The organism is Catenibacterium sp. co_0103 (assembly GCF_004168205.1).
GTDB lineage: Bacteria > Bacillota_I > Bacilli_A > Erysipelotrichales > Coprobacillaceae > Catenibacterium > Catenibacterium mitsuoka_A.
This window is the reverse complement of sequence record NZ_RCYB01000006.1, coordinates 1-57,433: the sequence shown is the minus strand read 5'-3', so window position 1 is coordinate 57,433 and position 57,433 is coordinate 1. Positions and strand designations below refer to the sequence as shown.

The 57,433-nt window shown below is 33.3% G+C and carries 47 protein-coding genes, 4 tRNA genes and 1 pseudogene; 35 read left to right on the top strand and 17 right to left on the bottom strand.

Annotated elements, in window-relative coordinates; all coding sequences use genetic code 11:
• Positions 1–178: 178 nt before the first annotated feature.
• On the top strand, positions 179–1,027 hold the full coding sequence (locus tag EAI80_RS02110) for a hypothetical protein (RefSeq protein WP_129980774.1): 849 nt from the start codon (positions 179–181) through the stop codon (positions 1,025–1,027).
• A 23-nt stretch (positions 1,028–1,050) separates the two neighbouring features.
• Here EAI80_RS02110 and abc-f read toward each other — a convergent pair whose 3' ends face one another.
• Complete coding sequence (gene abc-f / locus EAI80_RS02105) at positions 1,051–2,907, bottom strand: ribosomal protection-like ABC-F family protein (protein WP_129980773.1); 1,857 nt, start codon at positions 2,905–2,907, stop codon at positions 1,051–1,053.
• Between the two features lie 128 nt (positions 2,908–3,035).
• Between abc-f and EAI80_RS02100 the strand changes: the two genes are divergently transcribed.
• From EAI80_RS02100 to EAI80_RS02075, 6 genes are all read left to right on the top strand, one after another.
• Complete coding sequence (locus EAI80_RS02100; RefSeq protein WP_129980772.1) at positions 3,036–4,955, top strand: aconitate hydratase; 1,920 nt, start codon at positions 3,036–3,038, stop codon at positions 4,953–4,955.
• Complete coding sequence (locus EAI80_RS02095) at positions 4,955–5,947, top strand: isocitrate/isopropylmalate dehydrogenase family protein (protein WP_129980771.1); 993 nt, start codon at positions 4,955–4,957, stop codon at positions 5,945–5,947. Before EAI80_RS02100 ends, EAI80_RS02095 begins: the two co-directional genes overlap by 1 nt.
• A gap of 16 nt (positions 5,948–5,963) precedes the next feature.
• Entirely contained in the window at positions 5,964–6,638 is a 675-nt protein-coding gene (locus EAI80_RS02090) for a GntR family transcriptional regulator (RefSeq protein ID WP_129980770.1), read from the top strand.
• A 45-nt stretch (positions 6,639–6,683) separates the two neighbouring features.
• Positions 6,684–7,790: a metallophosphoesterase gene (locus EAI80_RS02085; protein WP_129980769.1), complete on the top strand. Its 1,107-nt coding sequence runs from the start codon at positions 6,684–6,686 to the stop codon at positions 7,788–7,790.
• Positions 7,768–9,081: a hypothetical protein gene (locus EAI80_RS02080; RefSeq protein ID WP_129980768.1), complete on the top strand. Its 1,314-nt coding sequence runs from the start codon at positions 7,768–7,770 to the stop codon at positions 9,079–9,081. Before EAI80_RS02085 ends, EAI80_RS02080 begins: the two co-directional genes overlap by 23 nt.
• A gap of 73 nt (positions 9,082–9,154) precedes the next feature.
• Complete coding sequence (locus EAI80_RS02075; protein WP_129980767.1) at positions 9,155–10,618, top strand: family 1 glycosylhydrolase; 1,464 nt, start codon at positions 9,155–9,157, stop codon at positions 10,616–10,618.
• A gap of 29 nt (positions 10,619–10,647) precedes the next feature.
• Here EAI80_RS02075 and EAI80_RS02070 read toward each other — a convergent pair whose 3' ends face one another.
• The gene (locus tag EAI80_RS02070) at positions 10,648–11,463 is read right to left on the bottom strand and encodes a purine-nucleoside phosphorylase (RefSeq protein WP_129980766.1); all 816 of its coding nucleotides are present in this window, start codon (positions 11,461–11,463) and stop codon (positions 10,648–10,650) included.
• Positions 11,464–11,551: 88 nt separating this feature from the next.
• Between EAI80_RS02070 and EAI80_RS02065 the strand changes: the two genes are divergently transcribed.
• The 16 genes from EAI80_RS02065 to EAI80_RS01990 all read left to right on the top strand — a co-directional run bounded on the left by EAI80_RS02065 (position 11,552) and on the right by EAI80_RS01990 (position 30,775).
• Entirely contained in the window at positions 11,552–13,135 is a 1,584-nt protein-coding gene (locus EAI80_RS02065; protein WP_129980765.1) for an HD domain-containing protein, read from the top strand.
• Positions 13,135–13,530, top strand: a complete 396-nt coding sequence (locus EAI80_RS02060; protein ID WP_129980764.1) for a DUF1934 domain-containing protein — start codon at positions 13,135–13,137, stop codon at positions 13,528–13,530. The genes EAI80_RS02065 and EAI80_RS02060 overlap by 1 nt, the downstream gene beginning before the upstream one ends.
• The gene (cls, locus tag EAI80_RS02055) at positions 13,527–15,089 is read left to right on the top strand and encodes a cardiolipin synthase (protein ID WP_129980763.1); all 1,563 of its coding nucleotides are present in this window, start codon (positions 13,527–13,529) and stop codon (positions 15,087–15,089) included. The genes EAI80_RS02060 and cls overlap by 4 nt, the downstream gene beginning before the upstream one ends.
• 68 nt (positions 15,090–15,157) lie before the next feature.
• A complete protein-coding gene (argS, locus tag EAI80_RS02050) occupies positions 15,158–16,819 on the top strand; it encodes an arginine--tRNA ligase (RefSeq protein WP_129980762.1) in 1,662 nt (553 codons plus the stop codon).
• 9 nt (positions 16,820–16,828) lie between these two features.
• Positions 16,829–17,167 (top strand): DNA-directed RNA polymerase subunit delta, encoded by a 339-nt coding sequence (gene rpoE, locus EAI80_RS02045; RefSeq protein ID WP_129980761.1) that lies wholly within the window; start codon positions 16,829–16,831, stop codon positions 17,165–17,167.
• A 200-nt stretch (positions 17,168–17,367) separates the two neighbouring features.
• On the top strand, positions 17,368–18,381 hold the full coding sequence (gap, locus tag EAI80_RS02040) for a type I glyceraldehyde-3-phosphate dehydrogenase (protein ID WP_129980760.1): 1,014 nt from the start codon (positions 17,368–17,370) through the stop codon (positions 18,379–18,381).
• 115 nt (positions 18,382–18,496) lie between these two features.
• Positions 18,497–19,909, top strand: a complete 1,413-nt coding sequence (locus EAI80_RS02035; protein ID WP_161220265.1) for a S41 family peptidase — start codon at positions 18,497–18,499, stop codon at positions 19,907–19,909.
• A gap of 14 nt (positions 19,910–19,923) precedes the next feature.
• A complete protein-coding gene (gene uvrB / locus EAI80_RS02030) occupies positions 19,924–21,894 on the top strand; it encodes an excinuclease ABC subunit UvrB (protein WP_129980758.1) in 1,971 nt (656 codons plus the stop codon).
• On the top strand, positions 21,884–23,248 hold the full coding sequence (locus EAI80_RS02025; RefSeq protein WP_129980757.1) for an HD domain-containing protein: 1,365 nt from the start codon (positions 21,884–21,886) through the stop codon (positions 23,246–23,248). The genes uvrB and EAI80_RS02025 overlap by 11 nt, the downstream gene beginning before the upstream one ends.
• Positions 23,223–26,045, top strand: coding sequence for an excinuclease ABC subunit UvrA (gene uvrA / locus EAI80_RS02020; RefSeq protein WP_129980756.1), 2,823 nt, complete (start codon positions 23,223–23,225; stop codon positions 26,043–26,045). The genes EAI80_RS02025 and uvrA overlap by 26 nt, the downstream gene beginning before the upstream one ends.
• 11 nt (positions 26,046–26,056) lie before the next feature.
• Entirely contained in the window at positions 26,057–26,992 is a 936-nt protein-coding gene (hprK, locus tag EAI80_RS02015; protein WP_117458104.1) for an HPr(Ser) kinase/phosphatase, read from the top strand.
• Between the two features lie 3 nt (positions 26,993–26,995).
• The gene (gene lgt, locus EAI80_RS02010) at positions 26,996–27,790 is read left to right on the top strand and encodes a prolipoprotein diacylglyceryl transferase (protein WP_129980755.1); all 795 of its coding nucleotides are present in this window, start codon (positions 26,996–26,998) and stop codon (positions 27,788–27,790) included.
• Positions 27,791–27,854: 64 nt separating this feature from the next.
• Complete coding sequence (locus EAI80_RS02005) at positions 27,855–28,904, top strand: hypothetical protein (RefSeq protein WP_129980754.1); 1,050 nt, start codon at positions 27,855–27,857, stop codon at positions 28,902–28,904.
• 85 nt (positions 28,905–28,989) lie between these two features.
• Entirely contained in the window at positions 28,990–29,790 is an 801-nt protein-coding gene (locus EAI80_RS02000) for an SDR family oxidoreductase (protein ID WP_129980753.1), read from the top strand.
• 41 nt (positions 29,791–29,831) lie between these two features.
• Positions 29,832–30,539, top strand: a complete 708-nt coding sequence (locus tag EAI80_RS01995) for an EFR1 family ferrodoxin (protein WP_129980752.1) — start codon at positions 29,832–29,834, stop codon at positions 30,537–30,539.
• Positions 30,536–30,775: a hypothetical protein gene (locus tag EAI80_RS01990; RefSeq protein ID WP_006505362.1), complete on the top strand. Its 240-nt coding sequence runs from the start codon at positions 30,536–30,538 to the stop codon at positions 30,773–30,775. The genes EAI80_RS01995 and EAI80_RS01990 overlap by 4 nt, the downstream gene beginning before the upstream one ends.
• Positions 30,776–30,833: 58 nt before the next feature.
• On the opposite strand, the gene EAI80_RS01985 is transcribed toward EAI80_RS01990, so the two are convergent.
• The 6 genes from EAI80_RS01985 to EAI80_RS01960 form a co-directional block, all read right to left on the bottom strand.
• Positions 30,834–31,943, bottom strand: coding sequence for a 5-methyltetrahydropteroyltriglutamate--homocysteine S-methyltransferase (locus EAI80_RS01985; RefSeq protein WP_129980751.1), 1,110 nt, complete (start codon positions 31,941–31,943; stop codon positions 30,834–30,836).
• Positions 31,944–32,039: 96 nt separating this feature from the next.
• A complete protein-coding gene (locus EAI80_RS01980; RefSeq protein WP_161220264.1) occupies positions 32,040–32,444 on the bottom strand; it encodes a DUF5301 domain-containing protein in 405 nt (134 codons plus the stop codon).
• Positions 32,441–33,079, bottom strand: a complete 639-nt coding sequence (locus tag EAI80_RS01975; protein ID WP_129980749.1) for a hypothetical protein — start codon at positions 33,077–33,079, stop codon at positions 32,441–32,443. Before EAI80_RS01975 ends, EAI80_RS01980 begins: the two co-directional genes overlap by 4 nt.
• A gap of 293 nt (positions 33,080–33,372) precedes the next feature.
• On the bottom strand, positions 33,373–34,587 hold the full coding sequence (locus EAI80_RS01970; RefSeq protein WP_129980748.1) for an ATP-binding protein: 1,215 nt from the start codon (positions 34,585–34,587) through the stop codon (positions 33,373–33,375).
• 194 nt (positions 34,588–34,781) lie between these two features.
• Entirely contained in the window at positions 34,782–35,117 is a 336-nt protein-coding gene (locus tag EAI80_RS01965) for a DUF3784 domain-containing protein (RefSeq protein WP_129980747.1), read from the bottom strand.
• 79 nt (positions 35,118–35,196) lie between these two features.
• Entirely contained in the window at positions 35,197–36,399 is a 1,203-nt protein-coding gene (locus EAI80_RS01960; RefSeq protein ID WP_129980746.1) for a class I SAM-dependent rRNA methyltransferase, read from the bottom strand.
• Between the two features lie 83 nt (positions 36,400–36,482).
• Between EAI80_RS01960 and EAI80_RS01955 the strand changes: the two genes are divergently transcribed.
• The 6 genes and pseudogenes from EAI80_RS01955 to EAI80_RS01930 all read left to right on the top strand — a co-directional run bounded on the left by EAI80_RS01955 (position 36,483) and on the right by EAI80_RS01930 (position 39,076).
• On the top strand, positions 36,483–37,433 hold the full coding sequence (locus EAI80_RS01955; protein WP_129980745.1) for an L-lactate dehydrogenase: 951 nt from the start codon (positions 36,483–36,485) through the stop codon (positions 37,431–37,433).
• Positions 37,434–37,455: 22 nt separating this feature from the next.
• Positions 37,456–38,259, top strand: a pseudogene (locus EAI80_RS01950) (HAD family hydrolase).
• A 75-nt stretch (positions 38,260–38,334) separates the two neighbouring features.
• On the top strand, positions 38,335–38,676 hold the full coding sequence (locus EAI80_RS01945) for a tautomerase family protein (protein WP_129980744.1): 342 nt from the start codon (positions 38,335–38,337) through the stop codon (positions 38,674–38,676).
• Between the two features lie 138 nt (positions 38,677–38,814).
• Positions 38,815–38,889 (top strand) — tRNA-Asn (locus EAI80_RS01940).
• A gap of 2 nt (positions 38,890–38,891) precedes the next feature.
• A tRNA-Glu gene (locus EAI80_RS01935) sits at positions 38,892–38,967 on the top strand.
• Between the two features lie 35 nt (positions 38,968–39,002).
• Positions 39,003–39,076: transfer RNA gene (locus EAI80_RS01930), tRNA-Gly, on the top strand.
• 76 nt (positions 39,077–39,152) lie between these two features.
• Here EAI80_RS01930 and EAI80_RS01925 read toward each other — a convergent pair.
• Complete coding sequence (locus EAI80_RS01925; RefSeq protein ID WP_129980578.1) at positions 39,153–40,103, bottom strand: kelch repeat-containing protein; 951 nt, start codon at positions 40,101–40,103, stop codon at positions 39,153–39,155.
• Between the two features lie 173 nt (positions 40,104–40,276).
• Between EAI80_RS01925 and EAI80_RS01920 the strand changes: the two genes are divergently transcribed.
• The gene (locus EAI80_RS01920) at positions 40,277–42,238 is read left to right on the top strand and encodes an ATP-binding cassette domain-containing protein (protein ID WP_129980577.1); all 1,962 of its coding nucleotides are present in this window, start codon (positions 40,277–40,279) and stop codon (positions 42,236–42,238) included.
• Positions 42,231–43,892: an ABC transporter ATP-binding protein gene (locus EAI80_RS01915; protein ID WP_129980576.1), complete on the top strand. Its 1,662-nt coding sequence runs from the start codon at positions 42,231–42,233 to the stop codon at positions 43,890–43,892. The genes EAI80_RS01920 and EAI80_RS01915 overlap by 8 nt, the downstream gene beginning before the upstream one ends.
• A 1,109-nt stretch (positions 43,893–45,001) precedes the next feature.
• Here the strand turns inward: EAI80_RS01915 and EAI80_RS01910 are convergent.
• The gene (locus EAI80_RS01910; protein WP_129980575.1) at positions 45,002–45,352 is read right to left on the bottom strand and encodes a DUF2599 domain-containing protein; all 351 of its coding nucleotides are present in this window, start codon (positions 45,350–45,352) and stop codon (positions 45,002–45,004) included.
• Between the two features lie 1,047 nt (positions 45,353–46,399).
• On the opposite strand from EAI80_RS01910, the gene EAI80_RS01905 reads away from it, so the two are divergent.
• Both EAI80_RS01905 and EAI80_RS01900 read left to right on the top strand, forming a co-directional pair.
• Positions 46,400–48,199 (top strand): ATP-binding cassette domain-containing protein, encoded by a 1,800-nt coding sequence (locus tag EAI80_RS01905; RefSeq protein ID WP_129980574.1) that lies wholly within the window; start codon positions 46,400–46,402, stop codon positions 48,197–48,199.
• Between the two features lies 1 nt (position 48,200).
• Complete coding sequence (locus EAI80_RS01900) at positions 48,201–50,306, top strand: ATP-binding cassette domain-containing protein (protein WP_238634326.1); 2,106 nt, start codon at positions 48,201–48,203, stop codon at positions 50,304–50,306.
• A gap of 28 nt (positions 50,307–50,334) precedes the next feature.
• Here the strand turns inward: EAI80_RS01900 and EAI80_RS01895 are convergent, their stop codons facing one another.
• Positions 50,335–51,225 carry an aldo/keto reductase gene (locus EAI80_RS01895; protein WP_129980572.1) on the bottom strand — a complete coding sequence of 297 codons (891 nt, stop codon included), beginning with the start codon at positions 51,223–51,225 and terminating at the stop codon, positions 50,335–50,337.
• Between the two features lie 106 nt (positions 51,226–51,331).
• Here EAI80_RS01895 and EAI80_RS01890 point away from each other — a divergent pair, with 106 nt between their 5' ends.
• Both EAI80_RS01890 and EAI80_RS01885 read left to right on the top strand, forming a co-directional pair.
• On the top strand, positions 51,332–51,730 hold the full coding sequence (locus EAI80_RS01890; protein WP_129980571.1) for a hypothetical protein: 399 nt from the start codon (positions 51,332–51,334) through the stop codon (positions 51,728–51,730).
• 48 nt (positions 51,731–51,778) lie between these two features.
• Positions 51,779–51,854: transfer RNA gene (locus EAI80_RS01885), tRNA-Glu, on the top strand.
• A 65-nt stretch (positions 51,855–51,919) separates the two neighbouring features.
• Here the strand turns inward: EAI80_RS01885 and EAI80_RS01880 are convergent.
• The 6 genes from EAI80_RS01880 to argJ all read right to left on the bottom strand — a co-directional run bounded on the left by EAI80_RS01880 (position 51,920) and on the right by argJ (position 57,180).
• A complete protein-coding gene (locus tag EAI80_RS01880; protein WP_129980743.1) occupies positions 51,920–52,468 on the bottom strand; it encodes a DJ-1 family glyoxalase III in 549 nt (182 codons plus the stop codon).
• Between the two features lie 4 nt (positions 52,469–52,472).
• Positions 52,473–53,156, bottom strand: coding sequence for a tRNA threonylcarbamoyladenosine dehydratase (locus tag EAI80_RS01875; RefSeq protein ID WP_129980742.1), 684 nt, complete (start codon positions 53,154–53,156; stop codon positions 52,473–52,475).
• Positions 53,156–53,995: an ATP-binding protein gene (locus EAI80_RS01870; protein WP_129980741.1), complete on the bottom strand. Its 840-nt coding sequence runs from the start codon at positions 53,993–53,995 to the stop codon at positions 53,156–53,158. The genes EAI80_RS01875 and EAI80_RS01870 overlap by 1 nt, the downstream gene beginning before the upstream one ends.
• A gap of 118 nt (positions 53,996–54,113) precedes the next feature.
• Positions 54,114–55,040, bottom strand: coding sequence for an N-acetylmuramoyl-L-alanine amidase (locus EAI80_RS01865; protein WP_129980740.1), 927 nt, complete (start codon positions 55,038–55,040; stop codon positions 54,114–54,116).
• 71 nt (positions 55,041–55,111) lie between these two features.
• Positions 55,112–55,966 (bottom strand): acetylglutamate kinase, encoded by an 855-nt coding sequence (gene argB, locus EAI80_RS01860; RefSeq protein ID WP_129980739.1) that lies wholly within the window; start codon positions 55,964–55,966, stop codon positions 55,112–55,114.
• A complete protein-coding gene (argJ, locus tag EAI80_RS01855; RefSeq protein ID WP_129980738.1) occupies positions 55,966–57,180 on the bottom strand; it encodes a bifunctional glutamate N-acetyltransferase/amino-acid acetyltransferase ArgJ in 1,215 nt (404 codons plus the stop codon). Before argJ ends, argB begins: the two co-directional genes overlap by 1 nt.
• Between the last annotated feature and the right edge of the window lie 253 nt (positions 57,181–57,433).

Sequence of the window (57,433 nt, the reverse complement as noted above, 5' to 3'; positions counted from 1 at the left end):
ATCAGGACTTCTTTTCGTCGTGGAGATAGAGAGATAGAGGGCGCGAAAAAAAAGAGCATCACCTTACGGTGATGCTCATTTGGCAAGGACTGTCAACATTCTGTCCTTGACTTTTGAACCAGTTTAGTCTTTTCCGGATGTTTTTTTTAGTGTATGATAGGTTGGAAAGGAGGGAAATATGAACGCTATTATTTTATCGCTAATAAGCTGGTTTATTTTCCTAATTAATCCTCCTATAGGTTTAGGAAGTCTTGTTGTATTAATAGAAACAGGTCTTTATTGCTTAATGGAATATCGTATTAAAAAGGCTGATGATTCAGAAAAAGATACACTCTATAATGCTTATTTTATACTATCTGTAATGTTAGTTATTGTGACTTCAGTTATTATGCTTTTCCTTTATCAATTAGATGGAGACAGTACTGTGACTCTTATTAATAAAAGAGGGGAATTGCTGAATACAGTACTCTATATGATTGGTCTAATGGTTAATGTCTTATCTATTAAGACTGTTTATGATGAAAGAAATAAATGGTTACATCGTTATGGTGGAAGAGAACTTTATGATTACTTTGATCCTGAAGGGCTGACATTTACTATGCCACGTTCCTTCTATATATGCATGGGTGCTTCTATTGTGAGTGGTTTACTGTGTCCTTACTTAGGGACTATTGGTTTCTGGACATTACTCTATATTCCAATTATTATGTTCTCACGTATGAATCTCAAGATATATAAGAATATGTATATTAAGTTATCTCATAATAGAGGAACAGAGAATGAATATGAAAGATTAAAGCATGTGGTGCCAGGAGGAATCTATACACATTATTGTTTATGGTTTGCTTATATGATTGCCTTTATGGTGATAGGCATTAAGTTCTTATGTTATTCACAGAATATTTTTGTCTTATCTTTCTTGCCAACATTAAAAGATCTTTATGCATTTTATCCATTTATTGTGTCAATCATTGGTGATTTTATCTGTGCATTTATACTTATCTATAACTTAAAACAAAGAAATTAGGACTAGGGTTGCCCCTAGTCCTTTTAAGCGTTCATCTCTTCTGAAAGTTCTTCCCATTCCGTCATGAGTTCTTCTAATTTGTTGTTTAAATCTTCTAGTTCAGCAGTGATTTCATTATACTTCTGATAATCATTCATCACTTCATCGCTATGGAGTTCTTCTTTCTTCGCACTGATCTTCTCTTCAAAGTCAGAAATATCATTTTCTATCTTCTTTAATCTATTCTTCTTTTTCTTATCAATGTTATTTTGAACTTTTACAGATGTTTCTTTCACAACTTCTTCTACTTTACGATGTTCAAGATAATAAGAATAGTTACCACCAAATATTTCATCACCATGTGGATTCATCTCTACAATCTTGGTAGCCAATTTATTAATAAAATAACGGTCATGAGAAATAAAGAGAATAGTACCAGGAAAATCTAATAATGCATCTTCTAGTACTTCCTTAGATTGAATATCTAAATGGTTTGTTGGTTCATCTAGAATTAAGAAGTTTGCCTTATTAAGTAATAGCTTAATTAAGACGATGCGTCCTTTTTCACCACCGGATAAAACATCAATTGTTTTAAATACATCTTCACCTTTGAATAAGAATGCAGCACAGATATTTCTGATTTCTGTATTATTCATATCAGGATAAGCATCATGTATTTCATCAAAAATTGTCTTTTCAGGAGATAAAGAAGTCTGTTCCTGATCATAATAACCAATCATCACCTTAGAACCTAAACGAATACGTCCATGTACAGGTAAATAATCTTTAAGAATCAAATGGAACATAGTTGTCTTACCTACACCATTAGGTCCAAGTAAAGCAACTCTTTCACCTTTCTTAACTTCAAAAGACACAGAATCAAACAATGGCTTATCAAAAGCCATCGCTACATCATCTACTTTTAAAACATCATAACCACTCTCTACTTCAGGCTCAAATGCAAAACGGATACTAGAAGGAAGACTTTCAGGCCTTTCTACCTTCTCCATACGTTCAAGTGCTTTCTCTTTAGACTCAGCACGTTTTACCTGTTTTTCACGGTTATAAGATTTTAAACGATCAATAGACTCCTGCATACGTTTAATATCTTTCTGGTTATTTAAATAATGTTTTAATTCTACATCACGATCATGCTTCTTGATTTCAGCATATTTAGAATAATTACATTTATAGATCTTACTCTTACCATTCTCTATTTCCATAATAGAAGTAGACACTTGATCAATAAAATAACGGTCATGAGATACTACAATTACAGCTTTATTATACTGTTTTAAATAGTTTTCCAACCATTCAATAGAATTTACATCAAGATGGTTGGTCGGTTCATCAAGTAATAATAAATCGGGAGAACGTAATAACAACTGACCTAACGCAATTCTTGTCTTCTGTCCACCAGATAAAATACCAATAGGTTTATACCACATATCCTCATCAAAACCTAAACCATTGAGAATACCTTTTACCTGTGACTCCATGGCATAACCGCCTTCATCCTGGAATTTAGATAATAAAGAATCATACTGATTCATAATTGTATCTAAATCATTTGTGACAGCCATTTCCTGTTCCAATTCACGAATACGTTTTTCTATCTTCTTTAAATCTTCAAAAGGTTCTTCTAATGTTTCATAAATACTCTTATTAAGATCAAACTTATGTTCCTGATTCAATGTACCAATACGAATATTCTTCGCAATAGTCATTATACCATCATCATAAGCTTCTTCATTTAAAAGAATTCTAAGCAATGTACTCTTACCAGCACCATTAACACCAATAATGGCAAGTTTATCATGCTCTTCTATATGGAATGTTATATTTTTTAGGACTTCTTTTCCTGAATAAGATTTAGATAGTCCTGAACAAGATAATATCATTTTTCATCACCCAATGTATTGTACCAATTTAACGAAATAAATACAAATTATCTTTGTTTTTTATATTGCACAGATAATAGTATATGTGTATAATTGTATACAATAAGAAACAAGGGGGAGAAGATTATATGAATCTAGCGTATAAAATCTTGAATGCACATCTTAAAGAAGGAGAATTAGTTCCAGGAACATCTATTTGTATTGGAATTGACCAGACTTTAACACAGGATTCTACAGGTACAATGGCTTATCTTCAGTTAGAAGCAATGAATGTAGGTCATGTTGCAGTAGAAAAAGCCGTGGCTTATATTGACCATAACATGCTTCAAACTGGTTTTGAAAACATGGATGACCATGAATTTATTAAGTCTGTTGCAAGAAAACATGGTATCACATTCTCTAAACCAGGTAATGGTGTTTGTCATCAGTTACAGCTTGAAAATTTCTCACATCCAGGTAAGACGCTTATTGGTTCAGATTCTCATACACCAACATGTGGTGCAATGGGTATGATTGCGATTGGTGCAGGAGGACTTGATGTCGCTGTTGCCATGGCAACAGGTAAGTACTATGTTCAGTGTCCATCAGTATTACAGGTTAAACTAACAGGACGTAAAGCACCTTGGGTATCTGCAAAAGATGTTATCTTAAAAATCTTACAGGAATTATCAGTAAAAGGTGGGGTTAATAAGATTGTTGAATATACAGGTGAAGGTTTAAATGATCTTTCACTTACTGACCGTGCGACTATCTGTAACATGGGTGCAGAACTTGGTGCCACTACTTCAGTATTCCCAACAGATGAAAATACTTTAGCTTACTTAAAACAGCAGGGTAGAGAAGATGAATATGTTGAAATGAAAGCTGATGATGATGCAACATATGATGAAACTATTGAAATCGATATGTCTACATTAGTTCCTATGGTTGCTCAGCCTCATTCACCAGATAATGTAGTAGATGTAAAAGAATTAGAAGGTATGAAGATCAATCAGGTAGTCATTGGTTCTTGTACAAACTCATCTTTACCAGATATGATGCGTGCTGCAAAAATCTTAAAAGGTCGTAAAGTAGCTGAAGATGTTTCTTTAGTTATCGCTCCAGGTTCTTCTTCAATTCTTTCTATGCTTGCACAAAATGGTGCTCTTGCAGATATGATTCATGCAGGTGCTAGAATCCTTGAATGTGGTTGTGGCCCTTGTATCGGTATGGGACAGGCTCCATTATCAAAAGGTGTATCTTTAAGAACAATCAACCGTAACTTTAAAGGACGTTCTGGTACAAATGATGCAAGTGTATATCTTGTATCCCCAGAAGTTGCTGCATTATCTGCAGTCAAAGGTTATTTATCACAGGAATTTGAAAATGATATGGTATTAGAAGAAGTACCAGATACACCATTTGTGAAGAATCCTAACTTCTTTATTAGTGAATATATCCCTGATAATAAAATCTATATGGGACCTAACATCAAACCAGTTCCTAGAGGAGATAAGTTAACAGATACAGTGACTGGTAAGGTTGTATTAAAAGTAGGAGACAATATTTCTACAGACCATATTGTACCTTCTGATTCTAAACTACTTCCATTCCGTTCTAATGTCCCTCATTTAGCTAAGTTCTCATTCTCTAAGGTAGATTCTGAATTCTATAATAGAGCCGTTAAAAACAATGGTGGTTTCATTGTAGGTGGAGATAACTATGGACAGGGTTCATCAAGAGAACATGCTGCATTAGTACCTAACTACTTAAAGATCAAAGCTATCTTCGCCATTTCATTTGCGAGAATTCATCGTTCTAACTTAATCAACAATGGTATTCTTCCACTTGTTATTGATGCGAAAGATTACGATTTCTTCAATGATCAGGATGATTACGAATTAAGTGATTTATTAACATCTGTAGAAGAAGGTAAAGACATTGTAGTGACTAATAAGAATACAAATGAAACTATTACAGCACGTCTATCATTATCAGCACGTGAAAAAGTCATGATTCAGTATGGTGGATTATTAAACGCAATTAAAGAACTAGGAGGAGATTTCTAATGAAAGCAGTACTTATTCCAGGTGATGGTATTGGACCAGAGATTTCAGCAAGTGTTGAATCTATCACAAAAGCAATGAACCTAGATATTGAATGGGTTAAATATAGAGCAGGTGCCCAATATGCAAAAGAAACAGGTGAAGTATGGGAACCTGGTCTTGTAGATGCAATTGAAGAATACAAATGGGCATTAAAAGGTCCTACAGCAACTCCAATTGGAACAGGCTTTAGAAGTGTGAATGTTGCATTAAGACAGAAATTCTCTACTTATGCTAATGTACGTCCTTTACGTAACTTCAAGGGTATTGATTCTAAATATGAAAATATTGATTTAGTCATCATTAGAGAAAATACTGAAGATTTATATAAAGGTATTGAATATATGCTCACTGATGATATTGCGAATGGTGTTAAGTTGATCACTAGAGAAGCTTCTACACGTATTTGTCGTTATGCATTTGAATATGCACGCACAAATAACAGAAAAAAAGTGACATCCATCCATAAAGCCAATATAATGAAGTATACAGATGGTCTTTTCCTTGATTGTTATAGAGAAGTGGCAAAAGACTATCCAGAAATAGAAACACAGGAAGTTATTATTGATAATATGTGTATGCAGCTTGTACAGCGTCCAGAAACATTTGATGTTCTTGTTGCACCTAACTTATATGGGGATATTGTTTCTGACTTATGTGCAGGTCTTGTAGGTGGTCTTGGTATTGCACCATCAGGTAATATTGGTGACGACTACCGTATTTATGAAGCTGTTCATGGCAGTGCACCTGATATTGCAGGTAAAGGTATTGCGAACCCAAGTTCTTTAATTCTTGCATTCGCAATGATGCTTGAAGCATTAAATAAGCAGAAAGAAGCACAATCTTTAAGAGAAGCTTTAGCAGCAGTTGTAGAAGAAGGTAAGTTTACAACACCTGATATTGGTGGACAGGCAACTACAAAAGAGTTTACAGACGCAATTATCGATAAATTATAAGAGGAGGGACAATGAAATGCCATCTCATAGCATTTTTGAATCAACTTCCCATGGATCATTGGGCTCTAAAATATTTATCTTATTACGTGATCGTATTCTTAATGAAAGTTATCAATGCGGTGATAAACTAAATGAATTAACACTTGCGAAAGAATTGAAAATTTCTCGTACACCTATTAGAGAAGCATTAAAACAGCTAGAATTAGAAGGTTTAGTAGAAAGTATTCCTAACAAAGGTGTTTATGTGAAAGGTTTTTCACCTCGTGATATTGATGATATGTTTGAAATACGTCTTTCTTTAGAGGGATTAGCTGTTTCATTCGCAATTGATCGTATAGATGAAGTACATCTTGCTAAAATTAAAGAAGTATTTGAATTACTAGAATTCTATACTACAAAGGGCGACTTTGATAAAGTGAATGATTTTAATATTTTATTCCATGAGTCTATTTATCAGGCAACACAGTCTACCTATTTTGAACAGATTCTTAAGGATATTCATTACTATGTCTCTGTGACATCAAGACATTCTATTGCACGTCCAGAACGTTTAGAATCATCACTTGCAGAACATCGTGCTATTCTAGAAGCTATCATTGATAGAGACAAAGAGGAAGCAACAGAACGTATTCAAAGACATATTCGTAAAACACAGATGCTTGTAAGAAAATATTATGCAACAAGAAAGTAGGGTCAACCTACTTTTTTTGTTGTAGAATGATATCAGGAGGTATTTATGTTAAAGCCTAAACATTTAATTAAAAAAGAAAAGAATGACTATCGCTTGATTGCGATATCAGACATACATGGTCATTTAGACCGCTTTAAAGAATTATTAAGAAAAGTGAATTATGATCCTGTAGAGGATTATTTAGTGATTATTGGCGATTTTGTAGAAAAAGGAGACCAGGTATTAGAAACAATACACTTTATTATGAATCTTTCACGTTTTCCTAAGTGTTATATATTGATGGGAAATTGTGAATGGGCGATGAATGCATTACTTACTATTCCAGAAATTGCAGGAGAAATTCCTAAGTATCTCAAAAGAAATAGTAAGAACGGTATTATTAGAGATATTTATAATCATGAACATTTTAGTGATGGACATGAAACACCTTTAGGTATGCAGAAGATTATGGCTGAAAAGCTTAAACAAGAATTAAAGTTCATGTCCCATTTACCTACTACACTATTATTTAATGATTATTTATTTGTCCATGCAGGTGTAGAACCAAGAGATAATTATAAGGAGTGTGGTTTATCATCTTACCTCGAACTCCAACATTTTTATGAACTGGGACATTCATTAAAGTATACAGTTGTAGTAGGACATCTTCCTACATCCAATTATTTCCCTCGTTCTATTCATAATGACATTATTATAGATGAAGAAAAGAAAATTATCTGTATTGATGGAGGAACAGGTGTGAAACCTATCTCACAATTAAATGCGCTTATTATAAATAGTTATAAGGGGGAAGTGACATACCAAACAGAATGTGTACAGCCATTTCCTATAGGTGTATTAAATAAAGATCTGTATGGTAATGGTGAAGTAGACCATAAGATAGCTTTTCCTGATTATGAAGTAAAGATGATGAAGAAAGGAAAAGAGTTTAGTCAATGTTATAGAGTGAGTGATCATGTAATGATCTTTATTAAGAATGAATTCTTATATGAAAGAAATCATCATCTCTATTGTTTAGATGATTATACAGATCATTGGTTTATAGGTGAAAAAGGCACTGAAGTGAAGATTGCAGGTGTCTATGGACATTATGTTTATGTCATCTGTGGTGCACAGGTAGGGTGGGTCAATGAAGAAGACATCGATTATTAAGATAGTATGTGTACTAGTTTTACTTCTAGGTGTTCATCAATGTACTTCGTATAAGGAGCTTGCACCTCATATTTTTTTAGTTAAAGAGAATACATCTTTTCTTAATCAAACACTCACAATGGGACAACCTTTAGTTGTAGAAGGACAAAGAGGTTCTCAATATTATGGTTATATATATGTGAATGGTGAGAAGAAAGAAGGCTATATATCAAGTCGTAATGTGATTGCATATGTATTTGATGAATCTTTTGAAAAAGAAATCACATCATTTCCTGATAGCTATAAACAATCTTTACGATTCTTACATGCACTTTATCCAGAATGGTGCTATGTACCTCTTAATACTTCTTTAGACTTTAGTCAAACTGCATCCATCTTCCAAAGTAAATCATTAATAGATACAAATGATTCTTCAATGATTGCCTCTCCTAATATTATAGAAGGACAGACATGGTGTCGTGTTTCATTGAATGCAGCCCGTTATTTCTTAGATCCACGTAATGGTTTGGATGCTTATCATGCGCTGATGTTTGAGAAACTCACTTATAATCCTTCTGAAACATTACAGGAAGGAAAAAGAATGCTGGAAGGAACTGAAATGTCAGGTCTAGAACCCCAGTCTAAAAAAGACTGGGCCGAACTCTATCGTTACAGTGCAGAAGTAAATAACGTCTCTATGTCATTACTCATTACCCGTGCGATTCAGGAACAGACAGGTGGAGGACTAGGACTTCGTGGAGGACATGCAAGAAACAATCCGCAAGGACCTCTCTTCTATAATATATATAATATTGGAGCAAACAGTAGTGATCAGGATGGGATAGACTTTGCGGCATCAAGAAACTGGGATACAAGAGAAAAAGCTATTCTCTATGGTTCTAAGTATTTAGCTGATAATTATATCACTAAAGGACAGGATTCTCTTTATCTGCAGAAGTTTGATGTCCATAACAATAATCCCGGTCATCATTATTATATGTCTAACATCAGAGCACCTTATAGTGAAGCAAAGAATATGTTGAAAGGGTATATCTCTAATTATATGGATCATGTGAAACGTATACTAGAAATACCACTTTATACTCATATGCCTGTCTATAATGCTTATCCTAATTCTATTGATATCAATTATTCAGGAACAATTATGAAGAATCCTTATTGTGAATATCAAATAGAGAATACATATAAGAACCTTATAGAAAATGTGGATTATATCTCTATTAATCACAAAACCTATACACATATTGTAGGTTTAAATAATTACTATGGTTCATGTGATATTCCAAAATAATATTTTCATAATCTGTCGGATTTTAATATATTTGTTTAAAAATTTATATAATATGATTTAGGAGGAATAAACAATGACATTTAGTAAAGATTTTTATTGGGGTGGCGCTGTTGCTGCCAATCAGTGTGAAGGGGCATGGAATGTAGATGGAAGAGGTATGGCCCGTACTGATGTAACTACAGGAGGAACAGTGAATACTCCTAGAATGGTTACATTTATTGATAAGGATGGTCAGAAACAGAAATTACCTAACCATGGCTTTAAATTACCAGAAGGGGCTCATTTTGCAGTCTTTGATGATGAACTCTATCCTAACCATGATGGTATTGATTTCTATCATCACTACAAAGAAGATATTGCCTTACTTAAAGAAATGGGATTCAAGATGTTCAGACTTTCTATTTCATGGTCTAGAATCTATCCTACAGGAGAAGAAACAGAACCAAATCAGGCTGGTTTAGACTTCTATAGAAATGTATTTACAGAATTAAGAAATGCGGGTATTGAACCACTCGTTTCTATCTGGCACTTTGATACACCACTTGCATTAGAAGAAAAGTATGGTGACTGGCAGGATAGAAAGTACATTGAATTATATGAAAAGTATGTGACTACTATCTTTAAAGAATATAAGGGTCTTGTAAAATACTGGCTTACATTTAATGAAATTAATAATACAATCAACTTCTTACCAGATAATGCAAGTGATGAAGCTTTCCAGGAAGCATATCAGCATCTTCATTATCAGTTTGTAGCGAGTGCAAGAGCTGTACAGATTGGTCATGCGATTGATCCTGACTATCAGATTGGCTGCATGATCTGTGGTATTACTTATTATCCACTCACTTCTGATCCAGAAGATATTCTCTTTAATCGTTATAAATGGGAAAAAGGTATCTTCTATTGCGGAGATGTTCAATGTAAAGGTAAATATCCAACATATGCAAAACGCTTATGGAAGGAACATAATGTAGAATTAGATATCACTGAACAGGATCTAGTAGAACTAAAGAATGGTACTGTTGATCTTTATACATTCTCATATTATATGTCTCAGTCTATTACAACTCACAAGAATGAAGATACAGTAGGTGGTAATATGTCATTTGGTGTACGTAACCCTTACTTAACATATTCTGATTGGGGATGGGCATTAGATCCTCAGGGATTAAGATACTATCTTGAGGTTGTTTATGACCGTTATGAATTACCATTAATGGTTGTAGAAAATGGTTTAGGTGCCTTTGATACAGTAGAAGAAGATGGTTCTATTCATGATGATTATAGAATTGACTACTACCGTGAACATATTAAAGAAATGGATAAAGCGATTGAAGAAGGTATTGATTTAATCGGTTATACAACTTGGGGCTGTATTGACCTTGTTTCTGCAGGTACTGGAGAAATGAGAAAACGTTATGGCTTTATTTATGTAGATAAACATGATGATGGTACTGGTACTATGAAGAGAAGTAAGAAAGACTCTTTCTACTGGTATAAGAAAGTCATTGAATCTAACGGTGAAGATCTAGACTAATATAAAAGACCAGCGAGAGCTGGTCTTTATTACATGTCTTTCAAAATCTGTTTTACAAGCTTTACAAGTCTTTCTTCTGCACTATTTGCTGCTTCCATGACTTCTATATGATTTAATTCATTATTAGATAATCCTGCTGCTTTATTAGTCACAAGTGAAATACCTAAAATCTTCATATCAGAATGTCTTGCAACAATAGCTTCAGGCACTGTAGACATACCTACCATATCTGCACCAAGTGTCTTGAATGCTCTGATTTCTGCAGGTGTTTCAAATTGTGGTCCTTTAAAGAAACAATAAACGCCTTCTTTTACATCTACATTTACTTTCTTTGCAGATTCAAAGGCAAGAGAGCGTAATGTTGATGTATAAACATCAGTCATATCCTTAAAACGTGGTCCAAAATCATCTAGATTAGGTCCTCTTAAAGGCGATGGCATCATAAATGATAAATGATCAGAAATAATTACAATCTGTCCTGGATTTAAATCATCTCTTACACCACCACAGGCATTAGTCACAATTAAGTTCTTAATACCTAAAGCACTGAATACACGAATAGGCATTGTGACTTTTTGCATATCATAGCCCTCATAGAAATGGAAACGACCTTTCATACAGGCAACAGTTTTACCACCAATTTCACCAATAATAAGTTTACCAGCATGTCCTGGTACAGTAGAAACAGGGAAATAAGGGATATCCTTATAATCAATTTCTACAGGTTCATTAATCACATCAGCAAGTGGTCCTAAACCTGAACCTAATACAATGGCAACATCAATAGGATTTTTATAGCGTGACTGAATATAATCACGTGCAGCATAAATTTCATCAATATACATAAATATACCTCCATAGCTATTATAACCTATATCATTCGCAAATAACTCTTAAAAATGATAAAATAACCCTAATAAGGAAGGTGATACCATGCATTTAGAAGATTACCGTTTATTTGATACAAAAGTATTTAGAGATGTTGTTCATGATTATATACGTGTTGAATATATGCCTATCTGGAAACTGATTAATACAAAAGAATTTCAACGTTTAAGACGTATTAAACAGTTAGGAGGTACATCCATGGTATTTCCTAGTGCAGAACATTCACGTTTTGTCCATTCTTTAGGTGTTTATGAAATAACTCGACAAATGACAGAATTAGATCAAGTCAAAAACCACTTAACAGACTATGAACGTTTAACTGTATTATGTGCCGCTTTATTACATGATTTAGGACATGGTCCTTTCTCTCATTCATTTGAGGGAATCTTTCATTATAATCATGAAGAGATGACCACAGCTCTTATTAGAGGACATACAGAGGTACATGAAGTCCTCTCACAGGTTGATCCTCATTTGCCTGAAGATGTGGCACGTATTATAGAAAAGAAAGCCGATAAACCAATGTTGGTGCAGATGATCTCTAGTCAGGTTGATGCTGATCGTATGGATTACCTTCTACGTGATTCTTATAACTGTGGTGTGACTTATGGACAGTTTGATTTATCAAGAATATTACGTACTATGCGTATTGTAGATAATCGTATTGTCTTTAAATCTTCCGGTGTACAGGCAATAGAAGATTATATTCTAGCTCGTTATTATATGTATTGGCAGGTGTATTATCATCCCGTATCTAGAAGTTATGAACAAGTACTAGGGAGTGTTATGAAACGTGTAAAGGACTTATATAAACAAAACTATACCTTTAAATCTTCATTTCCACTTCTCGTTCCTTTCTTAGAAGATAGTTTCACACCTGAACAATTTGTAAGACTTGATGAAACATCATTACTCTATTATATAAGATGCTTTATGGATGAAGATGATACAATTCTTAAAGATTTATCGACTCGTTTATTAGAAAGAGAATTATTTAAATATCGTACACTTAAGGGTGATGAAGATTATGAAAATACACGAAAGATATGTATAGAAGAAGGACTGGATCCTCGCTATTATGTCACAAGTGATGCGATTATGAATCAGGTACCTTATAAACGTATGGAGGTCAGACATGCAAATGAAGTAGAAATACTTAAACAAGATGGAACAATTAGTTCATTACCAGAAGAATCAGAAATTGTACAAGCTATATTATTAGGTAAAGCCAAACAGGATCAAAAAATCTTCTCTACAAGACAAGTTATTAGACGTTCATCTTTTAGATATCAGTCTTTTAATAAATATAAGGATGCACAGGGTACACACTATATCCTTGAACAGGCTTCTAAAGAATGGAATCAGGAAGGATTATTCTTAGAATTCTATCAAGAAGATCATGTTATAGGGTGTGCACATATTATTGATGATTGTGTAAAAGATATTGTATTACTTCCTGATGATCGTAGAGAATTCTATGAGAAAGAAGTATTAGGTGCTATAGAGGAGTTCTTCAAGAAACAACATATGTGTGTAGTGAAGATCATTCCTTATTCACAATCTCTTGATTTTTATCTAGAAAATGGGTATCGTACAGAAGGTTACTATATAATTAAGGAGGTAGGATGATGAAAAAAAGAATTTCTTATGAATGTTTATTAGTCAATGGCCCTGTCAAAGAAAAAGTAAAATACAAAGAGATAGGAGACCATTATGAAGTAAAAGGTGTTCATCATATCTCTTTTGAAGTAGAAGGAAAACCAATGCATATCCAATATGATGATACACATGTACATCTTGTGAATGATCAATCTGTATTACACTTTAATAAGGATATGCGTGTACCGAATAAATATACATTGCCTTATGGTGTTGTAGAACTTCATACAAAAGTGATTTCTTTAGAATATAGAGAAGGTACAATGAAATTTATCTATGAACTCTATGATCAGGAACATCTTGTAACAAAAGCTTATATGATGGTGCATTACTCTGATATAGATGAAGAAGGGGTGCCTTCATGAAATATATAAAACGTTTTACAGCATTGTTCTTTGAATATCTATATCGTTTTATCCAGTTCTTACTAAGTCCGATTGTGATTTATATTGCGCTCATCTGTATTCAGGCTATTTATCTTGTATACTTTGCAGCAATACTCACAGACTTTAATGGTGTGGTTCGTTTCTTATTTATCTCACTTTCCGCATTTATGATCTTTTATTTGATTAGTAAAGATGAGAATACAAACTATAAGATGACATGGATCTTCTTTATAATGTTATTGCCTAACGCAGGAGGATTACTTTATCTCTTGTTAGGTAACAAGAGACCATCACGCTGGTTAAAAAGAAAGATTCAGCCAGAAGTACAATATTTTAATGAAACAAGACATCAGGATCCGGTTATTAGAAATCAGATTATTAATAAGAAGATTATTTCTTTAGATTATCTCAATAGACAATCATTCCCTATATATAATCATACAGAATGTAAGTACTATTCATTAAGTGATTATAACTATCAGGATATGATTAAAGATCTTTTACATGCAAAACATTTTATCTTTATGGAGTACTTTATTGTTTCTAAAGGACTGATGTTTGATACAATCATCGGAATCTTAAAACAGAAGGTTAAAGAAGGTGTTGATGTACGCTTTATCTTTGATGACTTTGGTTCCTTTACAACTGTACCTCTTCACTTTGCAAAAAAATTAGAAGAAGCAGGCATTAAAACAGTGATGTTTAACCGTTTTATTCCTGTCTTCTCTTTAAGCCAGAACCATAGAGACCATCGTAAGATCTGTGTGATTGATGGTTATATTGGCTATTCTGGAGGTTTTAACTTAGCAGATGAATATATTAACTGTAAGATGCGTTTTGGACATTGGAAGGATACAGGTATTCGTTTAGAAGGAGAAGCAGTATGGTCTTTGACATCTATGTTTCTATCAACCTTCTATGCTTATCATAAGGAATATCATGGAGAAGATATAGAACAGTTTAAACCACATACCTATCATCCTGAGCCATTTAAGAATACAGGTTATGTATTACCCTATGGAGATGATCCTTTAGATGATGAAGGTGTTGGAGAAGCAGTTTATTTAAATATGATTACACATGCTTCTAGAAGTATTGATATTATGACACCTTATTTTATTATTGATGATGTTATGTTGAAGGCATTGTGCCTTGCTTCTAAGAATGGTGTTAAGATCAGACTCTATGTCCCTCATGTACCGGATAAGAAGATTGTCTTTAGAGTGACACGTTCTTATTATTATGATCTCATTCGTGCTGGTATTGAGGTGTATGAATATTTACCAGGCTTCTTACATGCGAAAGTCATGTTAGTTGATGGTAAAGCAGCTACAGTAGGAACAATCAACTTTGATTATCGTTCTTTATACTTACACTTTGAATGCAATGTCTTATTATATGAAGCAGAATGTTTATCTGCAATCAAGAGAGATTTTAGAGAAATGAATGAAATCTGTGCACCTGTAAAAATAGATGACAGCCGTCATTTTAAAGGACTCGTAGAAGGATTATTGAGATTATTCTCTCCACTTCTATAAAATTCTTGACAGTCCAACATTTTGTGATACATTATTTAGAGTATGAAATAAAAAAGGAGGAATACAAGATGGCTGAAAATAAGCTTGAAAACTCACTAAAAATCGCCATTGGTCAGTCTGTTAAAAAGTGCTTTGAAGCAGTAGATATCACCCCTGAAAATATCATGGTTGAGATTCCTAAGGATTCTACTCATGGTGATTATTCTACTAACATTGCAATGCAGCTGACAAGAACACTCCATAAGAATCCTCGTGAAATTGCGACAGCCATTGTTGATTCACTTGATCAGGAAGCAGCACATGTAGAAAAAGTAGAAATTGCTGGTCCTGGTTTTATTAACTTCTTTATGAAAAATGATGCGCTTACTTCAGTAATTACTGAAGTACTTTCAGAAAAGGATAATTATGGACAGACTCACTTCGGTGAAGGAAAGAAATATAACGTAGAATTTGTTTCTGCCAACCCAACAGGTGACTTACACTTAGGTCATGCAAAGGGTGCTGCAGTAGGTGATTCTATCTGTCGTATTATGACTAAAGCAGGTTATAATGTAACTAGAGAATATTATATTAATGATGCAGGTAAACAGATCACTAACCTTGCATTATCTCTATACAGCCGTTATCTTGCATTATTTGATATTGAACGTCCAATTCCTGAAGATGGATATATGGGACAGGACGTCATTGATATTGCGAAGAGTATCAAGGAAAAAGAAGGAGATGCTTTAACTCAGTTAACTGAAGAAGAAGCTATTGCTTATTTCCGTAAGGTTGGTACTGAACATGAATTACAGAAGATCAAAGATATCTTAAAGGAATTCCGTGTATCATTTGATGTATGGTTCTCTGAAACTTCTCTATATGAAGGTAATAAGATTGAACCTGCAATCAATAAGTTAAAAGAAAAAGGCTATACATATGAACAGGATGGAGCCTTATGGTTTAGAACAACTGACTTTGGTGATGATAAGGACCGTGTTCTTATTAAAACTGATGGAAGTTATACATACTTCACACCAGATATCGCATATCACTTAAGTAAGATGAACAGAGGTTATGATTACTTAGTTGACTTACTTGGTGCTGACCACCATGGTTATATCAATCGTATGAAAGCAGCTATTCAGGCTTTAGGTTATAATGCAGATCAGTTAAATATCGATATCTTACAGATGGTAAGAATGGTTGAAAACGGTGAAGTAGTTAAGATGAGTAAACGTACTGGTAACGCTGTTACTATTCGTGACTTAATTGATGATATTGGTGTAGATGCAACTCGTTATTTCTTTGTAGCGAAAGCAGCGAACACACCATTTGATTTTGACTTAGGACTTGCAAAATCACAGTCAAATGAAAACCCTGTATACTATGCACAGTATGCACATGCAAGAATGTGTTCAATCATGAGATCAGCAGCAGAAAAGAACATTGAACCTGCAGATCACTTTGAATTGATTAATAACCCAAAAGAAATTGAATTATTAAAACACATTAATGAATTCAAAAACACAATCAATGATGCAGCTCGTACAAGAGCCCCTCATAAGATTGCAAACTATATTCAGAAATTAGCACAGTTATTCCATTCATTCTATGGTGACTGTCATGTAATTGATGAAGAAAACAAAGAATTATCATCTCAACGTTTAGCACTTGTAGAAGCAACACGCATTACACTTGCAAACGCATTAAACTTAATTGGTGTCCATGCACCAGAAAAGATGTAGGAGGCTACTATGGATTACAGACAAGAGTCAATGGTAAATATCGCATTCGAAATTCTTACTAAATCAGCAGGAGCAATGAGTTTCTATGATATTTGGAAAGAAGTTGCTGAAAAGAAAGAATTCGATGAAGAACAGAAAGATGATAACGAATCATTATTCTATACAAATATGATCTTAGATGGTCGTATGATCACTGTTGGTGAAAACAAATGGGATCTTAGAACAAGACATAGATTCGAAGAAGTGCATATCGATATGAATGATATCTACAATGAAGATGAATCAGAAGAAAGCGCTGAAGAAGAAGACGAAGGCTTAGTTGAAGATAACTATGGTGAAGAAGAATAAGGAGAAATCCTTATTCTTTTTTTCTATAAATTAAGATAGTTTTTACATGCTTATGCTTCATTTTTGTGTTTTGTTCTAAACATTAAAAAAAGTTTTGATGAAAGGGTTTACCTTTACATAAATCCTTGTGAAATAGTTGATTTTAGTTAAGTGCTGGATTATAATACAAATAGAAATTATTTAAGGAGGAATGTCATATTATGGCAGTAAAAGTTGCAATTAATGGATTTGGCCGTATCGGTCGTTTAGCATTCAGACAGATGTTTGATGCAGAAGGTTATGAAGTAGTAGCTATCAACGATTTAACTTCACCTAAAATGTTAGCTTACTTATTAAAGTATGATTCTTCACAGGGTAAATATGCTCATGCTGATACAGTAGAAGCAGGAGAAGATTTCATCACTGTTAACGGTAAGAAAATCACTATCTATAAAGAACCAGATGCTTCTAAATTACCTTGGGGTGAATTAGACGTAGACGTAGTTCTTGAATGTACTGGTTTCTACACTTCAAAAGCAAAAGCTGAAGCTCATGTAGCTGCAGGTGCTAAGAAGGTTGTTATTTCAGCTCCAGCTGGAAACGATCTTAAGACTATCGTATTCAACGTAAACAACGAAACATTAACAGCAGATGATCAGGTTATCTCTGCAGCTTCTTGTACTACAAACTGCTTAGCTCCAATGGCTGATGCATTAAACAAGTTAGCAGAAATCCAGGGTGGTATCATGTTAACAGTTCATGGTTACACTGGTGACCAGATGCTTCTTGATGGACCACAGAGAAAAGGTAACTTAAGAAGATCTAGAGCTGCTGCAGTTAACATCGTACCATCATCTACAGGTGCTGCAAAAGCTATCGGTTTAGTTATCCCAGAATTAAATGGTAAATTAATCGGTTCTGCAGTTCGTGTACCAGTTCCAACTGGATCAACTACAGTTTTAACAGCTGTTGTTAAGGGTACTGTTACTGTTGATGAAGTTAACGCTGCTATGAAGGCTGCTGCAACTGATTCATTCGGTTACAATGAAGACGAAATCGTATCTTCTGACATCGTTGGAATGACTTACGGTTCATTATTTGACGCAACTCAGACTATGGTCACAGCTTTACCTGATGGAAATAGTGAAGTTCAGGTTGTATCTTGGTACGACAATGAAAACTCATTCACTTCTAACATGGTTAAGACAATCAAGTATTTCTCAGAATTAGCTTAATCAGATCTGAATTAAATAATGGAAGATCCCTATTATAGGGATCTTTTCTTTTTGGTCAAGTTTCTACTCAAAACAGTCATGTTATGATAAAATAATGAAACGAGGTGACTTGAACATGGAATTAAATAAAAGAAAGAAAAACTTATTAATCAAATATATAGTCATAGGTGTATTATGTTTAGCTCTTGGATTTGGGAGTGGTTATTTAGTATTTCATAATAGTGATGCGAGTGCTGAAGATAAGACAAATACGACAGTAGTAGATGAAGTAGTAGAACTTCTTAATAATAATTGGCTGGATACAACTGATTCTAAAATATCTATTCAAGATCGTATGATTGAAGGATTGGTAGATGGTTTAGGTGATTCACATTCTTCTTATATGTCTACACAGGAGAATAAAGAATTTAATAGTGATATTAATGGTAATTACAGTGGTATTGGTGTTTATTTCTCACCTGTACATAGCGGTGCTTTATTAACTGGTATTATTGAAGGAAGCAGTGCAGAAAAAGCAGGTCTTAAAGCAGGAGATATCATTACTGATGCTGATAACAAATCACTTTCTGGCATGACTAGTACTGAAATGCAGGAATATATTAAAGGAAATGAAGGGACTGAAGTCTCTTTAAAGATAAAAAGACTTCAACAGACTTTAAATGTGAAAGCAGTACGTAAGAATTTTAGCTCTGATGTGACTTATTATGTAGGTACTACAAATAATAAAACATATGGTTATGTGAATATTTCTACTTTTGGTGATACAACTGCTCAGCATGTAGAAAAAGCTTTAAAAGAGTTTAAGAAACAGAATGTCTCAGATATTATTCTAGATTTAAGAGGTAATGGTGGAGGTTATATTACTGCTGCTAGAGATCTGCTTTCTTTATTTAATGAGAAGGGAGAGACACTCTTTACTGTTAAGAATAAGAAGGGTCAGACTGAAACATATAAGGATAATAGTAAGACACATTATGCATTTTCTAATGGTTATATTTTAATGAATAGTGGAACAGCCAGTGCATCTGAATTATGTGCAGGTACATTTAAAGAAATACAGGGATATAAACTTATTGGGCAGCAGTCTTATGGGAAAGGGACTATCCAGGCACAGACAAACTTATCTGATGGTTCTGTATTGAAATACACTTATGCAAAGTGGTATACACCTAAGGGTGTGAATATTAATAAGAAGGGATGGACTCCAGATGTCACTGTAGAGGATCAATCTCTCTTATCAGCTTATTTCACTTATTATAGTGATAAGTTTTATGTGGATAATGTGAATAATTCTATTATTGTGATGGAAAGATTATTAGATGTGTTAGGTTATAATCCAGGTCGTACAGATGGTTATTTCTCACAAGGAGTGAGTGATGCATTAAAACGTTTTGAACAGGATCATGGATTGACTGTAGATGGCGTATTAGAATATAGTGATCAGGAATGCATGGTTTCTGTACTTACAGAAAGATTAAGTCATAAGGAATATGATAATAGTTTACAGAAGGTACTTACTTTAATATAGAAAGAAGGGATTTTATGTCTTACAAGCTTGTATCAAAATTTAAACCAATGGGTGACCAGCCCGAGGCTATTAAAGAATTAGTAGAAGGTATTCATCAAGGTAAAAAGACACAGGTATTATTAGGTGGTACAGGAACTGGTAAGACATTTACCTTTGCGAATGTCATTGCACAGGTGAATAAACCTACTCTTGTACTATCACATAATAAAACTCTTGCAGGACAGTTATATAGTGAATTAAAGGAATTCTTTCCAGAAAACCGTGTAGAATACTTTATTTCAAACTTCGATTTCTACCAGCCAGAAGCCTATATACCTAAGAGTGATACATATATTGATAAAGAATCACAGACAAATGAAGAAATAGAGATGTTAAGAGCTGCTGCTATGAATTCTTTATTAGAAAGAAAAGACACAATTGTCGTGGCCTCTGTGGCAGCTATTTATGGGTTAGGTAATCCACAAAGTTATCAAGAAATGATCTTCTCTTTACGTGTAGGACAAGAAATAGATCGACGTGAATTACTTACATTCTTGGTAGATAGACAATATACTAGAAATGATATGGACCAGGTCAAAGGTACTTTTAGAGTACGTGGTGATGTCATTGAAATAGTACCAGGTCATACTGAATCTTATATTATACGTATTGAATTATTTGGTGATGAAGTAGATCGTATTACAGAAGTAGATCCTCTGACAGGTCATGTTCAAGCATCTTATAATACTTATACAATTTATCCGGCTGAAGAATATATTACAAGTCGTGAAAAGATGCTTCATGCCTGTGATACGATAGAAGAAGAATTAAAAGAACGTCTACAATATTATCAAGATGCCGCAAAACCTCTTGAATATGAAAGAATAGACAACCGTACAAGACATGATATTGAAATGTTGAGAGAAGTAGGTATCTGTCCAGGTATTGAAAACTATTCACGTCATATTGATGGTAGAAAACCAGGAGAAAGACCTTATTGTTTATTAGATTATTTCCCGGATGATTTTTTACTTATTGTTGATGAATCTCATGTTATGCTTCCACAGATCAGAGGTATGTTTAATGGAGATAGAAGCCGTAAAGAAACATTGGTAGAATATGGTTTCCGTTTACCAAGTGCTTTAGATAACAGACCACTTCGGTTTGAAGAGTTTGAAAAGCTTATTCCCCAGGCAATATATGTATCTGCCACACCGGGTGATTATGAATTAGAAGGTGTACATGGTGAATATGTAGAACAGATTATTCGTCCAACAGGATTATTAGATCCTATTATTGAAGTACGTCCTATTGAAGATCAGATTGATGATATCATTAGTGAAATACAATTACGTATAGAAAGAAATGAACGTGTACTTATTACGACTCTTACAAAGAGAATGGCTGAAGATTTAACTGATTACCTTAAGGAATTTGGTTTAAAGGTCGCTTATCTTCATTCAGAAACAAAGACATTAGAACGTACAGAAATATTAAGAGATTTACGTTTAGGTAAATATGATGTCTTAATTGGTATCAACTTATTAAGAGAAGGTTTAGACCTTCCAGAAGTCTCTCTTGTATGTATTTTAGATGCAGATAAGGAAGGGTTCTTAAGAAGTGAACGTTCATTGATTCAGACAATTGGTCGTGCTGCAAGAAATGCGGATGGTCATGTAATCATGTATGCAGACCGTATTACTGATTCAATGCAGCGTGCTATTGATGAAACAAGTCGTCGTAGAGAAATACAAGAAGCTTATAATAAAGCCCATGGTATTACACCTACAACTATCAAGAAAGAAATTAGAGAAGCAATCCATGGTCAGGAAGTCATTGATGAAGCACAGAAGCTTGTCAAGAAAGGCCGTAAGGCACCTAAGAAGGATAAGAAGGGTCTTCTTGAGGAATTAGAAAGACAGATGAAGGAAGCAGCTAAGGTGCTTGACTTTGAACGAGCTATGGAATTACGCGATATGATAGAGGAGATTAAAGATGGAAAGTAAGTTTAATCTCACACCTCTCGCATTAGATGTCTTTGAGGCAATTAAACAGGCAGGAGGACATGTATATCTAGTAGGAGGGTGTGTACGAGATTTTCTATTAAAAAGAAGATCTAAAGATATTGATGTAGAAGTACATCACCTCTCTTTTGAGGCTTTAAAGGAAGTATTATCTCCCTTTGGAACAGTACAGGTGATGGGTGCATCCTTTGCGGTTGTACATCTTTCTACATTAGAAGGTTATGAATTTGCCTTACCTAGAATAGAAGAGAAGACAGGACTGAAGCATCAGGATTTTAATATTATTGTGGATCCAGATCTTCCTTTAGAAAAAGCCTGTGCTAGAAGAGATTTCACTATTAATAGTATGTTATATGATGTAGAAACAGAGAAAGTGATTGATTTCTATTCAGGACAGGAAGATTTAAAGAATGGTATTTTACGTGCTACAAATAAAGATCATTTCTCAGAAGATCCATTACGTGTATTAAGAGGTGCTTCTTTTATGTCACGCTATGGCTTTAAGATGGATGGAGACACAGAGAATCTTTGTCAATCTATTGTAGAAGAAGGTGGATTAGAGACTTTAAGTATCGAACGTATTTATACAGAATATTGTAAGATATTGATGGGATTATATCCTTCACAGGGATTTAATTTCTTAAGAGATATTCATGGTTTACCATTCTATTTAGAAGATTTAGTCACAACACATCAAAGAACTGACTATCATCCAGAAGGTAGTGTATGGAATCATACAATGTTGGTGACTGACTTAGCAGCTTTATGTAAGCATCATACAAGTGAACCGTTATGGTTTATGTGGAGTGCTTTATTACACGATATAGGTAAACCACTAGTGACAACACCAGAAGGACATGCTTATGGTCATGCAGAAGAAGGGGCAGCTCTCTTTAATGAGAAGGTAGATCTTATTCTTTCTCATAAACAGCAGAAATATATTTATACTATGGTTCAATATCATATGGTATTACCTACATTTTCTCGTAATCATGCAAGAAAGATCAAATTCTTACGCTTCTTAAAAGCAATTGATCAGAAGGCTCCTCTAAAAGATCTTCTTTATCTTGCAAGATGTGATAAGTTAGGTAGAGGTATGGTCACAAGTGCTTCTATTAATGAGTTAAATGAATATGTAGAGGAAATGATTTCTATTTGTGGGGATCATGCACCTGCAGCTATTGTGACAGGTAAAGATTTAATTAATGAAGGTTTTGAGAATCATCAGGATTATTCTAAAATCCTTTCTCTTGCCTATGATTACCAATTACAAGGTTTAAATAAAGAAGTGATTATAAGGAGGTTGAAGAATGAAACAGGATGTCATTGCGGTTAGAGGTGCACGTGTCAATAACCTCAAGAATGTGAATATAGATATTCCTAAGAATCAATTAGTCATTATGACTGGTTTATCAGGAAGTGGTAAAACATCTCTTGCGTTTGATACAATCTATGCAGAAGGTCAGAGACGTTATGTAGAATCATTAAACTCATATGCAAGACAGTTCTTAGGTGGAATGGAAAAACCTGATGTAGATTCAATAGAAGGCTTATCACCCGCTATTGCGATTGATCAGAAAACAACATCTAATAATCCACGTTCTACTGTTGGTACAGTGACTGAGATTTATGATTATCTACGTTTATTATATGCACGTGTAGGACATGCTTATTGTCCTCATCATGGTATTAAGATAGAAGCCCAGACATTAAAACAGATGGGTGATATTGTGGATACATATGATGATGGAGATAAATTACAGATACTTGCACGTATGGCAATGAACCAAAAGGGGACACATAAAGATCTCTTTGATAAATTAAGAAAAGAGGGGTATGTCAGAGTTAAGGTAGACGGAAACATGTATACTCTTGATGAAGACATTACTCTAGAAAAAAATAAAAAACATACTATCGATGTTATTGTCGATCGTATCAAGAAAAAAGAAGGATATCGTACACGTCTCATAGAATCTTTAGAAACAGCTTTAAAACTTACAGATGGTGAAGCTATTGTAGAGAATTTGACTCAGGGTACAGAAAAGCTTTTCTCTTCTAACTATGCCTGTCCTATTTGTGGTTTCTCTGTTCCTAAACTAGAACCACGTTTATTCTCATTTAATAATCCCTTAGGTGCTTGTCCTGATTGTAAAGGTTTAGGTATTAAGGAAGAAGTTGATTTGGATTTATTAGTACCAGATTGGAATTTAAGTATTAATGAAGGTGGTATTCGTTATTTTAAGACAGCAGTTGGTACTGATCGTATTGAATGGCAGAGATTCTTAAAACTATGTGAATATTATCATATTGACTTAGATAAACCTTTAAAGGACTTTGATGAAGAAGAAAGAGATATTATCTTTACTGGTTCACATGATCCTATTACTTATACAATTGTTTCTTCTTCTGGTAATGTTTCTCGTACAACAAACTATATTGAAGGTGTTGTTACACTTATACAAAGACGCTATGAAGAAACATCTTCTAAATGGTCTAAAGAATGGTATGCCTCATTTATGGCTGAACATACCTGTCCTACATGCCACGGTGCAAGACTGAATGAAATGGTCTTAAGTGTACAGGTGGGTGGTTTGAATATCATTGAATTTACGAATCTTTCTATTGAGAAAGCTTTGGAGTTTGTAGAAAACTTAAAGTTATCAGAAATGGAAGAAAAGATTGCCCATTTGATCTTAAAAGAAATTCATGATCGTTTGACATTCTTAAATGAAGTAGGACTTGGATATTTAACACTTTCTAGACGTGCTGGAGGATTATCTGGTGGTGAAGCACAGCGTATTCGTCTAGCTACTCAGATTGGTTCACGTTTAACAGGTGTTTTATATGTATTAGATGAACCGTCTATTGGTCTTCATCAAAGAGACAATGAGAAACTTATTCATACATTACAGGAAATGCGTGATTTAGGAAATAGTGTTCTTGTTGTAGAACATGATGAAGATACAATGCGTGAATCTGATTATATTATTGATATTGGACCTGGTGCTGGTATTCATGGTGGACAGGTAGTTGCCTATGGTACACCTGAAGAAGTCGCTGCCAATGAAAATTCTATTACTGGTGATTATTTATCTGGTAGAAAGAAGATTAAGGTTCCTAAAACAAGACATAAAGGCAATGGTCTTTATTTAGAAGTACGTGGGGCTAAGGAACATAACTTAAAGAATATTAATGTGAAGTTCCCATTAGGTAAGTTTATTGCGGTTACAGGTGTGTCTGGTTCAGGTAAATCTACTTTAGTGAATGATATTTTATGTAAAGCATTACGTGCAAAGATTTATCGTTCAAGAGAACTACCAGGTAAACATAAAGAAATACGTGGTATAGAAAATATTGATAAGGTAATTGAAGTATCACAGGAACCAATTGGTCGTACACCACGTTCTAATCCAGTTACCTATACAGGTGTCTTTGATGATATTCGTGATTTATTTGCGAAGATTCCAGAAGCTAAAATACGTGGATATGATAAGGGACGTTTCTCATTTAATGTGAAGGGTGGACGTTGTGAAGCATGTCAGGGAGATGGTGTTAAACGTATCTCTATGAACTTCTTACCAGATGTTTATGTACCTTGTGAAGAATGTCATGGACATCGTTATAATGAGGAAACATTACAGGTCACTTATAAGGATAAGAATATCTATGATGTATTAGAAATGACTGTAGAAGAATCACTTACTTTCTTTGAAAATCTTCCTCGTATTCATACTAAACTACAAGCATTATATGATGTAGGACTTGGCTATATTAAGCTAGGACAAAGTGCAACGACACTTTCTGGTGGTGAAGCCCAAAGAGTAAAACTTGCATCAGAATTACAGAAGCGTTCAACAGGAAAAACATTATATATTCTTGATGAACCTACTACAGGATTACACAGTGATGACGTGAATAGATTAATTGCTGTATTACAGAAGATTGTGGATAATGGTGATACAGTATTAGTCATTGAACACAATCTAGATGTCATTAAGGTCGCAGATCACATCATTGATTTAGGATTGGAAGGCGGCGATAATGGTGGTACAATAGTCGTAGAAGGCACCCCTGAAAAGGTCGCAAAGTGTGAAAAGAGCCATACAGGACGCTTTCTTAAGAACCTATTGTAAGGAGGTATTTTATGGGAAAGTCCGTAAAACTAAAAGACTTGATGAATAATCCAGCCTATAAACGTGTATCTGGAGATGAAGAATCTTTAGAAAGAGAAGTGTTTGTCGCAGAAATAAATCGTCCTGGTTTTGAACTTGCCGGCTTCTTTAAGCATAGTGATTTTAGAAGAATTATTCTATTAGGTGATAAAGAAAATATATTTATTAAGGAAATGACTAAGGAAAGTCAATTGGCTTGTTTTTCTAAGTTAGTGAATGATGAAACACCTTGTATCATTATCGCAAAGGGATATGAAGCTCCAGAAATACTTAGAAATATTGCTTGTAAGAGAAACTTCCCAATCTTTGAAACAGAGATGGCAACAGGAAGAGTTTCTATTAACTTAATGGGTAAATTAGATGAATTATTAGCACCTGAAACACAGATTCATGGTGTATTCTTAAATATTTATGGTAAAGGTGTTATTATCAAAGGGGATAGTGGTATTGGTAAATCCGAAATCGCACTTGAACTTATTAAGAGAGGACATCAGTTGATTGCGGATGATGCAGTAGAACTCTATCATATTGGGCAGTCTATTATTGGGAAAGCACCAACAGTTTTAAAGAATCTATTAGAAATCCGTGGTATTGGTGTTATTGATGCTTCTAAGATGTTTGGAGCTGCGAGTGTTCTTCCAAAAGAAAAGGTAGACCTTATTATTCAGTTAGAAAGATGGTTACCATCTCGTGAATATAGACGTATTGGAGTAGAAGAAGATGATGTTACAGAAGATATTCTTTCAGTTCCTATTCCTAAGATCGTTGTACCAGTAACTGGTGGACGTTCTATGTCAGTTATTATTGAAGCGGCTGTTATGAATATGCAGCTTAAGGATTCTGGATTTGATTCAAGTAAAGAATTTGTGAATAGAATCCTCGAAAACATTAAAAGTAAGCAGGTGTAAGTTATGCAATTCTTTCCAGAATATAATATATTTCTTAAAATCGGTGGTCTGCAGATTCATATGTATGCAGTATGTATCATTATTGGTGCATTTATTGCTTATCTGCTAGGTCAGTACAATTTTAAGAAATTAGGCTATAGTTCTGAAATTTTATCAGATTACTTCTTTGGAGTACTCATGACAGGAATTGTCGGTGCCCGTATCTGGTATGTCATCTTCATGTGGAAAGAACTCTATATGTCTCATCCTGAAGAAATTATTGCGATATGGCATGGTGGACTTGCGATACAAGGTGGAATCATAGCAGCACTCATCTATAGCTATTACTTCTTTAAAAAGAAGGATATTCCGTTCTTTGTGGCAGGAGATGCGATTATGCCAGGTGTACTCATTGCACAGGCATGTGGTCGTTGGGGAAACTTCTTTAACCATGAAGCATTTGGCTCAGCGGTTTCTTTAAACTTCCTCAAACTATTACATCTTCCTCAATTTATTATTAATAATATGTATATTGAGGGAGCTTATCATCACCCTACATTCCTTTATGAATCATTGGGAAACTTGATTGTTTTTCTTGTGATTGTTCTTGTAGTTAAGAAGAAAGCACAATGTACAGGTGAACAGTTTTTCTCTTACTTTATCGGTTATGGTATTGTGAGAGTATTTGTGGAAGGATTACGTACAGACTCACTTATGTTAGGTCCTATCCGTATGGCCCAACTTACATCTATAGTATTTATTATTGCGGGTGTGGCTGGTATATATTACTTAAGAAACTACCAAAAGCGAAAGAATTAATCTTTCGCTTTTTCTTCACATTAAGTTAATGTATCATATGTATGATAGTTAAGAGGTGTAAAAGATGGATAAAAGAATTGAAGATCATATCATCCAGCAATATTATGATAACCAGAATCTCTATCGTTCATTAAAACATGATATTACAGACATTATAGAAAATATCATTACAAAGAATAATATAAAGATTTCTAATTTTGCGATACGTATTAAAACAGAAGACGCATTAAGGCGTAAGATCTGTTTAAAACATAAGTACAAGGATGTTAATGATATTACAGATATCGTTGCTTGTCGTATTATTACATTGTTTGAATCAGATATTGATGTCATTTATAAGTTGATTAAACAGAACTTTGATATTGTGGAATACAATGATAAGAGAAAGAAGAACTATGATGACCGTATTGATTTCGGTTATAACTCTCTTCATTTACTAGTAAAATATAATGAAGCAAGACTAAATATGATTGAATACTCAGATTATCGTCATATAGTCTTTGAAATACAGATTAGAACCATTCTCCAACATTCTTGGGCTGAAGTAGAACATGGTCTAGGGTATAAGTCACAATATGAAATTCCTAAGGATATTCGTAGAAGACTCACAAGACTGAGTGCGACTCTAGAAATTCTAGATGAAGAATTTGTGAATATAAGAGATGATATAGAAGAATATAATAGGGGCATTGATCATATAGAGAAGGTATTAAAGACAGATTTGAACTATAACTCTCTCATGACTTATTACCATGATTCTCCTATTATGAGTGAATTAACACAGATTATCTGTGAACAGTTTAATATCTCAGTTAAGGAAGAACCGTATATTATATCTGAATTAAGAGTTGTAAAAAGATTCCATAATCTAGGCTATATGTATGTTCACGAACTCGATGAATTTATTATAGAAAATAGAGATAACATCGTAAACTTTGCGCAGTCAAAGCTCCGTTTCCTAGAAAAGAATAAGTATTTTAACCCTTATGATATCTTTGTCTGGGTATCACTTATTATGTTGTTGAATCAGGGTGTGGATGATCCTGAAAATATCATCAGTAATGAAATGTTCAGCATTCCAAGCAAGAATGAAGTAGATAAAGGAATTAATTAAGATGTATCATATTTTGACACATTTATGATTGATTCATATATTATTATATTAACGCTTTTAAATTAAAAGAAAGAAGGTAAATAATATGGGCTTTTTAGAAGGTAAGACTGTCATTGTGACTGGTGGTGGACGTGCTGTACTTGAAGATGGAACTTGCGGTTCTATTGGTTATGGTATCGTAACAGCATTTGCGAAAGAAGGCGCAAATATTGTCATCACTGGACGTAACTTAAAGAAACTAGAAGATGCAAAAGAAGAAATTGAAAGACTTTATAATGTAGAAGTTCTTCCAGTACAGGCTGATGTGAATGCAGGTGCTGATAATGAAGCAGTAGTAAAAGCAGTTGTTGAAAAGGCAATTGAAAAGTTTGGTCATATAGATGTATTAGTCAATAATGCGCAGGCAAGTGCATCTGGCGTATCTCTTGCAGAACATACTACAGAACAGTTTGATTTAGCTATGTATTCAGGATTATATGCAGCATTCTATTATATGAAAGCATGCTATCCATACTTAAAAGAAACAAAAGGTTCAGTTATAAACTTCGCATCTGGTGCTGGATTATTCGGAAACAAAGGTCAGTGCTCTTATGCTGCTGCAAAAGAAGGTATCCGTGGTTTAACACGTGTTGCTGCAACTGAATGGGCTGCAGATGGTATCAACGTAAACGTTGTATGCCCACTTGCTTGGACTGCACAGCTTGAAAAGTTTGAAAAAGCTTATCCAGAAGCATTCAAGGCAAATGTTCATACACCACCTATGGGACATTTTGGTGACAATGAAAAAGAAATCGGACGTGTTGTTGTACAATTAACTTCTCCAGACTTCAAATATATGACTGGTGAAACAATCACTCTTGAAGGTGGATTAGGAATGAGACCATAAGGAAACGCAATGTGTTTCCTTTTTTCAAAGGAGCAAATACAATGATTTATTATTTTAGTGGAACAGGAAATAGTCACTATGTGGCAGAAGTACTTTCAAAGTCCTTACAGGATACAATGCAATCTATTGAATCAGCTCAAGGTATTAAACAGGATGAAATGATTGGTATAGTCACACCTGTTTATTTCTTTGGGTTACCTGATATTGTGAAGGATTTCTTAGAAAGATTGTCTGTCTCTTCCAAATCATATTTGTATCTTGTAGTCACTTATGGTGGTAAACCAGGTAATATTGGGAAAGAGGCCAACAAGATCATGCAGAAAAAGGGGACAGGTTTTTATGCTATGTATGGTGTAAAAATGGTGGATACATATATTCCTATGTATGATGCATCTAAAAATGAAAAGATAGAATCTCAAATAGACTCTCAAATAGAAGAAATCATTACACAGATCAAGGAAAGAAGAATAGGTGACTACTTGAAAGGAACAGTCCCAGTTCTTATTAATAAGGCCTGTTCGTTTCAATATAAACAGGTAAGAAAAACATATAACCTCACTATCAATGAATCTTGTATTCATTGTGGCTTATGTGCGAAAGAATGTCCTGAACAGGCGATAGAAATCAAAGAGCATGTGACATTCAAGAAAGAACAGTGTATGATGTGTTTAAGATGTTTACATCATTGTCCTGTGAATGCAATTAAATTTAAAAATAAGGACAAAGGACAATACAGGGGGTTACTATGATCAAAGAAGATATTTTAATCAAGAATACAACAAGAGAACAGAGAGAACAAATTGTGAATGATGCATTAGGCATAGTAGATGGCTTATGTGATGGTTGTTCACAGGGCATCATTTCTATGTATGACGCGTATATTGATGGTTTAAAAGAATTAGATGAAATCAACAGAGAATTCAATGCTCACTATGAAGTAGATGATAAACGTGGTGGCAACAGAGGCGGCTGTTCAATGATGTAAGGAGTAAGAGTGATCTTACTTCTTTTTATATATTAAAAAAGAACTTCTTTCGAAGTTCTTATCTCCATACCTCTTCGGCAATTTCTTTGACTAATTTTAATTTAGCCCACTGCTGTTCTTCAGTTAACTTATTACCAATTGCACAAGAAGCGAATCCACATTGTGGACTTAAATAGAGTCTATCTAGTGGAATAAACTTAGCTGCTTCATGAATTCTCTTAATCACTGTTTCTTTATCTTCTAATTCAGGTGTCTTAGTTGTAATCAACCCTAATACAACCTTTTTATCTTCTGATACTTTTGCGAGAGGTGCAAATCCTCCAGATCTTTCATCATCATATTCTAGATATAAAGCATCCACATTTTCTTTCGCAAATACATAATCAGCCACAGAATTATAAGGACCTTTCGCAAAGAATGTAGAATGGTAATTACCACGGCAGATATGTGATGTAATCACCATATCTTCTGGTTTATTTTCTAATGCAAGGTTATTGACTGCAAGTAATTCAGCCTTTACTTCTTCTAAATCAATTCCTAAAGATTCATATCTCTGTTTTGCGGCATCTCCTACAATCGCACCCCAAGTACAGTCATCTAACTGTAGATTGCGACATCCTGCATCATAGAACTGTTTAATCACATCCTGATAAGCCACACCAATATCATGAATGAGTTCTTCATTTGTGGCATAAAACTTTCTTGTAGTTTCAAAGTTAGCAGGTACAATCATCTGCTGGAAAGTCTGTGCAGGGGCTGGAATAGTATACTTAGCTACTGTGTTTTCATCTTCAAACTGTTTTAAGAATTTAAAGTATTCTACAAAAGGATGTGCTTTTGCCTTGATCTTACCTACAAGATAAGTATCATCCAATACTGCAAGTTCACCATTAAATCTTACACCATTACCAGTATTTTTATGTTCAACACCCTCAAATCCCCACATGAAATCTAAATGCCAGAATGTTCTTCTGAATTCTCCATCAGTGATCACATGGTATCCTAATTCCTTCTGTTTCTTAACTACTTTTACAACTTCTTCATCTACAATATGATCATAATCTTCCTGAGATAACTGTCCGTTATCCAATGCTTCCTTAGCATCCTTCAAAGCCTGTGGTCTTAAAAAACTTCCTACAAAATCATATCTAAAAGGTACATTTCCCATTTCTTATTCCTCCTTGGTTTGTGATTGTATTATAACAACCATCTTTACCATTGAGAAATACATATAATATGCAGTTATATATAGTTTAAAACTATATTAATCTTCGTACTCCACTATCAGCTTATCTTTATTATTCTTAATAGTCTTATATAAGTCAGAAGGAATCTTCCATATTCCATTATAAGGTTCTTCTATATAAGTCTTTCCATTTCTTTCACAGATATAATATGTCTTTGTATCCATTTTCACCTTGATATAATCAACACCATTTGGGTTATCGTTTACTGACTCTTTTGAATAAGATGACTTTTCTTCTATATCCTTAATCAAAGAAGAGATTTTACTTTCATCACATTCATAGACAGTAGTCATTGCACCACCATGTACATGTCCAAATTCCACCTTAGATGTATCAGGCAGATCTAAGGTCTTTTTATTTGAATTAAAACAATACACACCAAATAATATCAATATAATAACTAATACACCCATCTTTTTCATGATATCCACCATGTATTGTTATGCCTCTGTAGACATCCTTTTTCTTCTGATATTTTATGTCCTTTCAAATCTCTTACAACAACCTTTTCATAATATTCATAGTTCTCTGATGCACAGTCATTGAAATCATCCCATCCATTTTCTATCCACTTAGATAGGTACATCTTATTGTCATCAATAGTGAGTACATTCTCCTGCGGATCCATCTTAAAATGGAACTTTCTCGGATAATAACAAACCAACTCTTCATCTTGACTTATAATATGCACATTTTCACCTATGATACATAAGTTATATGTGTTTATTTTCTTGATATTAAGCTCTGTAACAGTTTCTAATAATTCATCTGGTAAATACTTATAGAGAGTAATGATTCCTTTGTTGTAGTCTCCTTGTAAGAAATAGAAGTAGTTGTTTAGGAATACAGGCTTTCCATATAATACATTCTTCTGGCGTTTAAAAGGCTGAATAACCTTACCGTTCTCAAAATCATAGAAAGATATCATAGAACCCTTATGGTTCTTATGGAATTCATAGAATTCAACATAATCACTTATTGCATATCCAAAACGTGTTTGTCCTTCTATATTATCGATAGTTGTACCATTAACTTGATTAAATTGAATAATATTCATAGGGCACCTCCTACCTCAATTATAGCAAAAAGAACTCGTATTTGATTTAGTTATTATAGAGTTCTCATAATTTTGATGGATATAGGAAATCATTTATTTCTCTTGGTTATAAGTAACAGAGATTTCTAATTAATGATCATATAATAAAAAAGAGGGAGAGTAATATAAACTCTCCCCCGCCTGTAGGCTTCGCAAGTTTCTACAGAACGATCACTAGAATTAATATATGTTGTTCTGAATATTTTGTCAATAATTCAAAACGGGTTTATTACTCTATGATTGATTTGCTCTTACTATGTCCATTGTTCAGCCAAAAGGAAATCACGAATATTTTGATGTTTAATACCATTTCGGCTCATATCAAATTCATCAAGAGAAACGACATACTTAGGGAAATTGTCTCGGATATTATCATATGCACCAAATTCACGTTTAATTCTATCTTCTGATGCTAAGAGATATGTTACCTGAACATACAACTTTTCACCATGTTTATCACATACAAAATCAATTTCTTTTTCTCCTGTTTTACCAACAGTCACTTTATAGCCTCGACGTAATAATTCAAGATAGACAATATTTTCTAGAATGAGATTTATATCTCGCATATTGCCTCCAAAAACAGCTTCACGGATACCATGATCTGCAATATAATACTTTTCATTTGTAGAAAGTATCTGTTTGCCTTGTAGATCAACTCGTTTCACTTGATAGAACAGATAAGCATCGCAACAATATTTGATATAGTTTAGGATTGTTTCTGGTGCAACAGTACGTTGTTCACTTTTGAGAAACTTCGCAAGAGAATTTGCAGAGAAGGTTGTACCTACATTCGCGATGACATATGCAATAATACGTTTTAGTAAATCTACATCACGTATTTTATTGCATTTCACAATATCTTTAAGCTGGACGGAGTTAAATAAGTCGTGAAGATATTGTTTAGAAGGTTCATCCGCATAACGAATATTCGCAAGATAGGGCATACCTCCAGTAATGAGATACTTTTGAAAACATTGTTGGATTGAAGCATCAGGGTTGATTGGACGATATAATTCTATGAATTCTCCAAAAGAAAATGGATAGATGACAAACTCTACATATCTTCCACCTAAATAAGTGGCAAGTTCACCTGACAATAGCTTTGCGTTTGATCCAGTGATATAGATATCACAATCCAATGATACACGAAAAGAATTAATGCACTTCTCCCAATCTTTCACTTCCTGAATCTCATCAAAAAAGAGGTAGACCTTGCTATCGATATCCTTGGCACGATCGGTAATTTCATCATGAAGAGATTTGGCTGTCTGTAAATGTGAATAGCTTAAGTCTTCAAAATTGATGGAGATAAACTGTATTGGATTTACACCTGATTCTATAAGTTCTTGTTTAATTAGTTCTAACATGACAGATTTCCCACAACGACGAATTCCAGTCATCACTTTAATGAGATTCGACCCAATAAATGGTCGTATACGTTTCATATAGAGTTCACGTTTAATCATAAATCTCAGCCCCCTTTCCTTGTTACTACGCATATTATATTACATATATAACTTAAATTTCATATGCAAATCTCTATTTTGTCAGTTATAACTGACAAAATAGAGAAAATAGCCAAAAATGTAAGTTATAACTGATAAGGATGATGACCAAACGAGTCATCATCTTTTCTTACTTTTTATCAACAACCTGGAATTTACTTTAATAAATATTTTTCAAACGCTTTATGATTATCAAAGTGGACTTCTCTAAAAAACAGAACTAACCAAATAATATAGGTTGGTATAGCTATATATGGGGTTAAAAAGCAGGATAATAATGCTCCTGCCAACATTATAATAGCCCACATAAAGCACTGATTTCTTATATCACGAGAGATATGAGCTTTATCATACAATGCCTGTTCTTCTTTAGAAAATGAATTAAATCCTGAAACAAATTTTGCTGCTTTTTCCTTAAAAATCGCAAATAACACACCTATAATCAGAAATAGTAATACCAAAATTATACACGACCAAAATCCTATATTCATAATACATACCTCCGCTTCAAATTCCGATTTTCTGCTGTTTCTTTAGATAAATCAAGCATTACCGTTTTTTTTCTATTCATTACTTTTCATCAACAACTTGGAAGATATAGAACTTTAAGTAATAGCTATTCTCATCACCATTCCACAAAATAGGATGATCTGCAGCCTGTGTTCTAAATTCTACCTGTCTTAATCTCTTATGTACAAGCTTTGCAGCCTGTCCAATAGTTTTAGTAAATGTATCATAGTCCATAAAATGAGAACATGAACATGTAGCCAGATATCCACCGTCTTTTACTAATTTCATACCTCTCATATTAATTTCACGATAGCCTTTAATCGCATTCTTAATAGATGCACGAGACTTTGTGAAAGCAGGGGGATCTAATATAACCATATCAAATAACTCTCCCTGAGCCTCTAATTCTGGCAAGAAATCAAATACATCATGACACTCAAACTTAACAGTATTCTCTAAACCATTAAACTTAGAATTCTCATTTGCAAGATCTACCGCAAACTGAGATGCATCCACACCTAAAACACTTTGAGCTCCTGCAATACCAGCATTGAGTGCAAAAGTACCAATATAAGTAAAACAGTCTAGTACCTTTGCATCCTTACATAATTTCTGTATTGCAAGTCTATTATATTTCTGATCAAGGAAGAAACCAGTCTTCTGTCCTTCTGCGACATCTATATGATACTTAACACCATTCTCTACAATATCAATATGAGGATCAAAAGGTTCACCAATAAATCCTTTAACTCTTTCCATACCTTCCTTAGTACGTTCCTTGGCATCACTACGTTCATATACACCTCTAATAGTAATGCTATCCTGTAGTAGAATATCCTTCATAAGTTCTACAATCTCTTCCTTAAAGGCATCAATACCTAATGCAAGAGACTGTACAACTAATACATCTTCAAACTTATCAATTACTAAACCTGGCAAGAAATCAGCATCGCCAAACACAAGACGACAACTAGAAGTATCCACTGTTGTTTTACGATAATCCCAGGCATTCTGTAATCTCATACGTAAGAAATCAGAATCAATCTCCTGATTAATATTTCTAGTCATTAAACGAATTCTAATCTTAGAATTCTGGTTAATATAACCTCTTCCTAATGGATACTCATTATGGGCATATACATCCACAATATCCCCATTCTTGAAATGTCCATGTATCTCTTTTATTTCATTGTCATAAATCCATAAACCGCCTGCATTAATAGTACGGCCTTCACCCTTTTTTAATAGTACTTTTGTTTTCATATTCGAACCTCTCTTGGTAATTATTATACATTTGATCAGACAGTTGTGCTACAATATTAACAATTCAAGGAGGAAAAACTAATATGAGTTTTAAGGATTCTAAAGTAGTTATTGTTGGTTTAGGTAATGTAGGTGCTACAACTGCCTACTCAATTATTAACCAGGGACTTTGTGAAGAGATTGTATTAATTGATATTAATAAAGAAAAAGCATATGGTGAAGCATTAGATATGCAGCAGTCAGTTTACTTCATGAATAGAAATATTAAAGTAAAAGCAGGGGATTATTCTGATTGTAAGGATGCAGATGTAGTCATCATTACAGCATCAGCACCAATGCCTAAAGATTCGCATGACCGTTTACAGATGTTAGCACCAAGTATTAAGATTATTAAGTCTATTGTAAATTCTACAATGGCTTCAGGATTCAATGGTATCTTTATTATTGTATCTAACCCAGTAGATATTATGAGTTATATTACATGGAAGGAATCAGGTTTACCAAAGAACCAGGTAATTGGTAGTGGTACAACTCTTGATAGTGCAAGATTATCTTGTCGTTTAGCTGATATGTATCATTTAGATGCAAAGAGTGTATCAGCATATGTATGTGGTGAACATGGGGATTCAGAAATGGTGACATGGTCTAGTGCAACTATTGGTGGTAAGAGTGTAGAAGATGTATTAAAGGATAATGCAGAACGTACTAAGGATGCCACTAAGGAAACATTAAGACATGCTGTTATTGAAGATGGCTGGCAGATCTTTAACCGTAAAGGAAATACATGTTATGGTATTGCGGCAGCAACTACAGCTATCGTGAAATCTATTCTCTTCAATGAAAATAGAATTTATCCAGTATCTGTGCATTTAGATGGGCAGTATGGTATGAATGATATCTTCCTAAGTGTTCCTACTATTATTGATAAGACAGGAGCTAAGGAAATCGTAGAAATAAATATGAAAGAAGATGAGCAGAAAGCACTAGAGGAATCATATAAAGTTCTGAAAGATTTCTGTCAACAGTTAGACTAAGAGAGGGTAAACCTCTCTTTTTATGTTAGAATGGATTCATGGAGGGATTGGTATGATTAAGATTGCATTTTTTGATATTGATGGAACTTTAAGTAATATGGAAACACGCAGTGTTTCTGATATTACTATAGAAACATTACAAAGATTACAGGCTAATAACATAAAGGTATGTATTGCGACAGGAAGACATCCTTTAAGTGTGCCTACTTTTGAAGGAGTGACATTTGATGCCATACTTTCTTTTAATGGGTCTTATTGTTTTGATAAGGAAGGACATGTTTTGTATAGTCATCCTATCCCACATAAAGATGTATTAAGAATTATAGATAATGCATCTTCTATTAATAGATCTGTCTCTCTTGCAAGTAAAGATAATAGTAAAGCCAATGGCACAGATCAAGACTTAAATGATTATTATGCATTCTCTAAACAGAAAGTAAATGTATCAGAAGACTTTGATACACTTGTGAATGAAGATATCTATCAGATCATGTGTGGTTGATATGAGAATGAATATGATGCATTAATGAAGAATGTAGAAGGTGCACAAATTACAGCATGGTGGAATAGAGCAGTGGATATTATTCCAGCAGGTGGTGGAAAGGGTAATGGTATACATAAGGTATTAGAGTATTATCATTTCAGTCCTAGTGAAGCTATTGCGTTTGGTGATGGAACAAATGATATAGAGATGTTAGAAGCAGTAGGAACAGGAGTTGCAATGGGGAATGCAACAGATAATGTGAAGGCTATTGCGGATGATATATGTTTATCTGTAGCAGAAGATGGTGTGTATCACTACTGTTTAGATCATAATTTATTATAAAAGTCATAAATATAGTAATAAATCAAAAAAAGTTGTATACTATGGTATAGCATGAATTGTAAAGGAGAATGAACTATGCCATATTTAGCATTACGAACAAACAAGACATTGACTCTTTCTCAGGAAGTTGAATTAAAAACTACTGTAGGAAAGTTAATCACAGTATTTCCTGGTGAATCAGTAGATACATTCATGATTCATATTGAAGACAATCAGCTTATTTATTTTAAAGGCCAGGAAGCGAACTGTATGATGATCACATTGTACTTAAAAGGTCATTATGCAGATGAACAGAAACAACAGTTTGTCTCTGAACTTACTAAAGCTTTAGTAAAAATTACAAAGATTCCTGCTTCAAATCAGTATGTTACTATCTCTGAATTTGAAAAATGGGGTCACGGTGGTATCTACGAATAAGATTTTGCCTAGCAAAATCTTATTTTTTTGGCTTAAAACGGCTAAACATAATAAAACTACACAAAAAAATGCATTTTTTTCAAAAAAAGGGTTGCAAAAGGCGTATCTGCATGGTAATATAAACAAGCATTCTGAAGTGCTTGAATAGCTCAGCGGTAGAGCAATCGGCTGTTAACCGATCGGTCGGGGGTTCAAATCCCTCTTCAAGCGCCAGTGGCCGGTTGGAGAAACGGTTAACTCACATGCCTTTCACGCATGCATTCACGGGTTCGAATCCCGTACCGGTCACCATATCTCAACATACGATTGAAAGATCGTTTTCATTTGCGGGTGTAGTTCAATGGTAGAACTTCAGCCTTCCAAGCTGACTACGTGGGTTCGATTCCCATCACCCGCTCCATACGATTAGAAGATAGACTTAGGTCTATTTTTTTATTATCTAAATACCCACAGTTAAGAGCTGTGGGTATTTTTGTTTATTCTAATAATTCAAAACTATTAATCAATTCATTTTTAGATTCATACAATAATTCAGTTTTACCTGAATCAATATCATATGTATATATACCTTGATGTTTATCTTTGTTGCTAAGAAGAATAATCTGATGAGAAGAACTAAAACAAGCATATTGTATTACATCCATAATTTCATCAAGATTAATTCCTGCTTTCTTCTTATTTGTTTTTGTATCTAATGTATATGTATGATATTGAGGATTCCAAGCTGGAATGGTGTCACTTTCAGTAAATGCAAGATTTCCATTTTCCATTGGAAGCATTCTATAGACTAGCTTGCGATTTGTAGTATAAATACGTTTGAGTTGATTATTCTTCAAACGATAAATATGCGTATTAGGTGCAATATACTTACTTCCCTTACCCGCATTTGCTTCCTCTAGTGCCTGATCTTCTTCTTTTTGATTACTTGCACATAGATATAAATCATGATTGAAAACATCATAGACCATATGATCAAAATCTAAATCCTCTTCTGCCTTAATCTTACTGAACTTCTTTGTTTCTATATTATAACGATAAGGCTTGAGTGATCTTTGACCTTTTTCTACGCCTAATACATAGATATTATTATCTATAGGAATAATCTGATTCATTGCGGTTAAACCACCAGACAACTTTTTAGATTTCTTTGTATCAAGATCATAAGTATACAGATAATCACCACTATTATCTTCTTCAACATAGTATACAGCATTATTAGATTTAGAGTAGACACCAAGCGGATTAGAAGAAGTATACTTTTTAGTCACTTTCTTAGAAGATAATGAATATTCATAGATATTCACTACTACATTCCCTTTCTTATCATATCCACTCGTTGTAATAGATAAATAACGTTCTTTATTTGTTTTACAGCCCGTTATTACAAAAATACAGAGTACCACCAACAATTGAATTGACTTTTTCATAGCTATTCTCCTTCCTTTATTCAATTGGAATACCTCTTCACATATATTATATATGTTTGTTTATGACACATACAATCACAAAACATCCTTTGAGTAATCTGTTGTTTTTTTTGTTTACAGATTATATAATTATGTTAGCGCTAACATGCTTTTATAAAAAGAGGTGAACTTCTATGATTGAAATAAAAAACTATACATACAAAACAAATAAAATTCTTTTCGATGGTGCATCTTTCAAAGCCCCTTCTACTGGAATGATAGGTATTGCAGGAGAAAGTGGCTGTGGAAAAACCACTTTCTTAAAAATTATTTCTAAACAGATTCATGTAGACTCTATGGTAAATGATGCCACTTCTATATTCTATGGAAACCAGGATGCATTATTAAAAAAAGACCTTACCATTGCGCAGCAATTTGAATTAATAGAATCTATATACAATAGAGAGCATGATCAAAATACAATAGATGAACTATTCAACAATTTAAACATCAAAGCGAATTTATCACAGAAATATGATTCTTGTTCCTTAGGAGAAAAGAAAAGAATCATGATAGCCTTAAGTGTTTATTCTAATAGTCCTTGTATTATATTAGATGAACCTTTATCTTCTGTAGATTATAAAGATAAACATTCAATCATGAAGTTATTAAAAGAATATAGTCATGACCGTGTTATTATTCTTACTATTCATGACAAAGAATTTGATGATTATTTAGATATCAAGTATTTAATTGAGAATCTTCAATTTACTCGCGTCAAAGATAACGAAATCAAAGGTGAATCACTCTCAGTAACACAAGAATTTACCCCTAAAAGAATTGCACATGTAAAAAGCAAGAAAGAAAAGTTCAGCATCCTCTTATATGCTTTGTTGTGTTTAGTTATTATCAATATGACTTTATATTCTGGTATAGAACTATATATGACAAACAAGAATACAGCATCTATGATGGATAACTTAACTAGTAAAATTATCTATACAGGAAAAGAATACATTACAAGAAATGAATTACCTTCTGGTTATAGATTTATGGAATATGATCAAGGATATTCTATGACTACTCAAGAAATCCAATCTATTCAATCTATCAAAGGAGTTAAAAGCATAACAAGCTATTATCAGTTCCCTACTCGTAATTATGATACAAGAAATGATGAGGATGATAATTTAATTGCATATATGTCAGTCAAGAGAAGAGAATATTCTACTGATGACAACGTTTTTGTATCAAGTTATATAAAGGGTCAGTTTGGTAATAAAAACAAAAATTATATAAGCGAAGGTCTTATGAAAACGTTAGAATTAACTGATTCAGATTTTCCTGTAACCATGAAAATGGATATAGGTGTACCTGTATGTTCTACTGAATATAATGGCACTATGCGATATGGTGATCAAAATGGATTACAGAAAAAATATTATGATGTAATTACACGACATCCTGTTTATCAGAAGAAAAGAGTATCTATTAAAATCTATGGTGTCATCAAATCAAATGAAGATCAGGATGACTTCACAGGTAACAACGAATTTAAAGTCTACTTAAACAATGACTTTGCGAACTCTATTATAAATAAATATCGTACAACTAATGTTTCAATTAGTTTATATGAAGATCTAAACGAACATATTGTTGATTATGTTCCTGCAACTTATGCAGTCGAGTGTGAAAATGCAAGTTATGTAGATCAGGTAAGAAATGGACTCAATAAGATATCTCCAAACATCGTTACTTATATAGAGAGTGATGATTACAAACAAACAGCAAAGATGCGTCAAAAGGATTCTAAGAATACTCAGACGATGATTCTCATCTATACTGTTGTGGGTCTTATTGCCTATGTTGTTTTCTTAATCCTCTATAATAAATCAAGAGAATATATAAGATATAGAGAACTTGATTTAAATGAGAAACAGATTCAATCCATCCATATGGTTGATATACAGTTTATGTCTACATTCCTATTTATAGCTGTTCTTCTTTCCTTCTGTTTAAGACTATTCTCATCAAGTGAGTTTGCGTTAGTAAACAATTCAATCAAGATAATCATAGGTTTAATAAGTGCTGTTGTGACTACATTAGTCTTCTATATTACAAATAAAATAATGGTAACGAGTACGGATCATGATTGATATTAAACATCTTTCTATCACATTTGATAGAGTAATCTTTGATGATGCCAGCATCACCTTATCTAACAACAGCATTACTATGATCAAAGGAAAAAGTGGTACAGGTAAAACAACCTTATTGAATCAATTAGGACTTGTAGCCCCTTTAGCCTGTGATTATTTAATGGAGGGTCATTCTATTGATGACCCTCTTACTACAAGGAAAGAAAAGATTGGTTATGTACATCAAGAAAGTACATTATTCAATAACATGACCATTAAAGAGAATATGGAATTCGCATTCCTACTCTCCGGACAGGAATATAATGAAACTAGAATGAATGATATTCTATGTTCTATGAAGATAGAACATCTACTCAATCAGACACCTGATCATGTATCAGGAGGAGAAAGACAACGTGCAGCTATCGCCTTTGCGTTGATGAAAGACCCTTCTCTCCTTCTTTTAGATGAACCAACTGCTTCTCTAGATTCTATTAACTGCAAGTTATTAATAGAACTACTGAGTGATTATATTCATACACATCCTGTATGCGTTCTTATCGCAACTCATGATAAACGTATTCTTGATTATGCAGATGATCTCTATGAGATTCAGAATCATAAAATAGTACCTCTCAAAAAGAGTTCAATAGAAAAACTAGAAACCACTTCTATTAATAGAAAACCACAAAACTATTTATCTTATTACAAGAAACATCTTATACGTTCTTCTAAAATCCTATATATACTTTTTGGTTTGATTCTTTCTATGACTATAGGTATATTAGGATATCGTACATACTATTCACATGAGATTAATGCGATACAAGAGAAACTATTAGATGTACGCCTCTATTATGGAAATAATAGTAAGAATGCTTATGATTCTATTACTGAGCCCATTAGAATGGATATAAGAAGAGACCTCAATGGAATAGAACATATTCATGTCACTCCATTCTATGAAACAGTGACTGATACTTTAATTGTACAATCCTATACTGGTGATACAATCAAAGCATCTCGTACAATCAAGAATTTAGGTAAAGACATCACCATCAACCATCATACTTTTCATGTTTCATCCTACATAAGCAAAAAGAATACTATTTCTTCTCAAGGAGATGATGTACTCTATCTTCCTGAAGCTATATATAGGAAATACTTTGAGATTGATGATGTAAAGATGTTACTTGTGAGAGTGGATGATGCACAATATATATCTAGTATTCTTTCACAAATCAATGATATTGATCCTCACTTAACAGTATATTCTAATGTGAATCTTGATTACCTCACTCAGATTAATTCTAGAATGATGAATAGTTTACTGATGTTAATATGTGCAATATTTATTATCATGTTGATTATTCTTATCTATCATCGTCAAAAGACGATTGATTCCAACAAGGATGAATACTTCTTCCTATATGAGAATGGATTAAGTATTAAAGAGTTAAAATCTCTTGCACGATACGATTATGTTTACTACTACGTATTCTATTTAATCATACTACTAATCATAAGTATATTTATGACTTTCATGATGCATATACCTATTATTCTCTACGCATGCTTATTATGGTTCTTCAGCATTCTACTAGAAGAATTTATTACTACACTATGCATTCATAAGATTGGAAGGCTTGATCAACCCAATTATAATAAGTGATCAACTAAATTGGAATAATCAATCATCTCTGCTTTTAAGAAAAAAGCAAAATATGCAAAGAGTTATTCCATAAGTTAATAGTTCAAAAAAAACGCCAGGTGTTCACACACATGGCGTTTTTATAACTTGAGTAACCCTCCAAGCATATTTAATTAGTCTAAATAAATTCCAATATCATTCGATACTCCGACATTTATTTTTTTCTTAAACAAAACCAATGCCAGAACAACCATAAGAGAAAAAATAGTTATTTTAATATAATCAATATCAATTCTTTTAAAATTAAACCAATTAAATATAAAAATAATATAAAGATAAGTGTGCATACATACGTACAATTCAATCAATAAAAGTCTCAGAAATGAAAATTAATATCAGTACTAATACAATTTCTCTTTAAGTACAGTATACATATTAATTAAAGATAATATGATAGATGTATCAAAGAATAATGAATTGAAAATACTTGAACTTATCCCTAATTCATCGATAAGAATAGCTGTATTCCAGAAAGATAACGCAGCAGATATAGAAATACCTAAAGAAATCAAAACAAGTAGTACGCTATTATTATGATTACGCTTGATAAATAGGAATAAGAATAACTGTAAAATTAATACAATTAAAAAGTAAAAAATAGTTGTAGACATGATTATATAATAGAAACATACCTTTTAAATACAGGAATGTTTGTTTCCTTTCCTTAAGTTTAATAAAAGAAATCGCCTATCAGCAGATATATTATTTTTCTATAAATTTTGATAAATCTCTTTTCTCTACAGTTTTCCCACTTTTAATTTTAATCAGTGAAGGAACTTCTTTAACATTAAATTCCTTGCATATTTTATTTGTGGCACCACTTTTTCTCCAGTAGTCAGTATTAAAGTAATAAATTTTTTTGGGCAATCGATAATCATTATTGTTAATGTAACGTTGAAATTTTATACAATTCGGACAAGAAGGCCTACCGAAATAGACAAAGTATTCCTTATCAGAATCAAATAGGGAGATGTCGCGGATTGTTTCAACTTTGATTTTATAAGATGGCTTTAAATTGATATACAGCGATGATATGACGCAGATAATCACCAAATATATCAATTTTTTCTTTAAGGATTGCAAAAATTTTTAACAACAATTGCCCAATTTGTTTCAGTTCTATGTGGCTCGATATTCCAAGGTGTTTTATTAGGCCCTGCAAATATAACATGGCAATTAAATTGTGCCTCCATACTAGCTGTGTTTTTCCATTTGCTACTTGACTTATGTTTTTTGTATAACAAACTCCAGGCTGTAGCTGCATGAACTGCTAGTACATTTGCATTATTATAGGTACGACCATATAATTTATTTGTAGGAGTAATGCTTAAAGAAACTTCACCTTTTCTTGTTATCCATTTTACGCTTTTGAAATATTCATTATAAGTGTACGTTTTTATGGAAGCTTTTAGCATATCCATAGTAATATTTTGGTCTCTGTAGACAGTTTTATAACTGTTAGTTTGTTTGGCAAATGCAGCATTATAAATTTCTAAGTATTCGTCTCCAGTTAAACTAAAACCATCATCTTCTCCATAAACAGGATTAGCAATTAAACAAGTTAGTGCTAACGTAAGGCAAATTAAAAATGATATTATTTTATTCCTATCTCCTCCTTGTGTTGATTAATGAAAGCGATTTCTTTAAAAAAAGTTTATCATGAGCCATTAATTTACGTCAATAATTATATTGATAGAATATACATACTTTTTTTTCTTTCTGATAAAAATAAGCACAAAAGGTAGATAAACTAGCATCTCTTCATCTATAATACAAATCAAAAAATATATGGAACTACACCTCCAAAAAAATTTACAAGCCAAAAGCAATGATAGGAGTTTTGCACTCCTGACATTTTATAGTTTGAGTAAATTCACTGTCTATCTAATTTCTCTAAATAATAATTTAAAGTGTAATTTTACTTTTTGCTTTAAATCATTATTAATTTTGTGATGTAAGGGTTTACATTCAATAATCTATATGCTTTTGTAATATATATAATAATACTAAAGGTGAACAGTTATGAATAAGAAATTTATACTATTAGCTACTATTAGCAAGTGGTATTGCATGTTTTATTAGCATCCAATCCGTTTATGCTGCATCAATGTCTAAGACATTACGTGGAACATGTGCAGGAACCTCTGCTAGTGTAACAGCGACTTACTATACTCACGAAACAACACGATGGAAAGTAGGATCACCAACCAGTATCGGCTATTCTGGAAAAGGTGGATACGCTACTAAATCAGGAAGTCCAAAAACTTATAAAAGAAGTCCTAGTTTTTACCATTGTGAACAAAAAGTAAATTTTTCAAGCACTGATTATAATTACGTTTCCCATTCCGGCAGCATGATTTATCATTGGTCTGTAAATGGTGCAACTGACAAATGGTCTACATGTAATATAAAATAATTTTAACGACTCCCAGTTCTACTGGGAGTTATATTTAGAAAGGAATAATAATATGATTGAACTCAAAGATGTAACCATCGCCTATGATAGAGTTATTCTAGATCAAGCATCTTTCAGTATTCCCGCTCATTCTATTACTCTTCTAAGAGGTAAAAGTGGTTCAGGAAAAACTGCACTTCTTTATTGTATTGCCCTCATGGATAATAAAAGCAGTTATAAGTATTTCTATGATGGAAAACTCATAGAAGGAGAGGAAAGAGATGAATATAGAAGAAGCCGTATAAGTTATGTTTTACAAGAAAGCAGTCTTCTTCCTCATCTTGATATAACAGGTACACTTCAATATTTTGCGCGTATTTATAATAAAGTATTAACGGATGATGATATAAATAAATGCCTTGATAGGATGCATTTAGATGTTTCTCCTTCACAAAACGTTATGACACTTTCTCTTGGTGAAAGACAAAGACTTTCTATTGCGTGTGCCCTTATTAGTCATCCACAGGTTCTTATTCTTGATGAACCGACTGCTTCTCTAGATCATGATAATGAAATACAAATATATGAAATCCTAAAAGAACTGAGTCATGATATGACTATTGTTATGGCATCACATTCTGAATGTGCAATAGAATATGCTGATGTTACTTATATGATTGAAGATGGTATGCTTTCATCTTCTGATTTTTTATTTTCAGAAGATCAAAGCGGTGAAGGGACAGCCCCTTCTATTAATCAAAATTTCTGTATTGAATATGTTAAAACATATATGAAACATTATAGATTCATGTATGTTCTTTTATTGATGGTTTTTGTTTTAAGTCTTGTTTCATGTCAGGTTATGACTGGAATTATTCATAACTCTAAAAAGCAGGCAATGCAGATGCTAGTAGGACAATTAGAAAACAAAGCTATTATCACAAAAGATAAGCATTCATATGTAGATCAAGACTACAGCAAACTCATCACATTAAAAAACAAGAATGCATATCCTTTATATAAGATGTGTACGGATATAAATGGTGAAGAAGTTTATATTGTGCCTTATTTCAAAGAAGATGATTTATCCAAGTATATAGATAGACCTATACAGGATAAACAAAATGGTATCTATATGGATGAATCTACCTTCTATATTCTCAATCAGAAATCCAAGAACAATAAAATAAACCTTGATATAACAATTAAAGATAGAGAAGGAATGCATCAAACTGAACATAGTTTTGATATGAATGGTGTATTTAAAAATTCTAAAAAAGTCCATTATGTAGTAAAAAGTCAAAGATATATCTACATGCCTTATTCATTAATGAAATCCATTTATGAAAAGAACAGTAAAGATAAACAATATATAGGATACGTAATCTGCTATGATACATACGATAAATTAGAAACAGCTCTTAAAGACTATGAAAGCAGTGGTTATACAATCAATGATTCATTTACAGATAGAGAATCGATGAATAGCTTAAACAACTATTATCAAATGTTGATGTTTACATTTGCAGGTATTATTATTCTTGTAGCTATAATTATTGATATTGTTCTTGAATCACATTTATTAATGCAAAGAAAGAGCGAACTTGTTTTGTTAAGAATTTCTGGTTTAAGAGAAAAAGATTTGATTCATATATCTCTTACCGAAAGCATTATTGGGCTTTGTGCTGTTTTAGTAATTAGTACAATTATATCTATTATCATGTTGCTTTTAACAGGCATATTCTCACTTGTAGCACCTCTTATATCTACTTTTGTATTTATAATTGCACTTCTTTTAGAAAGAGTGATAACGCAATCTAGATTTATCAAAAAGATTGATATTGTTACAGAACTAAGAAATGAGGTGGTTTAATATGCTTGAAATTAAACAACTTAATGTGTCTTTTGGAAAAAAGACTCTATTTAAAGATGCTTCATTCTGCGCTGAATGTGGACATTTAACTGTTATCAAAGGAAGAAGCGGATCAGGAAAATCCACATTTCTTAAAGCCTTCCAATTTGCTTATGACTGTATTTATCTTTATGAAGGTGAAAGAATAGATACTCTTGATGAAGAAAATAAACAAAAGTTTATTTATAATCATCTCGCAAATGTTCATCAGATCCCTTTATTTATAGAAGGAATGACTATTGGCAGTCATATTAAACAGCTAGAAAAATTAGGATGTAAAAGAATTCCTGATTATGAAGAACAATTAGGTATAAAACCTCTTGAAAATAAGTATCCTAAAAGCTTATCTGGAGGAGAAAAAACACGTGCTGCTGTTTATTTAGCCTTAATAAGACAGCCTGAAATACTCATCTTAGATGAACCTACTGCTGCGCTTGATGCAGGTTATGCACAGACAATGATTCATATTCTCAAGGAATATGCAGATAAAGGACATTATGTAATTAGTGCATCACATGATAGTAGAATGATTCAAGCAGCTGATACGCTTTATAAAGTGGAGGGTGCATTAATCATAGATAGAGATCTATCCAAAGAGAAGAATCTAGTAAAAGCACCTATCCTAAAAGATAAAAACATGGATATTCGTTTTTCGCATCGTACTTTCAGAACAGTAATGAATATACTTATTGCTTTCACAATGATTATATGTGCTTATAGTTATAATATTTATGGAACATATAGTGCTTCTTATGAAGACAAAATTAATTCTGTTGCTTCTAGAGACCTTGTTGTCTACAAAGAAAAATATAAGAATGATTATTATACATACTATTCTGGAAAAACACCTCTGAGTCAACAGGATTATAATAAGATTAAAAGTGTCAGTCACATAGAACGCCTTACATGGAGATATGATGTTCACTATAGCACCTTCTCAGAATGGACGGATGATATGAATGGTGCAACAGAAAATAACTATGATCAGATATCACTATCTGATGGTCATATGAATGGTAGTTCATCTATCTTTATGCTTCAAACTTATGATAGCAGGGATGATTATACAAACATCACTATTAAACATGCTGATAATAAAGGTGTCTATTTAAGCAGCGAAAAAATGGAAGCTTTCTTAGAAGAAAATAACCTTAGACTAGAAGATATTAATATCAAGAAGTTAAAAATAGGATTATGGGTTCCAATACCTGTCTATAATGCTTCTGGTATTTCTCAAATGGGAACATCATCTGATGGTGATGAGTGGGTCGATATCAACACACCTTGTGTTAAACTTGTCTATATGAATCTACCTGTGAGAGGAATTTTAAAACCAGGATCAGCTATAAGTACAAATAGTGTCGGTACAGGAAATCCATATGTTTACATTCCTAGAGACTGTATAGCACCTCATATGGAAACTTTTAAAGCCAAAGAAAGTGTTGTCGTTTATAGTATAGAGGATCCTCATAGTGAAAAAGGTTGTGTAACATTCGAAAATGTTCTTCCTTCAAAATACACTACAAATGATGTGACTGATATCATCATGAAAACTCCATGGCGTCCAGATGCTTATACATTAAGAGTAGATAATCTTAAGAATATCAATCAGGTAAAGAATGAATTAGAAAGATTAGGTTTTAGGGTAGAGGGTGCATTTGTAGATAATGATGCAATCAATTCTCTTATCAACAACAATCAGAAAGTATTGATAGAATTCATTGCAGTTGTCTTTATATTATTGTATGGTTTCTATTTTTACCTTAAGTATCTCATTTTAAGAGAAGAGAAACAGACAAGAGACTATCTCTATAACATGGGTTTAACAACTAAGAGAATAGATCACAGTTTCTATCGCACATACTTGAAAAACGCATTAATATTAGGTACATTTGTATGGATTATTCTAGAAGTGATTATGATTTTCACAATAAAGATGATGATTATTCCATTAATCATGCCTATCACAAAAATACATATCGCATTATTCTATACTTCTTCATTTGTGATAGAATTCTTTATACCTGTATCCATTCAAAAGATGATATCAAAACATAACATCCGTTAAAAAAAGACTTCAATTGAAGTCTTTTTAGCTACCACTTCTTATTTTCTTTTCTACAATCTTCATTTACTCTTCTTTCTTTCACAATCTTGTCGAACCATTCAACCATATTAGGATCATTATGAGAGAAGAATAAGCTATTACTAGTATCTAATGTTTTAATAGAATTCATGTCTTCTTCTGTTAATTCAAAATCAAAGACATTGATATTTTCCTGCATTCTTTCAATATGAGTAGACTTGCAAGCAACAATAACACCTCTTTGAACAAGCCATCTCAACATAACCTGGGCAGAACTCTTATTATATTTCTTACCAATAGAAACTAATGTTTCATTAGTAAATAGATTATTTCTTCCTTCACCAAATGGGGCCCATGCTTCCATTTTTACACCATGTTTTTCCATGTTTTCCTGAGCACACCATTGTGCATTAAAAGGATTGACTTCTACCTGGTTCACTGCAGGAATAACCTTTCTATCAAACATACAAATATCTGTCAAACGATCAGGATAGAAATTAGAAACACCAATTGCTTTAATTTTACCTTCCGCATATAACTCTTCTAAAGCACGATAAGCACCATAATAATCACTAAAAGGCTGATGAAGCAAACATAAGTCCAAATAATCTGTTTTTAGTTTTCTTAATGATTCTTCTACTGAAGCCTTACACTCTTCATAACCATAATGATCAATCCACACTTTAGTAGTAATAAAGAGTTCTTCTCTAGGTACACCACATTCCACAATCGCATCTCCTACTTCACTTTCATTGAAATAGCTCTGTGCTGTATCAATGCCTCTATATCCTGACTTAATTGCATCTAAGACACATCTCTTAGTATCTTCTTTAGGAATCTGATAGACTCCAAAACTGATGAGTGGCATTTCTATGCCATTATTTAATTTTACATATTCCATAACGAATACCTCCTACATTTACTGTACTAGACGGTAGTTACTCCCTGTCAAACTTCTCTTGCAATTTCTTATTAAAGTTCTAATATAAAGACAAGGAGGTATACATATGAAGAAGATACTATTATTACTATGTCTCTTATTATGTGCATGTAGTGCTCAAACTGATATAAAGGACTATACAATCATTTATAAGAATAAAGAGGTCTATCCTGGTGTGAGTGCATCAAAGATGTCAGATGCTTTATTTGATTCTAATATTCAATATTCAGAAAAGGATGGAAAAATCCAAACAATCACTCTCTTTACTAAGAAGTATAAACTTAAGAATAGTATTACTGTTGGAACTGATTATTCTACAGTAAAGCATACTTATTCTTCTCCTACTTCTAACCATTACAATAACGGAAAAGGTACAATAACCTATAAATATAAAGAGAAGAATATACAAATTAAGTTTACTTTTAAAGACAAAAAAATTTCAGCATTTTCTTTATCAAAATGTTAAAATAACTATTGACGTATTCGTTTCTCCTATGATATACTCAATTCCGCTGGCCGGTTGGAGAAACGGTTAACTCACATGCCTTTCACGCATGCATTCACGGGTTCGAATCCCGTACCGGTCACCATATTAAATACTACGATCCTTCGGGATCGTTTTTTTATACCTAAATAAAAAAAGATAGCACAAAGGCTATCTGTATAAATCATACAACATTCCATGCTTAAGACTTGATGAATCAATACCTAATACATCTAAAATTTTATAGGCAAATGCAAATGCTGTGGCCGGTCCTCTACTTGTAATAATATGACCATCTACAACCACTTCTTCTTCAACATATTTACCTGCTTTTAAATAACTTTCTATTTCTTCTCCTGGATAAGAAGTGACTTTCTTATTAGTGATTACACCTGCTTTACCTAAAGCCATAGGTCCTGCACATATAGCGGCAATATATCTTTCTTCATGATCATATTTCTTAATGAGTGAAATAATACGATCATCATCTCTTAAGGTCCATGCCCCTGCTCCTCCAGGAATTACAATCATATCATAATAATCCATGTCTGTAAGTGTCTTATCGGCACGTACAGGAATGTTTCTAGAAGAAATGACAACCTGCTCCTCTTTAATAGAAACAGTGTCTACATCCACCTCTGCACGTCTTAAGATATCTACTACACCTAAGGCTTCTACTTCTTCAAAACCATCTGCCATTAAAACTGCAACTTTAGCCATACTATTATCCTCCTATCAATGATTGAAACACATATCCTGCAATCATTAATCCTGCACTTGCTGGCACAAATACACTACTACCTGGTGTTCTCTGTCCTGTCTTTGCAGGAATCTCATCTGAATAAGCAACTAAACACTTCTTAATTCTTCTTGCTTTTAATTCTCTTCTCATTACTTTCGCAAGAGGATCAATCTTTGTCTTATAGATATCAGTAATCTGTAAATGAGTTGGATCAAGCTTATTTCCTGTACCCATAGAAGAGATAATAGGTACATTCAATTCTGTACATCTCTTAATCAATTCTATCTTTGCAGTTACTGTATCAATTGCATCAATTACATAATCATATTGAGATAAATCTATTGTATCAGCATTCTCTGGTAAATAAAATGTATCAAACGTATTTATATTTAAATTTGGATTAATATCTAACATACGTTCTTTAATAATATCTACTTTCTTCTTACCTACTGTAGAATGTAAGGCAATGATCTGTCTATTGAGATTTGTGATATCCACTGTATCATGATCAAATACATCAATTGTTCCTATACCAGAACGAACCAATCCTTCAATGACATAGCCTCCAACACCACCACAGCCAAACACTGCAACATGTTTAGTCTTCATGATATCAATAGACTCATTACCTGCTACCCATCTTAATCTTGTAAACTGATCATCCATTATTCCTGCTCCTTATAGAAATCTAAGAAACTCTTCTTTGATTCATCCCAGTCAGTATAGGCAATAATTGTTTTAAGATTGACATTCTCTACACTCTTAAAGATATTCTGTTCTACCTTAGGATTAATCTTTCTTAATTCTTTAATCAGATTCTTTGTTTCTGCACGTTTAGATGTATGTTCAATTTCTCCACGTGCTTCAGACTCTTCTGTAAAACGACATGCACACTGTAAGAACTTTAAATTAAACTTCTCAGCCCAGGCAATAATATCTTCTTCATGAATCAAATACATAGGACGGATTAATTCCATACCTTTAAAGTTCTTACTATGAAGTTTTGGCATCATAGTCTGGACCTGAGCCCCATACATCATACCCATTAATATTGTTTCTATGACATCTGAATAATGATGGCCTAACGCAATCTTATTACACCCTAATTCCTGTGCTCTATTATATAAGAACCCTCTACGCATTCTTGCACATAAATAACAAGGGTTCTTTTCTATTCCATGTACGACATTGAATATATCTGATTCATAGAACTGAATAGGAATACCTAGCTTTTCCGCATTCTCTTCAATCAGTTTTCTATTGGCAGGATTATAACCTGGATCCATACAAATGAACTCTAAATCAAAATGAAACTTACCATGTCTCTGTAATTCCTGTAATAGCTTCGCAAGAAGCATTGAATCCTTCCCACCTGAAATACATACCGCAATCTTATCACCGGGTTCAATGAGTTCATAATCCTGAATACCCTTAATAAATCTACGCCATAAAGGTTTTCTAAAGTTTGTAATAATACTACGTTCTATCGCTTTAATGTTATCCATTGTTTCACCTCTAGTTCCTACTAAATACATAGGAATATACTCTAAAATTCAAGGTTATCCTCTAAGGATAACCTTACTAAAAAACATTATAAACAGTTAATAGGCATAAATGCAATTATTATCGACCAAAATAAGCGTCAATACCATTCGCAATACCTTCCGCAATTTTCTGCTGGAAATCACTGTTGTTTAACTTTCTATCTTCATCACCATTAGAAATGAATCCCATCTCAAGTAAGCATACAGGTGTCTTACACCAGTTGATTCCACTTAAATCATTACGTGCTGCCATTCCTCTATTTCTAATACCTGTTGTACTACAATAATGATTCAGTACTGTTCTTCCTAAAGATTGTGAAGCAGACACATTACCTGCACTCATATAAAGATTTCCATTAGCTGGTTCCTGTACACTTGCACCAGTGACACCGCTATTACCAATACCATCACAATGTAATCTAATAAAAGCACCAGCACCTGCATTATTAGCCATTTCAGCTCTTTCTCTATTAGAAATATTTACATCATTCGTTGTACGAATCATGACAACCTTATACCCTCTAGACTGTAAAACATCTCTTAGTTTCAAACTCACATTAAGAGTTGTCTGGTATTCAGGAATACGTGTGGCAGTTCCTGTTGCTCCACCTGCGACCTTAGCCTTTTGTGTTGAAGCACCAGGACCAATAGGTTCCAATTGTGAATTACCTCTCGCCTGATGTCCTGCATCAATAGCTACCACATTATTATTTATGGCAACAGGTGCCTGTTGTCTTTTTACTTCTTCCTGTCTTTTAGCTTCCTCAGCTTTTTTCTGTTCCTCTAGTTTTTTCTGTTCTTCTAATTTCTTCTGTTCTTCTATTTGTTTCTGTTCTTCTAGTTTCTTAGCTTCTTCCTTCTTCTTTTGTTCTTCTAATTTCTTAGCTTCCTTTTCCTTTTTCTTTTGTTTCTCTACTACTGCAGTATCTTTCTTTTTTGCCTCTTTTGTAGTACCACATGCCACAAACAATATACTACATAATAATAAGCATAATAATCTTTTCATCGTTTCACCCTTCCTTATCTTTAATAATATACTATTTTAGAGGTAAAAAAAAGATAGCAGATGTAACTCTGTTATCTTGTGAATAGTGTACCACTACCATCCTTAGATAATATTTCAATAAGAATAGAATGTGGAATACGCCCATCAATAATGACTGCTTTTGACATATTGCCTTTTAATGCATGAGTAATACAATCCACTTTAGGAATCATACCTCCTGCAATAATACCTTCTGCTTTTAAGTTTTCTACATCCTGGATAGATACCTCTGGAATCAATGTCTTTTCATCATGAGGATCTCTTAATAAACCAGGAATATCACTAACCACAATCAGGTTTTCTGCTTCTAGACTATCTGCAATAGCTGCTGCTGCATAATCTGCATTCACATTATAACTATGACCTTCATCATCCATTGCGATAGACGCAATAACTGGAATATATCCACTCTTGATTGCATCCTTAATGATTTCATTGTTTACCTGTGTAACAGTGCCTACATAACCTAATTCGTCTTTTATATTCTTCGCCTCTAATAACTTATTATCAATACCACAAAGACCTACTGCACGGCCTCCCCCATTCATTATTAGCTTTACAAGATTCTTATTGACTTTACCGGCTAATACTTCCTGTACGATATCAATTGTTTCTTCATCAGTATAACGTAACCCATTAATAAACTTTGATTCTATACCAGAACGTTTTAATGCCTTATTGATTTCAGGGCCCCCACCATGAACCAATACCACATTAATACCAACTAAAGTCATTAGACATATATCAGAAATGACATTGTTCATCAATTCTTCATTGATCATCGCATTTCCACCATATTTTACTACTACTGTCTTACCATTGTATTCCTGTAAATAAGGAACAGCTTCAGATAAGATTTTTGCTCGATATATTTCTCTTTCTTCCATTATGTTCTATATTCCCCATTAATTTTTACATAATCATAAGTTAGATCACAGCCCCATGCTGTTGCATCCCATATTCCATCATTCAAATCAATATTAATATCAATTTCATCTTCAGATAAGACCTTTAATGCTTTTTCTTCATCAAAGATAACACCCATGCCCTTCTCACAAACATGAATATCTCCTGCAGATGAAGCTAATGTCACGGATACTTTGTTGATGTCTAGATCAGCATCAGAATAACCAATAGCACATAAGATACGACCCCAATTCGCATCTCTACCAAACATCGCTGCTTTAAATAAAGTAGAAGTGATTACACTCTTTGCGACAATCTTGGCATCCTGTAATGTCTTCGCGTTCTTGACATTGCATGTAAGCAGTTTAGTTGCTCCTTCACCATCTTTCGCAATACCACGAGATAATTGTTCACAGATATGATATAACGCATCCTTCATAATATTATAAGACTGATCCTTTAAGACAATCTTATTATTCTGTGCCATACCATTTGACAATACACATAACATATCATTAGTAGATGTATCCCCATCAACACTGACCATATTAAATGTATCATCTACAACTTCATGTACCATTGCTTCTAAACATTCTTTAGAAATAGCTACATCACTTGTTACAAAGGCAAGCATTGTTGCCATATTTGGATGAATCATACCAGAACCCTTTGCGATAGCCCCAATATGACATTTAGCATTACCTAATTTAAACTCTACTGCATATTCTTTAGGCTGTGTATCAGTTGTCATGATTCCATAACATGCATCATGAGACCCATCTACATTTAATCCCTTTACAAGTTCTTTCATATGAGCTTTAAAAGGATCAATAGACATAGGCTGCCCAATAACACCAGTAGAAGCGACAATAATATCATCTTCCTTTAAACCTAATTCCTTTGCAGCTAAAGCACATACTTCATTCGCAAGCTCAATACCATTTGAATTACATGTATTCGCATTACCTGAGTTACAGATAATTGCTCTTGCACGCCCATTCTTTAAATGCTGCTTTGTAACTGTCAAAGGAGCACCTTTTACTTTATTTTGTGTATATGTTGCAGCTGCTGTACATAACTCTTCACTCACAATAAGAGATAAATCCTTCTTAGATTTATTCTTTCTCATTCCTGCATGAATACCATTTGCGCTAAATCCAATTGGTGCACAAACACCACCAAGTATATCTTTCATGATTTCCTCCATTTCCCCGCGCCTTCGTTGCGCGGACACAAATATATAACCAAACTCAAATCCACCAAAACTATAGTGTGCCTCTCGATATAATAGTATAATCAAAGAGAGGTGGTATACTACAGAGCACGTGGAGTAGAGTAGGCAATTCTACTCAAATAGAATATCCTGAATGATTATAAGTCGCCGCTATCTTTTCAAGCACAAATAAGTTGGACTTAGAGCCAGGACACTTATGATTGTACAATCAACT

Bases quoted from the DNA above. Each gene is read 5' to 3' on its own strand.
- EAI80_RS02110 (WP_129980774.1), top strand. From the start codon at position 179: ATGAACGCTATTATTTTATCGCTAATAAGCTGGTTTATTTTCCTAATT.
- abc-f (WP_129980773.1), bottom strand. From the start codon at position 2,907: ATGATATTATCTTGTTCAGGACTATCTAAATCTTATTCAGGAAAAGAA.
- EAI80_RS02100 (WP_129980772.1), top strand. From the start codon at position 3,036: ATGAATCTAGCGTATAAAATCTTGAATGCACATCTTAAAGAAGGAGAA.
- EAI80_RS02095 (WP_129980771.1), top strand. From the start codon at position 4,955: ATGAAAGCAGTACTTATTCCAGGTGATGGTATTGGACCAGAGATTTCA.
- EAI80_RS02090 (WP_129980770.1), top strand. From the start codon at position 5,964: ATGCCATCTCATAGCATTTTTGAATCAACTTCCCATGGATCATTGGGC.
- EAI80_RS02085 (WP_129980769.1), top strand. From the start codon at position 6,684: ATGTTAAAGCCTAAACATTTAATTAAAAAAGAAAAGAATGACTATCGC.
- EAI80_RS02080 (WP_129980768.1), top strand. From the start codon at position 7,768: ATGAAGAAGACATCGATTATTAAGATAGTATGTGTACTAGTTTTACTT.
- EAI80_RS02075 (WP_129980767.1), top strand. From the start codon at position 9,155: ATGACATTTAGTAAAGATTTTTATTGGGGTGGCGCTGTTGCTGCCAAT.
- EAI80_RS02070 (WP_129980766.1), bottom strand. From the start codon at position 11,463: ATGTATATTGATGAAATTTATGCTGCACGTGATTATATTCAGTCACGC.
- EAI80_RS02065 (WP_129980765.1), top strand. From the start codon at position 11,552: ATGCATTTAGAAGATTACCGTTTATTTGATACAAAAGTATTTAGAGAT.
- EAI80_RS02060 (WP_129980764.1), top strand. From the start codon at position 13,135: ATGAAAAAAAGAATTTCTTATGAATGTTTATTAGTCAATGGCCCTGTC.
- cls (WP_129980763.1), top strand. From the start codon at position 13,527: ATGAAATATATAAAACGTTTTACAGCATTGTTCTTTGAATATCTATAT.
- argS (WP_129980762.1), top strand. From the start codon at position 15,158: ATGGCTGAAAATAAGCTTGAAAACTCACTAAAAATCGCCATTGGTCAG.
- rpoE (WP_129980761.1), top strand. From the start codon at position 16,829: ATGGATTACAGACAAGAGTCAATGGTAAATATCGCATTCGAAATTCTT.
- gap (WP_129980760.1), top strand. From the start codon at position 17,368: ATGGCAGTAAAAGTTGCAATTAATGGATTTGGCCGTATCGGTCGTTTA.
- EAI80_RS02035 (WP_161220265.1), top strand. From the start codon at position 18,497: ATGGAATTAAATAAAAGAAAGAAAAACTTATTAATCAAATATATAGTC.
- uvrB (WP_129980758.1), top strand. From the start codon at position 19,924: ATGTCTTACAAGCTTGTATCAAAATTTAAACCAATGGGTGACCAGCCC.
- EAI80_RS02025 (WP_129980757.1), top strand. From the start codon at position 21,884: ATGGAAAGTAAGTTTAATCTCACACCTCTCGCATTAGATGTCTTTGAG.
- uvrA (WP_129980756.1), top strand. From the start codon at position 23,223: ATGAAACAGGATGTCATTGCGGTTAGAGGTGCACGTGTCAATAACCTC.
- hprK (WP_117458104.1), top strand. From the start codon at position 26,057: ATGGGAAAGTCCGTAAAACTAAAAGACTTGATGAATAATCCAGCCTAT.
- lgt (WP_129980755.1), top strand. From the start codon at position 26,996: ATGCAATTCTTTCCAGAATATAATATATTTCTTAAAATCGGTGGTCTG.
- EAI80_RS02005 (WP_129980754.1), top strand. From the start codon at position 27,855: ATGGATAAAAGAATTGAAGATCATATCATCCAGCAATATTATGATAAC.
- EAI80_RS02000 (WP_129980753.1), top strand. From the start codon at position 28,990: ATGGGCTTTTTAGAAGGTAAGACTGTCATTGTGACTGGTGGTGGACGT.
- EAI80_RS01995 (WP_129980752.1), top strand. From the start codon at position 29,832: ATGATTTATTATTTTAGTGGAACAGGAAATAGTCACTATGTGGCAGAA.
- EAI80_RS01990 (WP_006505362.1), top strand. From the start codon at position 30,536: ATGATCAAAGAAGATATTTTAATCAAGAATACAACAAGAGAACAGAGA.
- EAI80_RS01985 (WP_129980751.1), bottom strand. From the start codon at position 31,943: ATGGGAAATGTACCTTTTAGATATGATTTTGTAGGAAGTTTTTTAAGA.
- EAI80_RS01980 (WP_161220264.1), bottom strand. From the start codon at position 32,444: ATGAAAAAGATGGGTGTATTAGTTATTATATTGATATTATTTGGTGTG.
- EAI80_RS01975 (WP_129980749.1), bottom strand. From the start codon at position 33,079: ATGAATATTATTCAATTTAATCAAGTTAATGGTACAACTATCGATAAT.
- EAI80_RS01970 (WP_129980748.1), bottom strand. From the start codon at position 34,587: ATGATTAAACGTGAACTCTATATGAAACGTATACGACCATTTATTGGG.
- EAI80_RS01965 (WP_129980747.1), bottom strand. From the start codon at position 35,117: ATGAATATAGGATTTTGGTCGTGTATAATTTTGGTATTACTATTTCTG.
- EAI80_RS01960 (WP_129980746.1), bottom strand. From the start codon at position 36,399: ATGAAAACAAAAGTACTATTAAAAAAGGGTGAAGGCCGTACTATTAAT.
- EAI80_RS01955 (WP_129980745.1), top strand. From the start codon at position 36,483: ATGAGTTTTAAGGATTCTAAAGTAGTTATTGTTGGTTTAGGTAATGTA.
- EAI80_RS01945 (WP_129980744.1), top strand. From the start codon at position 38,335: ATGCCATATTTAGCATTACGAACAAACAAGACATTGACTCTTTCTCAG.
- EAI80_RS01925 (WP_129980578.1), bottom strand. From the start codon at position 40,103: ATGAAAAAGTCAATTCAATTGTTGGTGGTACTCTGTATTTTTGTAATA.
- EAI80_RS01920 (WP_129980577.1), top strand. From the start codon at position 40,277: ATGATTGAAATAAAAAACTATACATACAAAACAAATAAAATTCTTTTC.
- EAI80_RS01915 (WP_129980576.1), top strand. From the start codon at position 42,231: ATGATTGATATTAAACATCTTTCTATCACATTTGATAGAGTAATCTTT.
- EAI80_RS01910 (WP_129980575.1), bottom strand. From the start codon at position 45,352: ATGGATATGCTAAAAGCTTCCATAAAAACGTACACTTATAATGAATAT.
- EAI80_RS01905 (WP_129980574.1), top strand. From the start codon at position 46,400: ATGATTGAACTCAAAGATGTAACCATCGCCTATGATAGAGTTATTCTA.
- EAI80_RS01900 (WP_238634326.1), top strand. From the start codon at position 48,201: ATGCTTGAAATTAAACAACTTAATGTGTCTTTTGGAAAAAAGACTCTA.
- EAI80_RS01895 (WP_129980572.1), bottom strand. From the start codon at position 51,225: ATGGAATATGTAAAATTAAATAATGGCATAGAAATGCCACTCATCAGT.
- EAI80_RS01890 (WP_129980571.1), top strand. From the start codon at position 51,332: ATGAAGAAGATACTATTATTACTATGTCTCTTATTATGTGCATGTAGT.
- EAI80_RS01880 (WP_129980743.1), bottom strand. From the start codon at position 52,468: ATGGCTAAAGTTGCAGTTTTAATGGCAGATGGTTTTGAAGAAGTAGAA.
- EAI80_RS01875 (WP_129980742.1), bottom strand. From the start codon at position 53,156: ATGGATGATCAGTTTACAAGATTAAGATGGGTAGCAGGTAATGAGTCT.
- EAI80_RS01870 (WP_129980741.1), bottom strand. From the start codon at position 53,995: ATGGATAACATTAAAGCGATAGAACGTAGTATTATTACAAACTTTAGA.
- EAI80_RS01865 (WP_129980740.1), bottom strand. From the start codon at position 55,040: ATGAAAAGATTATTATGCTTATTATTATGTAGTATATTGTTTGTGGCA.
- argB (WP_129980739.1), bottom strand. From the start codon at position 55,966: ATGGAAGAAAGAGAAATATATCGAGCAAAAATCTTATCTGAAGCTGTT.
- argJ (WP_129980738.1), bottom strand. From the start codon at position 57,180: ATGAAAGATATACTTGGTGGTGTTTGTGCACCAATTGGATTTAGCGCA.